The organism is Agromyces bracchium (genome assembly GCF_009709675.1).
GTDB lineage: Bacteria > Actinomycetota > Actinomycetes > Actinomycetales > Microbacteriaceae > Agromyces > Agromyces bracchium.
Genome location: NZ_WMLB01000003.1, coordinates 56,907 through 114,011, shown reverse-complemented (window position 1 = coordinate 114,011; position 57,105 = coordinate 56,907). Strand labels below are relative to the sequence as shown.

The window sequence follows — 57,105 nt, the reverse complement described above, 5'->3', positions numbered from 1 at the left end:
CGCGGCCACGACGCGCACGATCGCGTCGCCACCCGTCGAGAGTTCGGGGTCGGGCACCTCTTCGACGCGGATGTCACGGGCGGCGTGGATCACGGTGGCGAGCATGCACGCGAGCCTACGCCTGGCTCCTCATGTAGACGCGCGCTCACACGTGCGGCACGAACTCCTGCCACGCGCGGCGCTTCTTCCGCCGCGGGTCGTCGACGACGCGGTCGACCGCGTCGAACACGAGCGTGCGACGGTGGAGCTCGTCGTAGCGCGGCCAGTCGGGGCCGGGTTCGCCGGATGCCGCGAGGCCGGCCCAGTGCGCCTGCATCCGCCGCCCGACCGCGCGGAACATGCGCCGCCCGCCGAGCAGCGTCAGCCCGGCGCCGACCGGGGTGTCGAACTTCTCGAACAGGGCGAAGAGCTCGAGTCCGTGGGTGGCATCGAGGCCGAGCCACCGCGCCGCGCGCGGCGCCGCGTCGAACCGGTAGCACCACGTCGGCGCGTACCGGGAGTGCCGCTCGGCGACCTTCAGGCTCGGGAACCAGAAGGTGAAGTCGCCCGCGAAGTCGGCGGCCGCGCGGCGCTCGGGCAGCCCCGGGTAGCGGGCCTTGATCGCCTTGCGCGACCGCTTCGCGGTGTTGGCGAAGATTGCCCGGATCCGCGGTTTCGTGGTCGGCAGGATGTCGATCCGCCCCTCGAACAGCGAGCCCTCGCGGTCGTTCGTGCCGATGATCAGCGGCACGCGGTGCGCGAGCCCGTCGCGGAACGCGTCGAGCGGGCGACGCGGAAGGAACTCGCCGTCGATGACGGGCGCGAGCGCGATCGTGCCCGGGTTCTCGTCCGGCGTGCGGACGGTGAGCTCGGTCGTCGCGTCGGCCAGCCGCATGGCGTCGGCGGCGCGGAGCATGGCCGCGGCATCCTCTGGCGCCTCGCTGTCGAGGTCGTCGTCGTCGACGAGCCGCGCGAGGATCCGCACGTACTCGGCCGCCCATCGTTGCGCGACCGAGGGCGGGTAGACGGCGTTCGCCGGCGAGCTCTGCGCGATCGCACGCGAAAACAGCCCCTCGGCCGTGGGCACCGTGAGCAGCGTCGTCACCGAGTTGCCGCCCGACGACTCGCCGAAGAGGGTGACGCGGTCGGGATCGCCGCCGAACACGCGGATGTTGCGACGGACCCACTCGAGCGCGGCGACCTGATCGCGGAGGCCGAGGTTCACCTCGAACGGATGCCCCGGCCGTGAGTAGGCGCGCAGGTCGAGCCATCCGAGCGCACCGAGCCGGTAGTCGATGCCGACGTAGACGACGCCGTGCTCGCGCGCCATCCGCTCGCCCTGCCTCGGGTACTCGGCGGCCGAGCCGACGCTGTAGGCGCCGCCGTGCACGAACACCATGACCGGGCGGAGCCCGTCGTCGCCGTCGTCGTCCGGCGCGGTGACGTTGAGGCGCAGGCAGTCCTCGCTGCGGGCGAGGTGCTCGGCGGCCCCGAGGAACTGGCCGCGCCGGTGCTGCGGCGCGACGGGCCCGAACGCCGCGGCGTCGCGCACGCCGTCCCAGGGCGCGACCGGCACGGGCGCGCGGAACCGCAGGTCGCCGGCCGGCGCGGCGGCGTACGGGATGCCTCGCCACTGCCGTGTGCCGCGCCGCCGCCGCCCGCGGACGGCTCCCGAGTCGAGCTCGACGATCAGCGGTCCGTCCGTCCGCACCCCCAGCGACATGCCGACGACCGTAGGCCGCCCGGGTGAACGGCCGGTGGCGGATGCCGCGGCCGCGACATCCGGGCAGGGACGTGCCGTGTCGGCGGGCTGCGGCAGACTGCACTGGTGACCGGAATGACGGGCTTCTGGAACGCGCTCCCCACCGAGGGCCGGTGGCTGCTGTCGACGGTCGCCATCCAGACGCTCGGGCGCGGGCTCACGCTGCCGTTCACGATCATCTACCTGCACGAGGTGCGCGGGTTCGACCTCGCCCTGTCGGGTGCGCTCATGAGCGTGATCGCGATCACCGCGCTCGCCGTCACGGGCCCGGGCGGCACGCTCATCGACCGCTACGGCGCGCGCTCGGTGCTGCTCGTCGGGCTCACGGCGATGATCGCGGGGTGCGCCCTGCTCGCCTTCGCCACGCACCCCGCCGTCGCGGCCGTCGCGCTCGTGCTCATGGGCGTGAACTTCGGCGTCTCCTGGCCCGGGTTCAACGCGCTCATCGCCTCGGTCGTCGACGGCGAGATCCGACAGCAGTACTTCGGCGTCAACTTCGCGCTCGTCAACCTGGGCATCGGCGTGGGCGGCATCATCGGCGGCTTCTACGTCGACGTCGACGACCCGGCGACGTTCACGACGATCTTCCTGGCCGACGCGGCGAGCCAGCTCATCCCGATGGCGCTGCTGCTCGGTCCGCTGCGACGCGTCCGCACGCAGGGCGCCGGCGACGAGCAGGCCGACGACGCCGGCGCGATGAGCTACCGCGCGATCCTCCGTCGCCCGGCGATCCTCTGGCTCACCCTGCTCACGTTCATCGCGATGTTCATCGGCTACGGCCAGATGGAGGCCGGCTTCCCCGCCTTCGCCCGTCAGGTCTCCGGGGTCTCCACGCAGGTCGTCGGCTTCTCGTTCGCGGTCAACACGGCGGTGATCGTCCTGCTTCAGTTCGCCGTGCTCAGGTTCATCTCGGGGCACCGCCGAACCCGCGTGATGCAGGTCATGGCGCTCGTCTGGGCCGCCTCGTGGCTGATCCTCGGCGCGACCGGGCTGCTGCCGGGCTCGCTCGCCGCGGCGATCGGCGTGCTCGCGTTCATGGGCGTCTTCGCCTTCGGCGAGACCATGCTGCAGCCGACGGTGCCCGCGATGTACAACGACCTCGCGACCGACCGCAACCGCGGCCGCGTGAACGCGGTGAACGCCGCGGCCTTCCAGGGCGGCGCCATCACGGGCCCGATCGCCGCCGGGCTGCTCCTCGACCAGGGCTGGGATGCGGGGTACATCGCGACGATGGTCGCCGGCTGCGTCGCGATCATCGTGCTCGCGATCGCGCTCGAGCGCCACGTCTCGGCCACGGCGAACGGCGTGACGGAGCCGTCGCCGAGCGCGGCGCCGGCCCCGGCGCCCGCGACGGGCACCGAGGCCGCGACCGGCCTCACGGACCCGCCTACTCCTCGATGATCTCCGCGTCGATCACGTCGTGGTCGCCGCCCTCCGGCACGTCGCCCGGCTCGGGCGCACGCGTCACCGACAGGTGCTCACCGTCGTCGGCGAGGCCGACGACGACCGTGTCGCCGTCGCGGATCTCACCCGCGAGCAGCGCACGCGCGAGACGATCGGCGACCTCGGTCTGGATCAGGCGGCGCAGCGGGCGCGCCCCGAACAACGGGTCGTACCCGCGCTCGGAGAGCCACGTGCGCGCGTCGGGCGTGACGCCGAGCTCGAGCCGACGCTCGTGCAGGCGCGCCGTGAGCCGGTCGATGGACAGGTTCACGATCTCGCCGAGCTCCTCGTGCGTGAGCGCCGAGAAGACGACGAGGTCGTCGAGGCGGTTCACGAACTCGGGCTTGAACGCCTGCCGCACCGCGGCCATCACCGCCTGCTCCTTCTCACTCCACGAGAGCGTCGGGTCGATGAGGAACTGCGAGCCGAGGTTGGAGGTGAGCACGAGGATCACGTTCCGGAAGTCGACCGTACGGCCCTGGCCATCCGTCAGCCGCCCGTCGTCGAGCACTTGAAGGAGCACGTCGAAGACCTCGGGGTGCGCCTTCTCGACCTCGTCGAACAGGATCACCGAGTAGGGGCGGCGGCGCACGGCCTCGGTGAGCTGGCCGCCCTGCTCGTAGCCGATGTACCCGGGAGGGGCGCCGACGAGGCGCGCGACGGAGTGCTTCTCGCCGTACTCCGACATGTCGATGCGCACCATGGCGTGCTCGTCGTCGAACAGCACCGACGCGAGCGCTTTGGCGAGCTCGGTCTTGCCGACGCCCGTCGGGCCGAGGAACAGGAACGACCCCGTCGGCCGGTCGGGGTCTGAGACGCCCGCCCGTGCGCGACGCACGGCGTCGGCGACGGCCTCGACCGCACGGCGCTGGCCGATCACGCGGCGGCCGAGCTCCTGCTCGAGGTGCAGCAGCTTCTCGGTCTCGCCCTGCATCAGCCGGCCGACGGGGATGCCGGTCCACTGCGCGATGACCGCGGCGATGTCCTCTTCCGTGACCTGCTCGTTGACCATGCGCGGCTCGTCGGGCGCCTCCTCGGCCTGCTCGGCCGCCTCGAGGTCGCGCTGGAGCTGCGCGATGGTCTCGTACTCGAGCTTCGACGCGCGGGCGTAGTCGGCCTCGCGCATGGCGCGGTCGCGCTCGGTGATGGCCTCGTCGAGGCGCTTCTTCAGCTCGCCGACGCGGTTCAGCGACATCCGCTCGCGCGACCAGCGCTCCTCGAGCGCCGCGAGGTCGCGCTCCTTCTCGAGCAGGGTCTCGTGCAGGCGCTCGAGCCGCTCCTTCGAGGCCTCGTCCTTCTCCTTCTTCAGGGCGAGCTCCTCGAGCCGCATCCGGTCGACCTGGCGCTTCAGCTGGTCGATCTCGACCGGGCTCGAGTCGATCTCCATCTTGAGGCGGCTCATGGCCTCGTCGATGAGGTCGATCGCCTTGTCGGGCAGCTGCCGCGCGGTGATGTACCGGTTCGACAGCGCAGCCGCGGCCACGAGCGCGGCGTCGGTGATCGTCACGCCGTGGTGCGCCTCGTAGCGGCCCTTGAGCCCGCGGAGGATCGCGATCGTGTCCTCGACGCTGGGCTCGCCGACGAACACCTGCTGGAAGCGACGCTCGAGCGCGGCGTCCTTCTCGACGTACTCGCGGTACTCGTCGAGCGTGGTCGCGCCGATCAGGCGCAGCTCGCCGCGCGCGAGCATGGGCTTCAGCATGTTCGAGGCCGCGACCGACCCCTCGCCGCCGCCCGCGCCCATGAGCAGGTGCAGCTCGTCGACGAACGTGATGATGCGACCCTCGGCGTCGTTGATCTCCTTGAGCACGGCCTTCAGCCGCTCCTCGAACTGGCCGCGGTACATCGCCCCCGCGACGAGCGCGGAGATGTCGAGCGCGACGAGCTGCTTGTCCTTCAGCGAGTCGGCGACGTCGCCGGCCACGATGCGCTGCGCGAGCCCCTCGACGACGGCCGTCTTGCCGACGCCGGGCTCGCCGATGAGTACGGGGTTGTTCTTCGTACGGCGCGTCAGCACCTGGCTGACGCGGCGGATCTCGGCATCGCGCCCGATGACCGGATCGAGCTTGCCCTGCCGGGCGATCTCGGTGAGGTTGACGCCGTACTGTTCGAGCGCCGACTTCTGCTCCTCCTGCGAGCTCGGCGCGCCCTGCATGTTGGCCACGGGGCTCCTTTCGACAAAGTTGAGTCTACTACGCTCAACTTGCGAACCGTGAGCCCTATTCCGGATGCCACGGGAATCGAGGGCGCGCCGCGCGCGTTACCGTGGAGCACGGACCCGAACGAGGAGGAACGGATGCCGCTGCAGGGCGACTACGCGCCGAGCACATCGAAGTGGGCGCGCGACCAGGCCGAGACCTACGAGGCGACGGAGGGGCGCGAGGCGAACTCGCTGCGCGGCCGCCCCGTCATCGTGCTGACCACGGTCGGCGCGAAGAGCGGGAAGCTGCGCAAGACCGCGCTCATGCGCGTCGAGCACGAGGGCGAGTACGCGGTGGTCGCGTCGCAGGGCGGCGACCCCGAGCACCCGTCGTGGTACTTCAACATGAAGCAGCAGCCCCACGTCGAGCTCCAGGACCGCGCGGACAAGCGCGACTACCTGGCCCGCGAGGTCACGGGCGCCGAGAAGGACGCCTGGTGGGCCCGCGCCACCGAGGTGTGGCCCGACTACGACGGCTACCAGGCGAAGACCGACCGCGAGATCCCGATCTTCGTGCTGAGCCCGTTCGAGCCCGAGGTCGCCGAGGACGCGGTCGCCGAGGACGAGGACGACGGCGCCGCCGCCTGACGCGGCGTCACAGCCACTGCATCGTGAACGCGCGGCCGAGCACGCCGCGGAGCCCCGGCAGCCCGAGCACGCGCACGGCCGCGTTGCGGGTGCGCAGTCGCAGGCCGGTCGCTGGCGCGCCCATGCGCATGTTGAACGCGGCCTGCCGCGTGGCGCGCAGCGCGGCCGCCCGGCGCGACCGGTCGTAGGCCGCGAACACGTCGATCGGCGCGGCCGCGGCGAGCGCCGCGGCGAGCTCCCGGTCGAGGTGCACGGCGTCGCTCCATCCGAGGTTCATGCCCTGCCCGCCGATCGGGCTGATCTCATGCGCGGCATCGCCGACGAGCGCGACGCGGCCCGTCGCCATGGGGTGGGCGACGTGCTGCGCGGCCTCGAACGCGGTCGGCGCGGTCGCGGCATCCGTGTCGAAGGTCGAACCGGTGCGCGCCTCGACCATCGTCGCGACCGCGGCGGCGTCGAGGACGGCGGGCTCGCGACGGACGCGCGCCACCCACCGACGCCGTCCGCCGGGCATCGGGAACGACTCGACGACCCCGGCCGACTCGAAGTGCAGCAGCGCGGTCTCGGGCGCGCCGGTGTCGTCGCGCGTGTCGCACATGACGTACGAGGCGCGCCCGCGGCGCGGCGTCCAGTCCGCGCCGATGAGCGAGCGGATGCCGCTGCGGATGCCGTCGGCGCCGACCGCGTACCGCGCGGCGAGGTGTAGCGGCGAACCGTCATCCATGGCATGCACGACGAGGTGCGTCCCGCGGTCGGTGACGCCGGTCACCTCGACTCCGCGGTGCAGCGACACCGTCCGGGCCTCGTCGAGGCGCTCCTCGAGCAGCGCCTCGACCTCGCGCTGGGGAAGGGAGTGCACCTGCCCGGAGCGCGGGAACTTCAGCCGGCCGAGGGTGCGACCGTCGCACGTGACGCGGCCGTCGCGGATGACGACGGCCCGGCGGCGCACCTCGTCGCCGACGCCCGCGGCGGCGAGCGCGCGGAGCCCCGGCGGGTGGATGCCGATCGCGCGGGAGGGCGTGGCCGCCGGGTCTGGTGCGTGCCGGCGCTCGAGCACCACGGCCCGGAGCCCGCGGCGGGCGAGCAGGCACGCGAGCAGCAGCCCCACGGCGCCCGCGCCGACCACGACGACGTCGTGCATCGGCTGGTCGCCGGCCGCCGACCCGGGTGTCGCCTGCGCCGCCGCCTCGGATGCCTCAGTCATCGCGGATCTCGCTGCCCCAGACCAGTTCGAGTCGCGACGGGAACCCGCGCTTGACCCGCCAGCCGCGCGGGATGGCCCGCGCGAGCTCGGGCGCGGTGTGGCTGCGGCGGATCGAGGTGAGCCCGTCGGGCCGGATGTACGAGCCCGCGAACACGTTCCACGCGAACGGCAGCGTGGCCGCCCAGAACCCGAGGTAGGCACCGCGGCTGCGCTCGATGTCGCCGTGCACCCCGATGCCGCCCGGCGCGACGAGCCGCTCGGTGTCGGCGAGCAGGGCGCCGAGCTCGGCGGCGCCGAGGTGGTGCAGCACGTGGTTCGACCACACGATGTCGAACGTCTCCCCCTCGGCGACGAGGTCGGCGGTCGTGGCGACCTGCGCCCGGAACCCGGGCGCCTCGAACCGCGACGCCGCGGCGACCGCGCGTTCGTCGGGGTCGATGCCGACGATCTCGAGACGCAATCCGTCGCGCCGCGCGAGCTGCAGGATGCGGAACGGCAGGTCGCCGCCGCCGACGCCGATGTCGAGCAGGCGCGCCCGATGGGTGGTCGCCAGTCGCGGCCGCACCCACTCCTCGTACACGGCCGCGGGTCGCGACACGATGCGGTTCACGATCCCGAACCGGTGGAAGGTGCGTTCCAGCGTGTCGGGGTCCGCCGCCGCGTCGTCCATCAGCTCTCGCGCGTCCACGTCCCTGTGGTCGAGCGTGGCGAGCGCGTGCAGCAGCCCGGGCTCGCCGGCGTCAGGTCGCGGCATCCGTCACCCCTTCACGGTCATCAGCGCGGACTCGACGGTGAGTCCCGGCCCGAAGGCCATCGCCGCGACCCGGTCGCCGTCGGCCGACGACGCCCGGTCGAGGATGTTGCGGAGCACGAAGAGCACGGTCGCGCTCGACATGTTGCCGTAGTCGCGCAGCGTCTCGCGGGCGGGCTCGAGCTGCGGCTCGGTGAGCTTCAGGCGGGACTCGACCTTGTCGAGGATGCTGCGCCCCCCGGGATGGATGGCCCAGTGCGCGACGTGGTCGGATGCGGCATCCGTCGCCAGCGCCTCGGCGAGGTCGTCATCGGGCGCGAACAGCGGTTCGAGCGCGCCCGTGATGTGGTCGTCGATGATCGCCGGGATCGCGTTGGAGAGCACCATCTCGAAGCCGTGGTCGCCGATCTTCCACGCCATGTCGCCCTCGCCCACCGGCGTGATGCGCGTCTCGAAGCGATCCAGGGCGAACGCGCGCTCGCCCTCCTCGAGCGGCCGCGCCGTCACGATCCCCGCACCCGCGCCGTCGGCGAACAGCGACGACGCGACGATGGTGTCGGGGTCGTTCGACGAGCGCAGGTGCAGCGTGCAGAGCTCGACGCTCACGACGAGCACGACCGCGTCGGGGTCGGCCTCGCAGAACTGCGCGGCGTTGCGCAGCGCGGGCAACGAGGCGTAGCAGCCCATGAAGCCGAGGTGGTAGCGCTGCACCGCGGGGCCGAGCCCGAGGTCGCGCACGAGCATGTAGTCGGGTCCGGGGGCGTAGAACCCGGTGCACGACACGGTCACGACGTGCGTGATGTCGGATGCCTCGATGCCGGGCGTCGCGGCGATGGCGCGCCGCCCCGCCTCGAGGTACATCTTCGTCGCCTCGGTCGCATAGATCTCGTTGCGCGCCTTCGTTCCCGGCAGCAGGAGGTCGCCCGACGCGCGATCGAAGAAGACCGGCTCGTCGTCGCGTTCGTCGAACGTGAGCTCCTCGAGCACGCTGTACCGGCGCTCGATCCCCGAGACGTCGAACGAGGTCGTGATGATGCGCTGCGCGAGCCGGTTGAGGCCGGTCTGCGCCGCGAACACGTCGCGGACGGCGGGTTGCGGGAGGACGGTGGGCGGGACGGCGGTCGAAAGACCCCTGAGGTGCACCCCCGCGCTCATGCCGTCGGCCTCGGATCGGTTCGTCGCTGCGGCATGGGTGCCCCCTCTCCCCGCTTGCAGACTAACCGGCGGGGCTGTCCTGATCCAGAGGTTCGGGAGGCGAGACCGGAGGCGAGCTGATCGCGGCGTTCCCCGACAGCCAGCGGAGCCACCCGTCGCGGTCGGCGAGCAGCGCCTCGCGCGCGGCGAGCGTGAGCGGGATCGAGAGGATCGCGCCGAGCGGGCCGATCACGAACGTCCAGAACACGACCGAGAAGAAGCTCAGCGTGAGCGAGAGGTCGACGGCGTCGCTCACGAACTTCGGCTGCACGAGCACCTGCAGCACGACGTTCACGACCGAGTAGACGGCGATCACGACGAGCAGCAGCGGCACGCCGCCCACCACGAACGCGAGCACCGCCGGCGGGATGAGGCCGAGTACGAACCCGATGTTGGGGATGAAGTTCGTGACGAACGCGAGGATCGCCCACACCGCCGGGATCGGGATGCCGAGCGCCCACAGCGCGAGGCCGTCGATCACCGCGACGATCGCGCCGAACGACGCGTTGACCACGTAGTAGCGCCGGACCGAGGAGTTCAGCGCGCGGATGCGATCGAGCCGGGGGCGGATGCCGGCGCCGAAGGCGCGCTCGGCCCGTCGGTAGCGTGCGGCGTCGGCCGCCATGAAGATCACGTACGCGAGCACGAAGAACGCGGCGGTGAGGAACCCGAGCAGCCACCCGCCGAGGCCCTGCGCGAGGTCGAGCAGCGCCGACGGGTCGAGCGCCGACGCCGTGGCATCCGCCAGCTGCTCGCCGAGCCCGACCGATGCGAGCCAGGCGGCGACGGATGCCACGGCCGCCTGCAGCTCGTCGACGACGTCGACCACGAGGTCGGCGAACTCGACCCCCGCGAACACGAGCAGCGCCGCGAGCACCGCGAGGATCAGGTACGCGACCGCGATCACGACGGTCGTGGCCGCCCAGCGCGGCCAGCCGCGCCGCTCGAGCGGATGCCGGATCGGGTGCACGATCACGACGAGCACCACGGCGAGCGCGAGGGGCGCGACGAGCTCGCGCGCGAACCAGAGGGCGGCGAGCACGAGCAGCACGGCGATCACGGTCACGCCGGCGCGGAGGCTCGCGCCGCCGTCTCGCGCGCTCGAGCCGTCGTCGGGGGCGGAGGCTGGGACGGGAGGCGCCTGGTCGGTCACGGACCCACCCTAGGCGGCGCCTCCCCTCCCGCCGTCACGGGAGCACGATGTCGAACGACGGATCGCCCGGCTGGAGCACCGACATGAGCCGATCGAGCACGCCGGTGTCGCCCCGGCGGTCGATGCCCGGGTTCTCGCGGTCGCCGGCGACGAGCGCGAGCATGCGCGGCTTCGCGAGCGCGACGGTGGCCTGCGCGCTCGCCTCGTCGGCCGCCTTCTCGACGTACACGAGCACCCCGTTGCGCAGCGTGACGCGGAAGTTCCGGCCGACGTCGGTGAACGTCAGGTCGAGCGCGAGGTCGAGGTCCCAGGCGCGCGGCCCGTCCACGCTGATCGCGATCGCGTCGAGCAGCTGCTCGGGCGAGAGCTGGGCGAGGATCTCGGGCGCCGCCGTCGCGGTCGGCGTGCCGAAGTTCTCGCCGCGCAGTTCGGTCGCGCCCGACAGGAAGAAGTTGCGCCAGGTGCCGTTCTCGGCGCCGTAGGCGAGCTGCTCGAGCGTGTCGGCGTACAGCGTGCGAGCCGCTTCGTGGCCGGGGTCGGCGAACACGGCGTGGTCGAGCAGGGTCGCCGCCCACCGGAAGTCGCCCTCGTCGAAGGCCTGCTGCGCGACCTCGACCACGCGGTCCGGGCCGCCGATCGCGGCGACGTACCGCTCGGCGAGCGGCTTCGGCGGGTGCGGCCAGAGCCGCGCCGGGTTGCCGTCGAACCAGCCCATGTAGCGCTGGTAGATCGCCTTCACGTTGTGGCTGACCGAGCCGTAGTACCCGCGCGCATGCCACGCGTTCTCCAGCGCGGGCGGGAGCTGGATCTCCTCGGCGATCTCGGCGCCGGTCATGCCCCGGTTCAGCATGCGCAGGGTCTGGTCGTGGAGGTACGCGTACAGGTCGCGCTGCAGCCCGAGGAACTCGCGGATCTCGTCGGCACCCCAGGTGGGCCAGTGGTGCGAGGCGAAGACCACGTCGATGCGGTCGCCGAAGCGCTCGATCGCCTCGGTGAGGTACTTCGACCACACGTGCGGGTCGCGCACGAGCGCGCCGCGCAGCGTCAGCAGGTTGTGCAGGGTGTGCGTGGCGTTCTCGGCCATGCACAGTGCCCGCTTGCCCGGGAAGAGGAAGTGCATCTCGGCGGGCGCCTCGGTGCCGGGCGCCATCTGGAACTCGATCTCGATGCCGTCGACGACGTGCGTCTCGCCCGTCGTGCGGATCTCGAGCGTCGGCACGACGATGGCCGGGTGCCCCTTCGAGGTCGACTGGCCGAGGCCGGCGCCCACCGCCCCCCTCGGGCCGCGCTCGAGCGCGGCGCCGTACATGTAGCCCGCGCGCCGGCTCATCGCGGTGCCCGCGTACACGTTCTCGGCGACCGCCTCGCCGACGATGCCGATCGGGGCGATGACCTGTACGCCGCCCGGCCGCACGTCCTGCGGATCGACGATGCCGAGCACGCCGCCGAAGTGGTCGATGTGACTGTGCGTGAAGATGACCGCCGTGACCGGCCGGTCGCCGCGGTGCGCACGGTACAGCGCGAGCGCCGCGGCCGCGGTCTCCTTCGAGATGAGCGGGTCGATGACGATGACGCCGGCGTCGCCCTCGACGAAGCTCACGTTCGAGAGGTCGAGCCCGCGCACCTGGTAGATGCCGTCGGCGACCGCGTAGAGCCCCTGCTTCGAGGCGAGCGTCGACTGGCGCCAGAGGCTGGGGTTCACCGTGTCGGGCGCGTCCCCGGTGACGAAGGCGAACTCGTTCGCGTCCCACACCACCGCGCCGTCCGCATCGCGGACCTCGCCGGGCTCGTAGGCCGCGACGAATCCGCGGTCGGCGGCGTCGAAGTCGCGCCGGTCGTCGAACGGCAGTGATGACGCGAGCCCGCGCTGCTGGGCGCGGATGGCCTCGGTCGCGTCGTTCTGTTGCATGGTTCCTGTCTCCGTTTCCCGTGGACGGTGCGGCGCCGCGGCGCCGGGGTCAGAAGTTGCCGATGCCCTTGCCGATCAGCACGGCGCCGATCACGACGAGGAGCACGGCCATGACGGTCGCGTTGTTGTGCACGAGCCAGCCGCGCAGGCGCTCGAGCGGCGCGGCCATGCGGTCGGATGCCGCGAGGTAGGCGATCACCGGCAGGGCGACGGATGCCGCGGCGACGACGGTGAACACGAGCAGCACCACCGCGGAGGGCCCGACCCCGAGTGCGGCCGAGCCGATCGCGAGGCCCGCGCCGGCACCGAGCAGGAGGTTCTTCGGGTTCACCGCCGCGAGCAGGAACCCGAGCCCGAACGCCCGGCCGGCGGTCATGGCGTCGATGCCCGCCATCCACTTCGGCAACGGCGGCTCCTCGCCGGGTGCGGGCCGGCTCCGCCACTGTCGGAGGGCCAGGAACAGCAGGCCGACCCCGAGCACGAGCTGCATCACCGCGGTGATCGGCTTCGGGTCATCCGCATCGCCCTGCGGCAGCACCGCCGAGAGCAGGGTGAACACCGTCGCCGCGGTCGCGATCCCGAGGACCCAGCCGACGAGGAAGCCGATGCTCGTGGACCTCGCCTTCGGCGAGAGCAGCATCAGGATCGCCGCGATGATCGGGATCGGGCTGATCGCGATCCCCACGGCGAGCGGCAGGATGTCGCCGATCGTTCCGCCCATCTCCCCTCCTCCTCGTCTCCTTGTCCGGTCAGATCCGGATCGGGAAGGTCGAGAGGATGACGACGCCGACGATCGCGGCGATCACCGCGAGTCCGAGGAGCGTGCGCGCCATCCAGGTGACGATCTCGCGCTGCGACATGGCGGTGAGGAACAGCACGAGCGCGAACAGCACCGTGAGCAGCGAGTAGTTGTCGCCTCGTTGGTTGTTCTCGAGCGCCTCCGCGAACTTCGCGTCGGCGCGTGCATTCAGATCCTCGGCTTCGCGCGTGCCCTCCGGCACGTACTCGTCGCGGGCGAAGGGCGACCGTTCCACCTGGCCGTCCGCGACCCATTCCACGTAGGCGACCTCGAACTCCGGCGTGAACCGCGCGCGGATGTACTCCGCCAGTTCCTCCTCGCCGTTGCCGTTCGCCTCGACGTACGCGGCGTAGATGGTCAGGTCGAACGACTGCGCCGACCGCGCCTCACCCTCGGCCGACGCCGCCTGGATCCTCGCGCTGGACGCCTGGCTGAACGCGATCGACATCTCGCCGCCCCACTTGGAGGACTCGAAGCCGCACCACGCCGTGAGCACGGCCATGACCGAGAGCAGGAAGACGCTCACGATCTCCGTGGCGCGCGTCCAGCCGTCGCGCGTCTCGTGCTCCGTCACCGCGCGCCGTCAGCCCAGCAGCTTCGCCTTCGCCGCGGCGAACTCCGCGTCGCTCAGGATGCCCTGCTCCTTCAGCGTGGCGAGCTTCTGGAGCTCGGCGACGACGTCGACCCCACCGGCCGCAGGCGCGGCGGGCGGGGGCGGGGGCGGCGCCTGCATGGCCGCCTGCTGCGCTGCCGCCTGCTGCGCCTGGTACTGCTCGGCCTCCCACTGCTGCTGCGCGGCGGCCTGTTCCTCGGCCTGCTGGTCGGCGTACCTCCCCTGCTGGCGGTGCGCGACGCGACCGCTCACCGCGGTCGCGGTTCCCGCGACCACCGCGGTGCGCGCGGCCATCCCGACCAGGCCCGGACGTCCCATCCTGCGGATCGGCATGATCTCCCCCTATTCCTCGTAGCTCGCCTCGGCGAGCACCTCGTTCACGACCGTGGCCGGGATGCGCTCGACCTGCAGCACCTCGCCGCCGGACGCGGCGAACGCCGACGCGATCTTCTTCGCCCACAGCAGCTCGATCGCCATGATCGCGCCCGACGTGCCGGGCGGGATCGAGTCGGCCAGGTCGTCGATGTCCTCGTCGCCGACGATGCCGGATGCCTCGAGCTCGACGACCGTGAAGCCGGCCTCGTCGCGGAACTCCTCGTACTCGCGCACCGTGACCTCGCCGTCGTCGCCACGAGAGACGATCAGCAGGTCGAGCAGCCGGATCTCGTCGCCGACCATCAGTTCACCCAGCGCGGTCGCCGTCGCCTCGTCGAGTCGATCGCCCTCGAAGCTCACGACGTAGACGTCGACCGGACCGTATTCGAATGCAGTCATCGCAACCCCCCGATCAGCACCTTAGGGCTGCGACGCGTGCGGCACCAGACCCGAAGGGCCCGTGCGGAGAGAGTTCACCTCTTCTGCGTGAATTCGTCCCGTCCAGAGCCGCCGCACCGCTAGTGTGACGCTCGGGGGCGGCATCCGGCGTCCCCGTCAACGACGTGAAAGGCGCAACCCCCGTGGACTTCTGGGACAACTTCTGGAGCTTCGTGTGGATCTTCTTCTGGAGCTTCGCATTCATCGCCTACCTCTTCGCCCTGTTCGCGATCATCGGCGACCTCTTCCGCGACCACCAGCTGAACGGCTGGTGGAAGGCGGTCTGGATCATCTTCCTGGTCTTCCTGCCCTTCCTCACGGCGCTGATCTACCTCATCGCGCGCGGTGACGGCATGGCCAAGCGCTCGGCGAAGCAGGCATCCGAGGCGCAGGCCGCGACCGAGGCGTACATCCGCCAGACCGCGGGCGGCGCGAGCCCGTCCGACGAGATCGCGAAGGCGAAGGCGCTGCTCGACGCCGGCACGATCAACGCGCAGGAGTACGAGGCCATCAAGGCCAAGGCGCTCGGCGCCTGACGCACGACCACGGACGGCCGGGCACCCGGAGGTGCCCGGCCGTTCGGCGTCTCAGGCGGTGACGGCGACGACCCGCCTCGCCCCGACCGAGCCGGTGTTCCGCAGGAACAGGATGATCCAACTGAAGATGAGCAGCCCAGCCACGAGCTCGACCGCGGTGAGGTTGTAGTACCCCACGGCGAAGAAGACGCCCAGCACCACGATGACGCCGACGTAGACCCAGCCGAGCATCACGAACACGCGCGGCATCGACGGCAGGAAGCGCGGCAGCCCGATGACGATCACCGCGTACACGACGGCCATCCCGGTCGCCACGGAGTTGTGGACCCAGAAGAACTCGTCGACCGGGAAGACGCCGACGCAGGCGAGCAGGATGCCGATCAGGACGAGGCCGTAGCGCACGAAGTCGCGACCGCTCCGATCGCGATCGGACGTCGTCGGCAGGCCCGCGGTGGCGTACCGGGCGACGATCGTGACGATCGCACCCGCGATGATGAGCGTGAGGTTGAACGCGAGCGCCGACACGTCGTCGGTCATTCCGAGCGCGCTGAGGTTCTTCTCCCACCACAGCGGGTCGCTCGAGCTCAGCATCGCGGTGATGACGCCGACCACGAGGAACGCCGCGAGGACGATCGAGAGCAGCATCGGCGTCATCCGCACCGACGACAGGAAGCAGACGTAGGCGGTCAGCGCGAGCGAGACGCCGAACAGGAGCGCGCCGGGGATCGGGAAGACCTCCGCGCCGAGGAAGCTCTGCTCGAGCACGTCGGCGAGTCCGGTCCAGCCGAGCAGCGCGATGACGCCGTGGGCGAGCGAGAGCGCGGCGACGTCGAACCAGTGCAGCGGGGGCGCCTCGGCGCCGCGCGGCCCCGTCGCGGTCCGCGTCGCGGCGGCGTCCTCCACGGCCGGGTCGTCGGGTTCCGGACCGAACCGGCGGCGAAGCACCATCCGCCCGGCGACGAAGGCGAGGATGCCCGCGATCGCCGACCCGATCGCAACGCTCGTGCCGAGCGAGCCCGCCCCGGCGATCGGCAGGTTCCGACCCCAGAACATGATGAGGCCGATCGGCGCGGCGACGACGAAGACGATCGCCCCGACGATGAGGGCGCTCGACTCGATCGACTCGGTCGTGCGCGTGGGCTCCCGCAGGATCCCCGCGATCGACGACGGCTGGGACATCGCTCCTCCGCTCGTGCGTGCCCGTCGCGCCGTCCGCCGGCGCAGGCGCCGGACCCGCGGCACCAGACTGCCAGCCGGAGGCGCGCGCGGGCCATCGCCGCTCCGGCGGATCCCGGCCGGTGCGATGCCGCCCACGAGCGTCGTCCCGGGGCGGCGCGGTTCGACGAGGCGTCAGCGCCTCGCGGCGAGCTCCTTGCCGTGCACCGTCAGCGCGTAGATCACGAAGACGTCGACCGCGATGACGATCGCCGACCACCAGGGCTGCAGCGGCAGCACCATGAGGTTCGCCAGCACGCTGAACGCCGCGAGGATGATCGCGACCACCCGCGCCCACGACGCTCCGGCGAGCAGCGCGATGCCGACGAGCACGAGGAACAGCCCGAGGAACAGGTGCAGCCACCCCCACCCGGTGGCGTTCAGGATCAGCAACTCCCCGTCGGAGGGCTTCAGGAAGTACGTGTTGTTCGGCAGCAGGATCGCGATGAGTCCGTAGATGGCGCCGATCGCACCGGAGATGATGATCATCACCCCGGCGAACCAGCCCCAGCCGACCCAGCCGGTGACGTTCGTGTCGGACATGGCGCGCCCCCTTCCGGCACGCCCGTCCATGGGCGCGCTCACGCGCATCGTCCTACGGTCTGCGGCCGCGGCCACGGGACTTTCGGCCCGTCAGCGCCCGAGCGGGTCGAGGACCTCGAGCATCGAGCCCTGCACGATGCCCGCCCATTCGTACGCGGCGCGCAGGTAGTCGTCGCGCTCGTCGTCGGCCGGTTCGGCCTCGTCGGGGTCGGTCACGCCGACGCGCTCGGCGAGGATCAGCCGCAGGTCGGTGAGGAAGGTCAGCCATCCCCACGCCTGCGCCTGGTCGAGCTCGATCTCGACGAGACCCGCGTCGCGCTCGGTCGCGGTGGCATCGCGGACGGACTGCGCCGCCTGCCGCTTGCCGTCGACGAGGCTGTCGCGCGTGTAGCGCGTGTAGTCGCTCGCGGCCTCGCGGTCGTCGGGGTAGGCGGACGGGAAGAGCCGACCGAGCGCCGGATCGTCGTCACCCCCGAGCAGCAGCACCGAGTCGACCTGGTCGGCGAGCTCGGAGAGCAGCATGGCCTCCTCGGTCTCCAGCACGATCCGGACGCCGTCGGCGCCGCCCTCGCGCCCGGCGACGATCACGGCTCCACCTTCGAGACGGTGGCCTGGAGCCCATAGCCGTGCATGGCGTGCACGTGACGCTCCATGGCCTCGCGATTGCCGGATGCCACGACCGCGCGCCCCTCGTGATGCACCTGCAGCATGAGCCGCTCGGCCTCCTCCCGCGGGTAGCCGAAGTAGCTGCGGAACACGTAGGTCACGTAGGTCATGAGGTTGACGGGATCGTCCCACACGATCGTCTGCCACGGCAGGTCGGGGCGCACGGCCTCGTCGGTGACGAGGTCGGCGTCGAGCTGCTCGATGGTGGACGTCACGAACCCAGACTGACACGCTCCCGGCCCGCTCGCACGTCCCTGTTCGCCCGATGCGGCCCGTCCGCTCGTCACTCGCCGTCGTCGTGCCCGTCGGTCGGCACGGAGCGGCCGAGGGCGAAGGCGACCGCCTGCGACAGGTCCATCGCCATGCCCGCCCGATAGATCGGCTCGAGGTCGTCGCGCGACGGGTCCAGCTGCTCCAGCGCGAGGCCCCGGATCCGCGTGATCTCGTGGTCGACGATCTTCGCGCCCGACGAGTTCCGGAGGCCGTGCACGGCTCCGGCGAGGCGTGCGGCGCGCTCCTCATCGTCCGCGGCCTGGGCGAGCGCGGCGGCCAGGGAGAGGAAGAGCACGACGGCCGAGACGTCGCGGTGCGGCGCGAAGAGCTCCAGCCCCTCCTCGAGGTAGTCCCATGCCGTCTCGAGGTCGCCGAGCCTCGCCGAGAAGATCGCGACCTCGAACATCCCCCAGCCCATGCCGAACTCGTTGCCGGCGCTTCGGTAGTGGTCGATGCTCCGGTGGAAGAGCTCGAGGGCCTGCGTCAGGTCGTCGTCCAGGTCGGAGACGGCCAGGCCCCGGCCCCACGTGATGTTGCCGAGTCCGTTCTCGTCGCCGAGTTCGCGGTAGATCGCCTCGCCCTCGTCGTAGAGCCCGTACACCTCGGCGCGCACCTCGTCGGTGACGCCCGTCGTCACCGCGGCGACGGACTGCCCGATCGCGGAGTTGTAGATCGCGTTCGCGATCGCAGCCGGATCGCCGGATTCGCGCTGGATCGCGAGCGCCTCCCGGTAGGGCGGGACGCACTTCTCGATGTCGCCCTGCCACCAGTACACCCCGCCGAGCGCCTCGAGGGCGCGCGCACGATTGAGCGGTTCGCCGCCCTCCAGCGAGATCACGGTCTCCAGGCGGCTGCGGCCCTCGTAGAGGTGGCCGCGGGACTGCCAGAAGCGCCACGACGCGGCGGCGAGCCGCAGCGCGAGGTCCGTCTCGCCGTGCACGGCAGCCCAGTCGAGCGCCGTGCGGACGTTGTCGTGGTCGGCGTCGAACCGGTCCAGCCACGCCGAGCGGTCCTCGCCGAGGACGTGCGCGGCCACCTCCTCGGCCCAATCGACGTAGGCCTCCAGGTGGCGCCGGTGCACGGCGTCGGCCGTTCCGCCCGCCTCGAGCTTCAGCAGCGCGACCTCGCGGATCACGTGCAGCGTGCGGAACCTGGCCCGGCCGCCGGACGCCGCCTCCTGTCGGAGGAGGCCCTGGTCGACGAGTTCTGCGAGACCGCCGAGGAGGTCGACGTCGACGTCGTCGCACACCCGCTCGATCTGCTCGAGGTCGGCGCCGCCCGCGAACACGCCGAGCCGGGCGAAGAGCACCTGCACCGGCGGTTCGAGGAGGTCGTGGCTCCACGCGATCGCGCCCTCGATCGTCCGCTGACGCGCGGGCAGGTCGATCGTCCCGGTTCCGGGACGCGCCGGGTCGAGCCGCGCGAGGATCTCGGGCACGGGCAGCAGCCGCACGCGCGAGGCCACCAGTTCGATGGCGAGCGGGAGCCCGTCGAGACCGCGCACGAGCTCCGAGACCGCGTCGGCGTTCTCGGGCGTGACCGCGAAGTCGGGTCGCACGGCGAGCGCCCGGTCGACGAACAGGGCGACCGCGTCGGCCTGGGTCGCGAGTTCCCGGTCGTGCCGATCGGGCAGGTCCATGGGCTCGAGCGGCATCTCCTGCTCGGCGGCGATCCGGAGCGGGCCGCGCGAGGTGACGAGGAATCGGGAGCGCGGCGCGGCCGACACGAGGGCGGCGACGAGCGGCGCGGCGGCGATGACCTGCTCGAAGTTGTCGAGGATGAGCAGGACCTCGAGGTCGGACACGCGATCCAGCAGTGCGTCGCGCGGTGGACGGTTGCCGGGCAGGGCCTCCTCGCCGAGCGCCCGGAGGACCTGGGACGGGACGACGTCGGGATCGTCGACGGGGGCGAGGTCGACGAAGAAGACCCCGTCGCGGAACCGCCCGCCGACCTCGGCGCCGACCTGGAGGGCGAGTCGGGTCTTGCCCGTGCCCCCCGTGCCCGTGACGGTCACGACGTGCGACGACTCCAGGAGTTCGCGGACCCGAGCCCGTTCGCGCCGCCGCCCCACGAAGTGCGTGACCGGCTCGGGCAGGTTGCTCGGCGGGGCCTCGACCGATCGCAGCGCGGGGAAACGGGTCGAGGCGCCGGCGATGTCGAGCTGGAAGATCCCCTCGGCCTGCGAGAGGTCGCGGAGATGGTGCCGACCGAGGTCGCGGAGGGTGATGCCGTCGGGCAGCTCGTGCTCGACCAGGGCGGCGGTCGATGCGGAGAGCACGACCTGCCCGCCGTGCGCTGCGCCCATGATGCGCGCTGCACGGTGGACGTCGAGGCCGATGTAGTCGTCGCCGCCGAGCAGTCCGAGACCGGTGTGCAGGCCCATCCGGACCTTCGGCGCGAGTCCCTCCGGCCAGTCGTGGTCGCCGATCGCCCGCTGCGCCGTCACGACGGCCGCCACGGCGTCGATCGCCGAGGCGAACGCGGCGAAGAAGCCGTCCCCCTCGGTCTTGACCACGGTGCCGCCGCTGCCCGTGATGGCCTCGCGGAGCAGGCGGTCGTGCTCCGCGAGCAGCGCCGGCCACTGCTCACCGGCAGCCTCCACCAGGCGGGTCGATCCCTCGACGTCGGTGAACAGGAACGTGACCGTCCCCGTCGGGAGACGACGACGGCTCGTCGCGGCCGTGCTGGTCACCCTTCGAGAGTGTCACGTCCGGCCGATTCGCGCATGCCCCACTTCACGGCATGTCGGGCGCGGAAGGCTCAGGAGAGCGGCGACGCCGCCCGGCGCGCCGACGCCGTGACCGTGAACTTCGGGTTGCGCGCGACCTGCCTGGTCGGCCCGACGATCCGCTCGAGCAGCGGCCGATAGCGCAGGTGCGAGTTCCACACGCACCAGAGCTCCCCGCCGGGTGCGAGCACGCGCGCGGCCTCCGCGAACAGGTGCGTCGCGATCCCCGTGTGCACCGCGGCGTCCGAGTGGAAGGGCGGGTTCAGCACGACGAGCCGCTCGCTCGCATCGGGCAGGTGCTCGAGGCCGTCGGCGCGCGTCACCTCGACGCGTTCGCCGACGCCGTTCGCGACGGCGGTGAGGGGGGCGGATGCCGCGGCCGCGGCGCTGCGATCCGAGGCGCGCACCACGAGCCGCGGGCGCTCGCGCGCGAGCCACGCCGCCACGACGCCCGAGCCGCACGCGAGGTCCACGGCGGTCGCGGCATCCGGCACCGCGTCGCCCAGCACGCCGAGCAGGAACCGGGTCCCGATGTCGACGCCGGTCCCGGCGAAGACGCCGCCGTGCGCCACGACCTCGATCCCGAGCTCGTCGTCGCGCGCGCTGCGCGGCCAGTCCGACGCGGGGCCCTGCCGCGGCCCCGAGGCGACGAGCACGCGCGACTTCTGCCGGGCGTGCGTCACGTCGACGCGCTCGAACCACCGGCCGAGCACGTCGTTCATGGCGAGCGACATGTGCTTGAGGCGGCCGCCGGCGAACACGCGCACGTCGGTCGACGCGTGGGTCGCGATCAGCCCGGCCACCTCGTCGAGCCGGTCGAGCGAACGGGGCAGGCGCATCAGGACGACGCGGGCGCCCGCGAGCAGCCCCGCCCCGAGCGGCAGGGCGGCGGGCCGTTCGTCGACCGCGAGGCCGAGCCGCTCGGCGTTCTCGGCCAGTGCGCGCTCGCCCGTGACCGGGTCCTGGTGCACGCGGACGCCGCGCGCACCGGCGTCCATCGCGCCGAGCGCGAGCGCCCCGTACGCGTCGTCGATCACGACGACCGAGCCGGGCGGGCCGGCGACCTCGGCGAGCGCGGACGCCGACTCGTCGAGGATCAGCCGGTCCGCGGCATCCGCTGCGGCCAGCCCGGGCGCCTCGAGGTCGGGGTGACGGCGCAGTGCATCGAAGTCCACGTCGGCACCCTACCCGCGCGGTGCCGCGGGAATCTCCCCCGAACGGGGCGCACCGCGGCATCCGTCGCAGGACTATCGTCACGGCTAGCCGGGAGGGGGAACCATGGCCGTCGATGTCGCGCCAGCACCGACGGACACGGCCGACGACCTCTCCCAGTGGGTGACCGAGCATCGGGCCCGGGCCTCGCACGTGCTCACCGCCGTGGTGGTCGTCCTCGGCGCACTCATCGCCCTCTCGGAGATCGACCGTCTCATCGCGGGCGTCCTGACGCTCGACGGCCGCAGCTCGCCCCTCGGGAGCGTCATCGGCCCGTCGGCCCTCGCCGGCCGCGACGCGTGGCCGGACTGGGCGTCGACGACGATCCCGGCCTCGGTCGGCGGGTGGATCGCGGCATCCGTGTTCATCGACGCGATCTTCGTCGGCGCGTACGCCTGGTTCGTCGCGCACGTCCTCCGTCGGATGGGGATGGCGCGGCCGCAGCGGCTCGCAGGGCGGACCCTCCTCGTGCTCCTGGCCGTCGAGGGCGTGGAGGGCACGGCGCTCCTCGTCGGCGCGGCGGCGCTGACCGGCTGGCCGTTCGGTCCCGACGGCTCTGCGATGCTGCTGGCCGGCGGCGGCCTGTTCGGATGGGCCGTCGCCCTGGCGGCGACGGCGAAGTGGGTCACCGTGGTCCTGCTCGCCGTGTTCGTCCTCCGAGACGCCGCCGCGCGTCGCGCGATCGGCGTCTGGATCCGGCGGCTCGCCCAGGCGATGTGGCTGCACCGGCTCTCCACGGTGCTCGTCGTCGCGCTGTTCGTGCTCACGTGCATCCCGACGGACGGCGTGCTGGACCAGCTGCCCGACCTGCAACGGCAGTGGGTGCCGCTCGACGCCGGCACCACCCGGCACCTCGTCGTCGCGCTCGTGTCGGTCGCGATCGCGGTCGCCTGCGCGTACGTCCTCGGTCGCGCCCGGACGCGTGCCCTGGCGTCCGCCGTCATGGGCTTCGACGTCCGCACGGTCCCCTCGAAGCGTTCGCACGCACTGTGGTGGTGCGCCCCGATCGCCGTCTGGCTGGTGCTGTGGCTGGCCACGGGCGCCGCGACGGGCAGGTGGCTCCCCGGATGGTCGGCGGTGGCTTTCCTCGTCGTGCCCGCGATCGTCGTGGCCGGCTACCTGATCCGACCGGATGCCGCGTGGCCGGTGCGGCGTCGCCCCGACCTCCTCGACCGCGCGAGGTGGGCGTGGCTGACCGGCGATGCGGTCGCCGTCTCGATCGCGTCGATCGCCGGACTGGGGCTCCTCCGCTCGTTCACGGCACCGGTGTTCGCCGGATGGGACCTCCCTCGGCTGGACCCGTGGGCGTATCCCCTCTCGGTCGTGCTCCTCGTGTCCGGAGCGGTCATGGCGGTGCTCGCGCCCCTGCTGCTGCGCGGGGACCCGACCGTGAACCGCCTGCTCGATCCGCGGGTCCGGGTGGACGTCGGCGCGCCCGACCAGGCGCTCCGGCTCCGGCACCGCCGGCTCGTGCTCGGCTTCTTCCTGGCCGGGCTCCTCGTGCTCGCCCTCACCGGGGTCTGGCCCGTGCAGTCCGCGGCGTTCGCCGGAGCCCCTGCGCTCGCCGTGCTCCTGCTCACGACCTGGGGCGCGGTGCTCGGTTCGTTCACCGTCGCCCTGCAGGAGCATCCGCCGGCCCCGATCTCGCGGTTCCTCAGGCTCCGCGCCGATCCGGTCCTCACCCTCGCCATCGTCGTCCCCCTGGTGTGGGCGATCGTCGCGGCCGCGATCAACGCGGACGACCCCGCGCTGCACGCCACCCGGACCGGATCGCCGGCCGCGGCGGCGGAGGCGGACGGCGACACGTTCGAGGCGCAGGTCGATGCACGCATCGCGGCGCTGGCCACCGGAGGGTGCACCGCCACGGTCGGCGACGAGACCTTCACGCCCGCGCTGCTCGTCGTCGCCGAGGGCGGCGGGATCAGGGCCGCGTACTGGACCGCACGAGCGCTCGAGGAGCTCGGCGCCGAAGGCGAGTGCCTCGGACGGTCGGTCCTCGTCTCGAGCGGCGTGAGCGGCGGATCGGTCGGGCTCGCCGTCACCGCGATCGACCGGGAGGGCAGCGACGAGCTCGTCCACCTCGCCGGTCCCGACGCCGTCTCGACCGGGACCGCGGCCCTCGTCGTGGGCGACCTCGTCGCCTCGACCACCGGGCTCCGGTTCCCGTCGGTGCTCGACGGACGAGCCGAATGGCGGGATCGCGCATCGCTCATCGAGGACGTCTGGGTCGAGGACGTCCCGGGGCTGCAGCGACAGGTCGTGCTCGGCGCGTCCCCGCGGATCGGCATCCCGGTGCTGAACTCGACGGACGTGCGCTCGAAGTGCAAGGTCCTCGTCTCGAACGGCGTGGCGACGGATCCGGCCGTCTCCGCCGGCGCCACCGTCGCCGGTTGCGACACCGCGGCCACGGCCCCGGCCGCGAGCCTTCCCGTGCCGGCCGCCTGCTTCGCCGGGATGGAGTGGGCGACGGCGGCGATGCTCTCCGCGCGCTTCCCGGTGATCACGCCGGCGGCGCGGATCGAGGCGGGCGGCGGTTGCGGCACCGACGGCATGCAGCTCGTCGACGGAGGGTACGCGGAGGGCTCCGGTCTCGGCACCGCGGCCGACCTCGCACCCGTCCTCGCCGACCGGATCTCGGTGTGGAACGCGGGCGACGGGGCGGACGGTCCGCCCGTGGTGCCGATCCTCGTCTACCTCAAGAACTCCGGCGGCTACGACCTGCGCCAGGACCTGGAGGGGGTCGCCGCGGAGCCGCTGGTGCCACTGGTCGGTGCCGCGGCGCTCTCGAAGAGCGGCACCGAGCAGGTGCTCCGCCAGCGCATCTCCGCGGCGTTCCGCACCATCGGCGAGCCGGACGAACCGGCGGGCGACGCGATCGCCGCACTCCGCGGGGTGATCCCGGGGCTCGCACTGACGGTGGCCCCGTCGACCGAGCCGGCCGTCGTGCCGCCGCTCGGGTGGGCGCTCAGCGGGTTCAGCATCGGGAGCCTCGAACGCGGCATCGACCGTCAACTCCGTGAGCCGGACCCGGATGCCGACGACACCGCCCCGCCGACGCTTCGCACCCTGCTCGACCTCACCGGATGAGCGCGGCGTGCCGAAGGCACGCACCGCGACGCGACGTCAAGCCGATGGCGGCGGTCAGGCAGGTTTGCTAGCCTCGCCCCCCGATGCGAGACATGGCGCAGCCACCGGGGGAGCGCCGCGCGGCGAGGGGATCGTCCACGCGGCGTCCGTCGTCTGCGCCGCCGGGACGCCGGCGCGCCGAGCCGGCCGACCGCCCCGCGGCATCCGCTCGCCCGGACGCCCGCGCGCCGCGGTCGGCGCCTGGTTCGGTGCGACCGCGGCACCGGCGGGTCGCGACCGCGCTCGCGGCGACCGTCGCGGTGGCCGGGCTGCTCGCCACGCTCGCGCTCGCCCCGCTGCCGCGCGTCGGCGTGCCCGTCGCGGAGGCGTCCGTGACGACGGTCTCGCCGTTCACGGGAGCGGTGCAGGAGGTCGAGGTCGACGGCGACGTCGCTCCGGCCAGCGTGTCGCGCGAGGGCTACTCGACGACGACCGGCCCCGAGACGCTCGTCGACTCGGGCACCAACTACGACTGGGCGAAGCTCGTGCTCGTGTTCGGCGACTGGCCGCTCACCGACGAGAACGTGCGACTCATGGTCGAGTGGATGCGCGAGGAGAACGGCCCCGACAACTGGTGGAACCGCAACAACCCGCTGAACAACGGGTACGGCTCGGGCGGCGGCAGCGGCCTCGGCAGCTACGACACGCTCGTGACGGCCGCGGAGTACGCGGCCTCCAACCTGAAGAAGCGCTCGTTCTACGCCGACATCGTCGCCGGGCTCGAGGCCGGTACGTCGGCGGATGCCACGGCCCGCGCGATCTGGGCCTCGCCCTGGGCGTCGAGCCACTACGGCAACGGCGCGTGGTGGTCGAGCTCGCCCGTGCCGGTGGTCGCGGCGCCCGCGTCGGCCTGGGGTCGCTGAGCGCGCCTCAGGCGTCGGCGAGGAGCTGCGACATCCGGTCGAGCGCGCCGGGCACGAGCTTGTAGTACGCCCAGGTGCCGCGCTTGCTGCGCTCGAGGAACCCGGCGGTCGTGAGGATCTTCAGGTGGTGCGAGACGGTCGGCTGGCTGAGGCCGACGGGTTCGATGAGGTCGCAGACGCACGCCTCCTCACCCTCGGACTTCGCGACGATCGACAGCAGGCGCAGGCGGGTCGGGTCGGCGAGCGCCTTGAACGACGCCGCGAGCTGCTCGGCGCGAGCGCCATCCATCGGCTCGGTCACGAGCGGGCTGCAGCACGCGCCGCCGCTCGCGGCCGGCCGGACCTCGACACCGAGGTCGACGCGCACGCCGGCGCCCACGGGTGCGAGTTCGAAGGTCGTCATGCCTCGATCCTAGCCTGAATATTGACAAACTTCGATGGATGGGTCGACACTAGGCATCGACGAACTTCGATATGCCGGAAAGGCCCGCCATGACCCTGCTCGATCTCACCCGCCCGACGACGCGCTCGGGGCGCCTCGACACCCTGCCCGTCGCGATCATCGGCGCCGGCCCGATCGGCCTCGCCGCCGCGGCCAACCTGCTCGAGCGCGGCATCGACGTCGTGGTCTACGAGGCGGGCGACCGCGTCGGCGCGAGCATCCGCGAGTGGGGCCACATCCGGCTCTTCTCGCCGTGGCGCATGCTCGTCGACCCCGCCTCGCGGCGCCTGCTCGAGGCATCCGGCTGGGAGCACCCCGACGAGGACCGCCTGCCGACGGGCGCCGAGCTCGTCGAGCAGTACCTCGAGCCGCTCGCCGCGCTCGAGCCGATCGCCTCGCGCATCCGCTTCGGCGTCGACGTGACCGCCGTCGCCCGCGAGGGCATGGACCGGACCCGCACAGCGGGGCGTGCGGCCACGCCGTTCGTGCTGCGCGTGCGCGAGGCATCCGGTGCGGTGCAGGATGTCGCGGCGCGCGCCGTCATCGACGCATCGGGCACCTGGCGCACGCCGAACCGGCTCGGCTCGAGCGGCCTCGACCCGCTCGGGCTCGACGAGGTGGCCGACTCGGTGACGCACGCCCTTCCCGACGTGCTCGGCGCCGACCGCGCCCGCTTCGCGGGCCGCCGCGTGACCGTCGTGGGCGCCGGGCACTCCGCCGCGAACACGCTGCTCGCCCTCGCCGCGCTCGCGCGCGAGGTGCCCGAGACCCGCATCACCTGGGCGATCCGCAACGCCTCGGCGGTGCGCGTCACGACTTCGGAGGACGACGGGCTCGCCGCGCGCGCCTCGATCGGGAAGCGCGTCGACGACCTCGTCGCGGCCGGCCGCATCGAGGTGCTCGACCGGTTCGAGATCGTCCGGCTCGGCCGCGCCGCCGACGGCGGCGTGCGCGTCGTGGGCTCGCGCGGCGGCGAGCTCGTCGAGCACGAGGCCGACGTGATCGTGAACGCGACGGGCTTCAAGCCCGACCTCGACATGCTCCGCGAGATCCGCCTCGAGCTCGACGACATCGTCGAGGCGCCGAAGCGCCTGGCGCCCCTCATCGACCCGAACGTGCACACGTGCGGCACGGTCGAGCCGCACGGCTTCGCCGAGCTCCGCCAGCCCGAGGACGGCTTCTTCCTCGCCGGCATGAAGAGCTACGGCCGGGCGCCGACGTTCCTGCTCGCGACCGGGTACGAGCAGGTGCGCTCGATCGCGGCATGGCTCGCGGGCGACGCCGCGAGCGCCGCGAACGTGCAGCTCGAACTTCCCGCGACGGGCGTGTGCTCGACGAGCCTCGACGGCTCGTCCGGCTGCTGCTGAGCGCGGCCCCCACCCGAAGATCCTGCCGCACGAGAATCCGGCGCACGCGGCCCGGACGGCGCGTGTGATGCGGATTCTCAGGCGGCCCGTGCGGGTCGTGGGCCGGCCATCCGCCCGCTGTAGGCGCGGCGCATGAGAATGTGCAGATCGGCCCTGCCCACGCCCGCATCGCAGGGATCTTCATGCACCGGGGGGAACGGCAGGGGGTTTGCATAGACTGTCGTCTATGCACACGGGTGGGGCGGATGCCGCGGCCGGCGGTCTCGCGCTGATCGCCGATCCCACGCGGGCGCGCATGCTCTCGCTGATCCTCGCGAGTCCCGACGGGCGATCGACTGTCACGGCGATGGCCGATGAGCTCGGGCTCCGGCAGCCGACCGTGTCGCACCACGCGAAGGCGCTGCTCGACGACGGCGTGCTCGTGCGCGAGCCCGAGGGGCGTCGCGCCTGGTACTCGATCGCGCCCGACCAGCTCGACCGCGTGGTCGAACTGCTCGACGTGCCGGCAGCGAGCCCCTCGCCCGACGACGAGGCGGCGATCGCCCGTGTGGTCGACGACCTCGCGACGCGGTTCGCGGGCACGTTCGGCCGCGAGACCGTCGAACGCTACGTACGCGAGAGCCGCGACCTCCTCGCCGAGCGGAGCGGGGCCTCGAAGCGCTTCACGTCACGCGCAGCGGGGTTCGCGGCCGAGCGCCTCGCCGCGCTCGCGGCGCAGGGGCGCGAGGCGGGCGCCGCCACCCCAGAGGTGCTCTTCGTGTGCGTGCAGAACGCGGGCCGCTCGCAGATGGCCGCGGCGATCCTCCGGCACCTCGCGGGCGACCGCGTGCACGTCCGCACGGCGGGCTCCGAGCCGGCCGACGCGGTGTCGCCGGCGGTCGTGGGCGTGCTCGACGAGATCGGCGTGCCGGTCGGCGGCGCCTTCCCGAAGCCGCTCACCGACGAGGTCGTCCGGGCCGCCGACGTCGTCATCACCATGGGCTGCGGCGACGCGTGCCCCGTCTACCCCGGCAAGCGCTACGAGGACTGGGAGCTCGACGACCCCGTCGGCCGGCCGCTCGGCGAGGTCCGCGGCATCCGCGACGACATCGACCGGCGGGTGCGCGAGCTCATCGCGAGCCTGACCTGACGACGGATGCCGCGGCCGCGCAGCGATCGAAGCGTCACGGCTTCGCGCCCGGCGATGAGGGCTCGCGGCATCCGCTCGACAATGCATAGATCACAATCTATGCTTTAAGCGATTCGAGCGAAACGAGGTCCCGATGTCCGACAAGCCCACCGTCCTGTTCGTCTGCGTCCACAACGCCGGCCGCTCGCAGATGGCCGCCGGCTACCTGCGCGAGCTCGGCGGCGACCGCGTCGAGGTGCTCTCGGCCGGCTCCGCGCCGAAGGACGAGATCAACCCGGTCGCCGTGCAGGCCATGGCCGAGGAGGGGATCGACATCGCGGGCAACACGCCGAAGGTGCTCACCACCGAGGCCGTGAAGGACTCCGACGTCGTGATCACCATGGGCTGCGGCGACGCCTGCCCGATCTTCCCCGGCAAGCGCTACGAGGACTGGGAGCTCGACGACCCGGCCGGCCAGGGCATCGAGGCCGTGCGCCCGATCCGCGACGAGATCCGCCGCCGCATCGAGGAACTGCTCGGCGAGCTCCTCCCCGAGACGGCACGCGCATGAGCACGCGCGAGGGCCAGCTCGCCCTCGACGACCCGTACGCGGTCCTGCATCGCAGCGCCGAGCGGCTCGCCTCGCACTACGACGGCATCGTCAACGCCGAGACCGTCGAGCGCATGGTGTTCGAGTCGTACACCGCGCTCGCGCGCACCGCGAAGATCTCGGTGCACCTGCCGAGCCTCGCCTACCGGTTCGCGAACGAGCGGCTCACCGCACTCGCGCAGGCGAAGGGCGCGATCCCCAAGTCCGTGCCCGAAGTGCTCTTCGTCTGCGTGCAGAATTCCGGCCGCTCGCAGATGGCTGCCGCGCTCACGCGCGAGCTCGCCGCGGGCCGGGTGCACGTGCGCTCCGCCGGATCCGAGCCGGGCAGCGGCATCCTGCCGTCGGTCGTCGAGGTCATGGCCGAGCAGGGCATCGACCTCGGCGAGGAGTTCCCGAAGCCGCTCACCGACGACGTCGTCCGTGCCGCCGACGCCGTGATCACGATGGGATGCGGCGACGCCTGCCCGGTCTACCCCGGCAAGCGCTACCTCGACTGGCGCCTCGACGACCCCGCCGAGCTCGACCTCGACGGCGTTCGGCGCGTGCGCGACGACATCCGCGCGCACGTCGAGAAGCTGCTCGGCGAGATCGCGCCGGCGACCACGTCGGCCGCCCGGTCCGCGCCCGCGGCGCGCGGCTGAGCGTCACGCCGTCGGCGGTCGCTCGGCACCCGACTCTCCGGCCGGCGCGGCACCGGCACCCGACTCTCCGGCCTGCGACGCACCGGCACCGGCCCCGGCCCCGTCCCCGGCCCCGGCCGTCGACGGTCGCTCGACACGCGGCTCGGCCGCAGCGCCAGCGGACCCGTCGGTCGCCACCGCCGCCGGCTTCGGCACGATCCGGAACTCCGGCGCCCTGGAGACCAGCAGCCACGCCGGGAGGATGATCACGCAGAGCCACGGCAGGAGCGCGATGTCGCCCGCGACCGCCGCCGCGACGAACAGCGCCAGCCATCCGTCCTTCGCCATCACGAGCAGGATCCCGATGAGCGCGCTCGCGACGCACAGCGCGATCGGGAGCGCCGGGATGAGCGTGTGCGCGAGGATGCCGAGCGCGGCCCCGATGAAGGCGGCGGGGAAGATCCGACCGCCGCGGAAGGCGGCACTCGCCGCCACGAGCAGCGCGACGAGCTTGACCAGCACGATCACGACGAGCTGACCGGCGTCGTAGGCGTCGGGATCCTCGAACAGCTCCCCCATCTGGTCGAGACCCTTGAACAGCGTGATCGGGCCGCCGATGAGCCCGAGCAGCCCGAGCACCAGGCCGCCCGCGGTGGCGATGAGGAGCGGCTGCCGCAGCGAGTGGAACGCCCGGTGGACGAACGGGAACGCGAACGCCCCGACGAGGCCGATCGCGACGCCCGCGATGGCGATGACGATGCCGGCGAGGAGCAGCATCGGCGTCGTGGGCGCCGTCGGCAGTGTGAACTGCAGCGGCGGCGCACCCAGCACGTGCATGGTGCCTGCCGCGGCGGCCGCCGAGGCCAGCGGCAGGAACAGCTTGTCCCAGAGCGCGCCGCCGCCGCGCACCGCGGCGAGCGTGCCCGTGAAGAGCAGCGCGGCCGCGACCGGCGATCCGAACAGCGCGCCGATCGTGCCCGAGGCGGCCATGAGCATGCCGAGCTTCGCGCCGACGCGCGGCATCATGCGGCCGAGCAGTGCGACCGTGAGTGCGACGTTGATGGCGATGATCGGGTTCTCGGGGCCGAGGCTCACGCCGCCGGCGAGCGCGAGCCCGGTGACGATGACGAGACCCGGCAGGGTGCGGAGCTTCAGCGGTTCCGAGACGAGCTCGGTCGTCGCGGAGTCCTGCCCGCCGTGGCCCGGCAGGAACTGGAGGCCGAGGCCGACCGCGAATCCGGTCGCCGTGAGCACCACGACGATCCACCACCCGTCGGGGTCGACCCCGAGCGCGTCCGGCAGCGCGGTCCAGAGCACCTGCTGGAGGCCCCCGGCCGCGAGGTCGAGCGCACGCAGGACCAGCGCGCAGAGGGCGCCGATGACGATCGCGGGCACGAGGAGCACGAGGAGCTGGGCCGGGGTGGGTGCCGGCATCTGCACGTCGTCCGTGTCATCCGTCATCGTCGCCCCCCGGTCGCGCCGGCGCGCCCGCCCCGGCACGCTAGGCACAGCCTCGCACACCCCCGGGCGCGGCGGCGAGGGCGAGGCGACGGATGCCGCGGCTCAGCCGCGCTCGAGCGGGCGCCAGACGACGACCGCGTTCTCGCGCCGGACCCGGGTGCCCGTGCGGAGCGTGACGACCTCGCCCTCGGCTCCCGCCGCGAACACGCGGCGGCCGGGGCGGTTCAGCATCTCGTCGGCGAGCGCGCGCTCCAGTTCGCGCACCCGCGCTCTGAGCTCGTTGACCTCGTTCTCGAGGCCGAGCACGCGGCGGATGCCCTCGAGGCTCACGCCCTCGCTCGAGAGCTGCTGGATCTCGCGGAGCTGTGCGACGTCGCGCATCGAGTAGCGGCGCGACTTGCCGGCGGTCCGCTTCGGGGAGACGAGACCCATGCGGTCGTACTGGCGGAGCGTCTGCGGGTGCATGCCCGCCAGTTCGGCCGCGACCGAGATGACGAACAGCGGGCTCTCGCCGTCGACCTGCATCAGGCGCTCCGGGCCTTGGCGAGGAGGTCCTCGCGGGGGTCATCGTCGGGCAGCTGCGACGCGAACTCGCGCAGCTTCTCCTCGGCGTCCTTCGACAGGTGCGCCGGCACCGCGACCTGGACGATCGCGAGCAGGTCGCCCGTGCCCTTCTTCGTCTCAACGCCGCGGCCCTTCACGCGCAGCACGCGGCCGCTCGGCGTGCCGGGCGCGACGCGGAGCTTGACCGGGTCGCCGCCGAGCGTCGGGACCTGGATGGTCGCGCCGAGCGCGGCCTCGGCGAAGGTCACGGGCACGGTGACGCGGAGGTTCAGCCCGTCACGCTCGAACACCGGGTGCTTGCGCACCTTCACGGTGAGCACGATGTCGCCGGCCTCGCCGCCGTCGGGCGACGGATGACCCTTGCCGCGCAGCCGGATCTTCTGGCCGTCGGCGACGCCCGCGGGCACGTTGACGCTGATCTCGCGGCCCTCGGCGGTCTGCAGGGTGATGCGGTCGCCCTTGGTCGCGGTGATGAAGTCGAGCGTGGTCGACGCGGTCACGTCGCGGCCCTTCGTCGGGCCGCCGTAGCCGCGGTAGCCGCCGGTCGGCTGGCCGAACCGGCCGCCGCCGAAGAGCCCGCCGAGCAGGTCGTCGTAGTCGCCGCCTCCGCCGCCCTGGCGGAACGTGTAGCGCTGGCCGCCGCCCTGCTGGCCGAACATGCCGCCGAAGACGTCCTCGAAGCCGCCCGCGCCGGCGCCGCCGGGGGCGGTGAAGCGCGCGCCGCCGCCCATGGCGCGGACCGCGTCGTACTCCTTGCGCTCCTCGGGATCGGAGAGCACCGAGTTCGCCTCGCTGATCTCCTTGAACTTCGCCTCGGCCGCGGCATCCCCCGGGTTCTGGTCGGGGTGGTACTTGCGCGCGAGCTTGCGGTACGCCTTCTTGATGTCGGCGTCGCTCGCGTCCTTCGAGACGCCGAGCGTGGCGTAGAAGTCCTTGTCGAACCAATCCTGGCTGGCCATCGGCGCCTCCTTCCTGCTGAATCTACTGCCGTGTCACCAGTGGTCGAGTAGGACCGGGTCTCGATACGGGCCTTCGGTCCTACTCGACCACCGACTGGTTGAACGGTCTCGATACGGCCCTGCGGGCCTACTCGACCACCGGCGGTGACGGATGCCGCTTACGCGGGCGTCTGGACGACGACCTTCGCTGCACGCAGCAGCGTGCCGCCGAGCAGGTACCCGGTCTCGACGACGTCGGCGACCGTGTCGACCTCGACCTCGTCGGAGTGCTGCTGGAAGATCGCCTCGTGCCGCTGCGGGTCGAACGGCTCGCCGACCTCGCCGAACTTCGCGAGGCCCAGCTTCTCGACCGACGCGCGCAGCTTCGCCGCGATCGTCGAGAACGGGGTGTCGCCCTCGAGGTCGCCGTGCTTCTCGGCCCGGTCGAGGTCGTCGAGAACGGGCAGCAGCACCGCGACCGTGGCGCCGATCGCACGCTCGCGCTCGACCTCGCGGTTCGCCTCGGTGCGCTTGCGGTAGTTGGCGTACTCCGCGGTGACCCGCTTGAGGTCGGCGAGGTGCTCCGCCGTCGGGTCCTCGACCTCGGCCTGGGCCGCGTTGAGGATGTCGTCGACGGTCAGGGTCTCCTCGTCCTCGTCGGCGACGGTGTCGGCGGCCGCGTCGGCGTCGACGGCCTCCGGCGAGGCGGATGCCGCGGCATCCGCCCCCGCCTCGGGCGCCTTGCGAACCTCACCCGTCTCGGGGTCGATCCGCCGCTTGTCGCGAATGATCGGCTCGTCCTGGTTCTGGTTCTCGTCCGTCATGGTTACTTCTTCTCGTCCTCGTCGTCGATGACCTCGGCGTCGACGACGTCCTCATCGGAGGACTCGGCGCCCTCGGCGCCCGATGCGGTCGCGTCCTCGCCGGGGTTGGCGCCGGCGGCGGAGGCATCCGCCTGCTGGCCCTGCGCGTAGATCGCCTCGCCGAGCTTGCCCTGCGACTGCGAGAGCTTCTCGAACGCCGACTTCACCGCGTCGTCGTCGTCGCCCGCGAGGGCCGACTTCAGCGCGTCGACGTCGCCCTGGACCTCCGACTTGACGTCGGCGGGGAGCTTGTCGTCGTTCTCCCTGATGAGCTTCTCGACCGAGTAGGCGAGCTGCTCGGCCTGGTTGCGGGTCTCGGCGGACTCGCGGCGCTTCTTGTCCTCGGCCGCGTGCTCCTCGGCGTCGCGCACCATGCGCTCGACGTCCTCCTTGGGCAGGGCCGAGCCGCCCGAGATCGTCATCGACTGCTCCTTGCCCGTGCCCTTGTCCTTCGCGGACACGTGCACGATGCCGTTGGCGTCGATGTCGAAGGTGACCTCGATCTGCGGGATGCCGCGGGGGGCCGGGGCGATGCCGGTCAGCTCGAACGTGCCGAGCGGCTTGTTGTCGCGCGTGAACTCGCGCTCGCCCTGGAAGACCTGGATCGCGACCGACGGCTGGTTGTCGTCGGCGGTCGTGAAGGTCTCGCTGCGCTTGGTCGGGATGGCGGTGTTGCGCTCGATGAGCTTGGTCATGATGCCGCCCTTGGTCTCGATGCCGAGGCTCAGGGGGGTGACGTCGATGAGCAGCACGTCCTTGCGCTCGCCCTTGAGGACGCCCGCCTGCAGGGCGGCGCCGACGGCGACGACCTCGTCGGGGTTCACGCCCTTGTTGGGCTCCTTGCCGGTCTCCTTCTTCACGAGGTCGGAGACGGCCGGCATGCGGGTCGAACCGCCGACGAGCACGACGTGGGCGATGTCGGAGAGCTTGATGCCCGCCTCGCGGATGACGTCCTCGAAGGGCTTCTTGGTGCGGTCGAGCAGGTCGCTCGTCATGTTCTCGAACTGGGCGCGCGTGAGCGTCTCGTCGAGGTTCGCCGGGCCGGACTCGGTGAGCGAGAGGTAGGGGAGCTGGATGCTCGTCGACATGCCCGACGACAGCTCCTTCTTGGCCTGCTCCGCGGCCTCCTTCAGGCGCTGGAGGGCGATCTTGTCCTTCGAGACGTCGACGCCGGTGGTGTCCTTGAAGCGCTTGATGAGGTGGTCGACGACGCGCTGGTCCCAGTCGTCGCCGCCGAGGCGGTTGTCGCCCGCGGTCGCGCGGACCTGGATGGTCGAGAAGTCGTCGTCCTTGCCCACCTCGAGGAGGGAGACGTCGAACGTGCCGCCACCGAGGTCGAAGACGAGGATGAGCTCGTCCTCCTTGCCCTTGTCGAGGCCGTAGGCGAGGGCCGCCGCGGTGGGCTCGTTGATGATGCGGAGGACGTTGAGGCCCGCGATCTCGCCGGCCTCCTTGGTGGCCTGGCGCTCGGCGTCGTTGAAGTAGGCCGGCACGGTGATGACCGCGTCGGTGACGGTGTCGCCGAGGTACTGCTCGGCGTCGCGCTTGAGCTTCTGCAGGATGCGCGCCGAGATCTCCTGCGGCGTGTACTCCTTGCCGTCGATCGAGGCCGACTTCCAGTCGGTGCCCATGTGGCGCTTCACCGACGAGATGGTGCGGTCGACGTTGGTCACGGCCTGGCGCTTGGCGGTCTCGCCGACGAGCACCTCGCCGTCCTTCGTGAACGCGACCACCGACGGGGTGGTGCGGAAGCCCTCGGCGTTCGCGATGACGACGGGCTCGCCGCCCTCGAGGACGCTGACGACCGAGTTCGTGGTGCCCAGGTCGATTCCGACTGCACGTGACATGTGTATCTCCTTCTGCCGGGGCTCTCGCGGTTGGCGCCTCGGCGATCGGCCCGGCGGTGCCCGCCTGTGGCCGAAGTCAGTGTTCGCGAGACTTGAGCCTCGCCGACTCAAGTGTCTGACCCGCCCGAATCGATGTCAAGTCGAGATCGTTGAACTTGAGCGCACTTGACTCAACTCTCGGCGAGATCACAGTATTCCGGTGGCGCTCGGGCTCCGGACGGGGGCTACCGGAGACCTGTCTCCACCCATAGAGTGCGGTCACACACGAGCGGACCGGAGCGCAGGGATGAGATCGAGGACGAGACTGGTCGGCGGCATCGCCGTCGCAACGCTGGCACTGGGTGCGATCGGTGCCGCGGGCGCGGCGGCCGCGCCGGGCAAGCCCAGCGGCCCACGGTACACCGCCGGTGCGGCGGGCGTCGGCGACGCGTACTTCCCGTACGCGGGCAACGGCGGCTACGACGTGCAGCATTACGACCTCGACCTCCGCTACACGCCGCCGGCGGCGGCGCCCGCACCGCTCGAGGGCGAGTTCGAGGGCGTCGCCACGATCGACCTCGTCGCCACACAGGACCTCGACCGGTTCAACCTCGACCTGCGCGGGATGGAGGTGCACGCGCTGAGCGTGGACGGAAAGCCCGCGGCATCCGTCGCCCCGCCTCTCGCCGGGGCCGAGGTCGACGGCGCGGCGTACTGGCACGTGCAGGACGACGACGCGCGGATCTGGGAGCTCACCGTGCAGCCGCGCCCGAAGATCAAGGCCGGCCAGGCCGTGCAGGTCGTCGTCGAGTACGGCGGCACGACGACGCGCCCGGAGGACATCGAGGGTGCGCTCTACGGTTGGGTGACCACGCGCGACGGGGCGATGGTCGTGAGCGAGCCCGAGGGGTCGATGACCTGGTACCCGGTGAGCGACCACCAGACCGACAAGGCGACCTACTCGTTCGAGATCACGGTGCCGGAGGGCAAGGTCGCGGTCGCGAACGGCATCCAGCCGAAGCCCGAGGACACCGCCGACGGCTGGACCACGTGGTACTGGGACGCCCCCGACCAGCAGGCGAGCTACCTGACCACCGCCTCGGTCGGCGACTTCGCCCTGCGCGAGACGTACTCCTCAGGCAGCGGCGTGCCGATCATCGACGCGGTCGACACCAAGCTCAACGCCGCGCGGCTCGCGACCACGAATGCCAGCCTCGGCTGGCAGGACGAGATGATCGACTTCTTCGAGTCGAGGTTCGGCCCCTACCCGTTCGTCGCCTACGGCTCGATCGTCGACAACGACAGCGTCGGCTATGCGCTCGAGACGCAGACCCGCCCGGTGTACTCCTCGCAGGCGAGCGAGGGCACCGTCTCGCACGAGCTCGCGCACCAGTGGTTCGGCAACGCGGTCAGCCCCGAGCGGTGGCAGGACATCTGGCTCAACGAGGGCTGGGCGACGTACGCGAACTGGATGTGGAACGAGGAGCGCGGCATGCGGACCGCGCAGACCGCATACGACAACTGGTACAACACAGCGCGGCCGGCCGGCTACTGGGAGCTGCAGATCGGCGACCCCGGCGAGCTCGGGCTCTTCCTGACGCAGGTGTACAACCGCGGCGCCGCGACACTCCACGCCCTGCGGCTCGAGGTCGGCGACGACGCGTTCTTCGAGGCCGCCCAGCTCTGGGTCGAGCGCTACGACGACTCGGCGGGCACCTCGGAGGACTTCCAGGCGGTCTACGAGGAGGTCTCGGGCGCGGACCTCGACGACTTCTTCCAGATCTGGCTCTACGACCAGCAGAAGCCGCCGACCACCTGGACCACGCCGTAGCGACGGTTCCCGGGCTGGTCGCTGACGTACGTGAGCACGCCGGCCGACGCGGAGTTCCTGCTCCCGGCGAGCTGACGCGCCGATCGGCCACGACGCCCGTGCATCCAGCCGATGCTCGGGCGTCGGCGCGTACCCTTGGACCATGCCGACCGACGCCCCAGAGACCCCCGCCGGCTCCGCGGGCATCCGCCAGGTCCGCCCCAAGACCGAGGGCTGGAAGCAGGCGAAGGGCGCCGACGGCCGGCCCCTGCTCCAGTTCGCCTCGCCCAAGCGCGGCAAGCCGCCGGCCCACCTCGCCGACCTCGCGCCGGAGGAGTGGAAGGCGAAGGCCGAGGAACTCGGCATCCCGGCGTTCCGGCTGAAGCAGGTCGCGCGCCACTACTTCACGCGCTGGACGAGCGACCCGGCCGAGATGACCGACCTCCCGGCCGACGGCCGCGAGGAACTCGTCGCCGGCCTCCTCCCGCCGCTGCTCACCGAGGTGCGCCGCCTCGAGACCGACCGCGGCGACACCATCAAGTTCCTGTGGAAGCTGCACGACGGCGCCCTCGTCGAGTCGGTGCTCATGCGCTACCCCGGCCGCATCACGCTGTGCGTGTCGAGCCAGGCGGGTTGCGGCATGAACTGCCCGTTCTGCGCGACCGGCCAGGCGGGCCTCACCCGCAACATGTCGGCCGCCGAGATCCTCGCGCAGGTCGTCGAGGCGAACCGGGTGATCGCGTCGGGCGCCCTGCACGGCAAGCGCGCCGACGACGGCACGCCCGAGCGCGTCTCGAACATCGTCTTCATGGGCATGGGCGAACCGCTCGCGAACTACGCCCGCCTCATGCGCGCGGTCCGCACGATGGCCGCGCCCGCGCCGAACGGCATCGGCATGTCGGCGCGCAACATCACCGTCTCGACGGTCGGCCTCGTCCCCGCCATCCGCAAGCTCGCCGACGAGCACGTGCCCGTGACCTTCGCGCTCAGCCTGCACGCGCCCGACGACGGCCTGCGCGACGAGCTCATCCCGGTGAACTCGCGCTGGAAGGTCGACGAGGCGCTCGACGCCGCACGCGAGTACTTCGAGAAGACCGGTCGCCGCGTCTCGATCGAGTACGCGCTCATCAAGGACATGAACGACCACGGATGGCGCGCCGACCTGCTCGCCGAGAAGCTCAACGCGCGCGGCCGAGGGTGGGTGCACGTCAACCCGATCCCGCTGAACCCGACCCCGGGCTCGATCTGGACGGCCTCCGAGGTCGAGGTGCAGCGCGAGTTCGTGCGCCGCCTCTCCGACGCCGGCATTCCGACGACCATCCGCGACACCCGCGGCAAGGAGATCGACGGCGCCTGCGGGCAGCTCGTCGCGACCGAAGAGGACGAGGCCGCCGCAGCACGCGCCTGAGCGAGCCGAGCGCCGACCTCCCCCGCCCCAGGCCCGTGCAGGAACGATGACCCCTCCGACGACGACCACGCGCCGCCGCGCCCGGATGACGGCCCAGTCGCCCCGGCGGCCGCTCGGAACGATCGGGCTCGCGATCGGCCTCGCAGTCGTCGCACTGTTCGCCGCGATCCGCATCCTGACGCCGGAGGACCCCGGCACCGCGCTCGCCGACGCCGTCCAGGACTTCGTCACGCTCTCGGCGAGCGTCGTCATCGAGAGCCTGCCGTTCGTCTTCCTCGGCATCGTGCTCTCCATCGCCGTGCAGCTCTGGCTGCCGCCCGACTTCCTCACGCGACGGCTGCCGGCGAACGGATTCCTGCGGCGCGCGTTCATCTCGCTCCTCGGCATCCTGCTGCCCGTCTGCGAGTGCGGGAACGTGCCGCTCGCGCGCGGACTGCTCCAGCGCGGGCTGACGGTCGGCGAGTCGATGACCTTCCTGCTGGCGGCACCGATCCTGAATCCCGTCACGATCATCACGACCTACCAGGCGTTCGGGTGGCAGGACGGCATCCTCGTCTGGCGCATCGTCGGCGGGTTCGTCATCGCCAACCTCGTCGGCTGGGTGTTCAGCCGGCACCCCGACCCGATGTCGCTGCTCACGCCGGCCTTCCAGGCCGCCTGCGCCCGTGAACATGCGGATGCCGCAACCACGCCGCGGCGCGGCGCGCGCATGTTCGTCGAGGAGACCTCGGCGATGCTCCCCGCGCTGTTCGTCGGGTCGGCGATCGCCGGGTTCATCCAGGTCGCGGTCTCCCGCGACATCCTGATCACCCTCGGCCAGAACCCCGTGCTGAGCGTCTTCGCGCTCATGCTCCTCGCCTTCGTCGTCGCGCTGTGCTCGAACGTCGACGTCTTCTTTGTCCTGGCGTTCGGGTCGACCTTCATGCCCGGCGCGATCGTCGCGTTCCTCGTCTTCGGGCCGATGATCGACGTGAAGATGCTGGCGCTCATGCGCACGACCTTCACGACGCGCACGCTCGTCCAGTTGACCGCGATCGTCGCCCTCGCGAGCGCCGCGCTCGGACTGGCGGTGAACCTTGCTGCATAGCCTCGTCTCCCGCTGGAAGGGCGTCGCGCTCACGCTGGTCTCCGTCGTCGCCGTCCTGTGGCTCGCGGCGACCGAGCAGCTCGGGCTGTACATCAACCCCGACTACGCCGCCTTCACGGTGGTCATGACGATCATCGGCGGCACCCTCGCGCTCGCTGCGCTCGCCCTCGCACCGGTGCAGGACGACCACGAACACCACGCGGTCGGCGCCGACGACGAGCACGAACACGAACACAGCCACCACGTGCCCGCGGCGCGGGCACGCCGCGTCGGGCCGGCGCGGCGGCGGATCCGAACCGCGTCGGCGATCGTGATCGTGGCCGGAGCCGCCGTCGCACTGCTCGTGCTCCCGCCCGCCACACTGACCGCGCGGACCGCCATCGACCGCGACGTCGAGGTCACCGCCGCCGAACTCGCGGCCGACGCGCCGAGCCTGGCCGGCGCGGATCCGTCGACGTTCGACATCTCCGACTGGGCGCTGATCGCGAACCAGTTCGACGACCCGGCCGAGTTCGGCGGGATCAAGATCGAGCTCGCGGGCTTCGTCTCGCCCGTGCCCGGCGACCCCGACGACAGCTTCTACATCACGCGGTTCAAGATCACGCACTGCGCGATCGACGCCCGGCCGGTCGGCGTTCCGGTCCACCTGCCGGGTTGGAGGGAGCAATTCTCGGTCGACGACTGGGTCGTCGGCACGGGCGAGCTCGCCGCCGATCCGACCGACCAGGACGGCCTGGCGCTCCTCCCCGGCACGGTCGGAGCGACGGATGAGCCGGGGCAGCCGTATGTCTACTGATCACCGGAACCCGCGCGAGGGCGACCGGGCCCGGCAGGCCGAAGGTCGCCGGTTCCGACGCGGACTCACCGCGACGATCGGCGTGCTCGCGGGGGCATCCGTCCTCCTCGGCGCCGCCTCGCTCACCCAGGGCCCGAAGCTCGCGGACGCCGCCATCGACGTCGAGCGCGCCACGACCCTCGCCGGCTCGCGACTCGTGCTCGAGCTCAACCAGCCCGTCGACCGGGTCGACGGCGACGTCGTGGTGACGCCGGACGAATCCTTCGAGCTCGAGATCGACGGTGACCGGCTGGTCGTGTCGTTCGACGAGCCGCTGCCGTACGACGAGGCGGTCACCGTGACGATCGACGGCGTGGTCGGCACGGCGCAGCCGGCGGCGGCGACGATCGAGTACCGGTTCACCACTGCGGACGAACCCGTGCACACCCTCGTCCGGCGCAGTCCCGAGGGGGAACCCGACGTCGTCCGGCGGTCCTCGGTCGGCGACCCGACCCCGGAGGACGTGCTGGAGGCGCCTCGCCTCCGCTCGTTCGCCCACGCGGGCGACGTCGTCGTGGGCGTCGCGATCGAGGACGACGGCTCGAACTCGCTGCGTGTCGCCGGGATCGGCGACACGACGCAGACGATCGCGTTCCCGGAGCCGGGAACGGTGAACTCGATCGGCGGTTCGACCACCCAGCCCCTCGTCGCGTACACGTTCAACCCGGCCGCCGGGGATGCGGAGCCGGCCCCGCAGAGCGTGCTCTACACCCTCGACGTCTCCGGTGCGGCGGCGGAACCCGTGCCGGTGCTCGGTCCCGACGGCACGCCGGTGACGGTCAACGACTGGGTGTTCGTCCCCGGGACGACGTCGGTCGTCGTGCAGGACGTCGACGGCGCGGTCTTCCTCGCCGACGCGCTCGGCCTCTCGCCCGCCCAGCCCCTGGGGACCCACGCCGAACTCCGCGGCATGCTGCCCGGAACGACCGACCTGATCCTGGCGGATCCGGATCGCGGAACCATCCTCGACCTCGAGACCGGCGAGGCGCGCGAGAACGTCCTCCCGTCCGCCGAGCTGCCCGACGAGGCCTACCCGGGACACGTCATGCAGCTCGACGACACGGGGACCCACCTGCTCGAGGTCCTCATCGTCTCCGGTGACGGCGTAGGCTCGGTCGCGACCGAGGCGCTCCTCGCCCGGGTCGGCGAGGCCGAGACGGTCGTGCTCCACGCGACCGGCGCCGACAGCCGACGACTCGCGACCTGCGTCTCGCCGAACGGGCGCCTGGTCGCCGTCGAGACGGCGCCCATCGGGGCCGATTCGGACGGCTATCCCAACGCCCCCTCGCTCGTCGGACGGCTCACCACCATCGTCGACATCGAGACCGGCGAGGTCGTGCTGACCCAGAACGGCGGCTCGTCGGACTGGTGCCACTGAGACGCGATCGCCCCCACCGGGCGACTCGGGGGCATCCCTGAGGCGCCGAGGCCGCCCCGCGCCTATGATCCGGCCATGAACCGACACGCCGTCCCCATCGCGGCCGCGAGCCTCGCCCTCGCCGCGGTGCTCGCCGGATGCACCACGACGCCACGGACGGACCCCTCGCCGTCACCCGCGACCTCGCCCGCGACCCTCAGCCCCGAGCCGACGACCGCTCCGGAGGCGGAACCCACCTGCGAGGACGTGCTCGTCCAGGCGGAGTACGACCGGCTCGCCTCCAGTGGGCTGACCGCCCGGCAGGACGCGTTCCCGCTCGGCCAAGCGATGATCGACCTCGTCGACGACGGCGCCCTGCACTGCATCTGGGCGGCCGACCAGAGCGATGTGGCCCTGTGGGTCGCACGGCTCCCCGAATCGGACGAGGCGTGGGCCGCGCGACAGTCCGAACTGCTCGCGGCCGGATGGACGGAGGCCGACGAACCGTTCACCGGCACTCTGACCGCCCCGCCCGACTACGACGCGAACTACCAGCCGGCGATGGTGCATGTCGACGGCGTCACCTACTTCGTGAGCACCGACGACGTCCTGACCTCCGTGGCCGACCTGGCCTGACTGATCAGGTCGGGCGCACGAAGTCGGTGGGTGCGCGACCCTTTACGGATGCCGCGGCGCGGCGTATGCTCATGCGGGCCGCGCCACGCGGCATCCGTCGCCCGATCGGGGCGACCACCCCGCCCGAAGCGGGCCGAGACCGGAAGGAGTGAAGCGATGAACACCGTCCTTGTCGCGCGTATCGCAGACACCCTTCCCTGCGAGGCCGCCCGCTAGCATCCGCGAACGGTGGCCTCCACGATCTCGGAGACACCACCGTGAACATGCTGTCGTCACTGGACGATTCCGCCGCGCGATCGCGCGCGGCCACCGCTGCGCCGTTCGGCGCGGCATCCGCCTCACTCGCCTTCTCGGACGTCGAGCCCGGCGAGGACCAACGCTGGTCGACCTGGCCGGCGACCCAGCCCAGCGAGCGCGGGCCGCAGCCGCGGCCCGAGTGGCTCGTCACGTCCGCCGCGGCGATCGACACCGAACTCGGCATCGTGAAGACCGGCAAGGAGGCCGACCTCTGGCTGATCGAGCGCGCCGTTCCCGGCGCACCCGCCGAGGTGCCGGGGAACGCGACGCTGCTCGCCGCGAAGCGCTACCGCGGCGCCGAGAACCGGCTGTTCCACCGGTCGGCGATCTACACCGAGGGGCGCGGCACGCGGCGCTCGCGCGACGTGCGCGCCGTGCAGCGCTCGTCGTCGTACGGCCGCGAGGTCGCCCGCGTCGAATGGGCGTACGCCGAGTTCGCGGCGCTCTCGAGACTCACCGAGCTCGGCGCGGCCGTGCCGTACCCCGTCCAGGTGAGCGAGACCGAGGTGCTCATGGAGTTCATCGGCGACGGGCGCGTCGCGGCGCCCCGGCTCGCCCAAGTGCGGGCGACGCCCGACGGGCTCCGCGACCTGTTCCACCAGATCGCCGGGTTCATGCGGACGCTCGCGCACGCGGGCCTCGCGCACGGCGACCTCTCGCCGTACAACCTGCTCGTCGACCGCGGCCGCGTGGTCGCGATCGACCTGCCGCAGGTGGTCGACGTGGTCGCGAACCCGAACGGGTTCGACCTGCTGCACCGCGACTGCGTGAACGTGTGCGAGTGGTTCACCCGGCAGCGCCTCGAGTGCGACGCCGAGGAGCTCTTCGCCGAGCTCGTCGGCGACGTGACGCGGTGACGCCGCCGGGTCCGACGACCCGCCGATCGGGCGCCTCGAACGCGCCCGATCGGCGCGGCAGACCCGCTCGTGGCATCCGATCAGGCTCGGGATGAGAGACTGTGGGAGTTTTGGTGAACGACCCTGGGGAGATCATGACCGACACGCGACCCGACCTGAGCGGCGACTGGGACCTCGACCCCGGCCACACGCGCATCGGCTTCTCGGCCAAGCACGCGATGGTGGCGACCGTCCGCGGCGCCTTCAACGAGCTGACCGGAACCCTGCACGTCGACTTCGACGACCCTGACGCGTCGACGGCCGAGATCGTGCTCAAGGTCGCGAGCGTCGACACGCGCAACGCGCAGCGCGACGAGCACCTGCGCAGCGCCGACTTCTTCGACGCGGAGACGTACCCCGACATCACCTTCCGCAGCACGCGGATCGAGGAGGTCGGCGACAACGCGCTCGTGGTGTCCGGCGACCTGACGATCCGCGACGTCACGAAGCCGATCACCATCCCGATCGAGTTCACCGGCGTCGAGACCGACGCGTTCGGCGCGCTCCGCGCCGGCTTCGAGGGCACCCGCCGCATCGACCGGCGCGAGTTCGGCCTCGAGTGGAACATGGCGCTCGACTCGGGCGGATGGCTCGTCTCCGAGAAGATCACGCTCGAGTTCGAGCTGTCGGCGATCAAGCGCGAGGCCGCGGCCGAGTCGGCCGCCTGACGCGAGGGGCCGGGGAGCCGGCCGGGGAGTCCGACGCGGAGCCGGGTGAGCCCGGCGCCGCGGATCGGGCACGCGGATGAAGCGACCGCGTGCGGCTATCGCGCACGGAGTCGGAGGCGCTAGCCTGCACGGGATCGACGCGGATCGGCTGGTCCGGGCGCGCCGTCACCGCCCGTTCACCCCACGTCGGAAGACTCCCCACATGACCGACCAGCCCCAGTCGCCCGAACCTCCGCACCCGACGCGTCCCGGCGTCGTCACTCCGCCCCTGTCGACCGCCGAACTGCGCGCGGTCACCGGCCTCGAGCTGCAGGGCGAGCGCATCGTCCCGAGACGGCAGGTGTGGTCGTGGGCGCTCTGGGACTGGGCGACCCAGCCGTTCAACTCGGTCATCCTCACGTTCGTCTTCACGGCGCTCTACCTCACGAGCGACTGGTTCCTCGACCCGGCCGTCGCGGCACTCGGCGAGGGAGACCCCGCGTACGAGCGCGGGCTGGCGGAGCTCGCGAGCGGCCTCGGCTGGGCGATCACGATCGCGGGCATCCTCATCGCCCTCCTGGCCCCCGTGCTCGGCCAGCGAGCGGATGTCGCGGGCCGTCGCAAGCTCTGGCTGGGCGGCGCGACGGCGGCGCTCGTCGCGTGCATGCTCGGCCTCTTCTTCGTGCAGGGCACGCCGTCGTTCTTCGTGCTCGGGGTCTCGCTCATCGCGGCCGGCACGGTGTTCAGCGAGATCGCGGGCGTGAACTACAACGCGATGCTCGTGCAGGTCTCCACGCCGAAGACGGTCGGCAAAGTCTCCGGACTCGGCTGGGGCCTCGGCTACCTCGGCGGCATCGTCGCGCTCGTGCTCGTCGTCGTCGCGACGGCGTTCGACTGGTGGGGCATGCCGACCGACGACGGTCTCGTCTACCGGGTGATCGCCGTCGGCTGCGCGGTGTGGACGCTCGTCTTCGCCTGGCCGGTCCTCGTCTACGTGCCCGAGGCGCCGCCGGCGCCCGGCCGGGAGCGGGTCGGCTTCTTCCGCAGCTACGCGGTGCTCGTGCAGGACATCGTGCGCCTCTGGCGCGAGTCGCGGCCCACGTTCTGGTTCCTGCTCGCGAGCGCCGTGTTCCGCGACGGGCTGGCGGGCGTCTTCGCCTTCGGTGCCGTCATCGCCGCGGTCGCGTTCCACTTCACCTCGAACGAGGTCATGATCTTCGGCATCGCCGCGAACCTGCTGGCGGGCGTCTCGACGATCGTCGCCGGGCGCTTCGACGACCGGTTCGGCCCACGGGCGGTCATCCTCACGGCGCTCGGCGGGCTCGTCGGCGCGGGGCTCATCGTGTTCTTCCTGCACGACGCCGGCAAGCTGCCGTTCTGGATCTTCGGCCTCGTGCTCACGCTCTTCGTCGGCCCGGCGCAGGCGGCGTCGCGTTCGTTCCTGGCGCGCGTCACGCCGGCCGGTCGCGAGAGCGAGATCTTCGGCCTCTACGCCACCACGGGGCGGGCCGCGAGCTTCCTGTCGCCGCTGCTCTGGTCGATGTTCATCGCGATCTTCGGCGCGACGTACTGGGGCGTCCTCGGCATCGTGCTCGTGCTGGCCGCCGGGCTCGTGCTCATGCTGTTCGTCCGCGTGCCGCAGCGGGCGACGGATGCCGCGGCCGCTCCGGGTACGCGATAGCGACGCACGCACGACGACGGCGCGCCGCCCCGGGGAGGGGAGCGACGCGCCGTCGGGCTGGGGGCCGGACTACGGTCCGACCGTGACGGTCACCTCCTGGGTGGTGGTGTTGCCGCTCGGGTCGGTCGCCTCGAAGACGAACGTGTACACGGCGCCCTGGCGAGCGAGCACGCGCGCCTCGGTGTCGGAGATCACCTCGACCTGGGCCTTGTGGCCCTCGGCCGTCGCCTCGACGAGCTCGACCTCGACCTCGCCCGAGTCATCAGTCGCCTCGATGTCGAACGTGACGGTCCGCCACTTGGCGTTCGGCGGGAAGACCACCTCAGGGTCGACCGTCACCGAGAGCTCGGGCGCGATGAAGTCGAAGCCGACGATCACCGGGTCGTGGTCGCTCGAGCGGTACGCGTCGGGAGCGAAGATCGCGTCCTGGGCGTCCTGCTTGAACCCCATGAGGTAGTCGAGCAGGTCGGGCTCGTCGGCGTTGACGGACCACGTCGACGCGCCGGTCACCTCACCGGCGAGTCCGCTGCCGACGAGACCGTAGTCGAGGTAGCCGAGCTGGCCGTCGAACACGTACGAGTACGCGTTCTCGCCCTGCTCCTGGAGCAGCAGGTCGGTGTAGCCGTCGTTGACCAGGGCCTGGATCGGGTCCTCCTTGTCGTACGAGTTGAGGTCGCCGATGATGAGCTCGCGGCCGGCCTCCGCACCCGTCGGTCCGGTGGCGAGCCAGTCGGCGAGCGCCTCGGCCGCAGCCGTGCGGGTGAGGTTGCAGTTGCCCTGCCCGTCGCCCGTGTCGGGGTCGCCGACGTCGTTGCAGTCGCTGCCCTTCGACTTGAAGTGGTTCACCACGACGGTGACCTCCTCGCCCGTCTCGACGTCGGCGAACGTCTGCGCGAGTGCCGGTCGGTTGAGGTCGGTGTTGAAGCGTGCGTCGACGCTCTCATCGAGGATCTTGAAGACACCTGCGAGCTCGACTTCGGACGGCTTGTAGATGAACGCCGTCGTGATCTCGTCGGTGCCGATCACCCCGGTGTCGACGGCGGCGTACACCTCTGCGCCGAGCTTCTCGTTGAGTGCGGCGACGAGCGTGTCGAGCGCGCTGACCTCGTCATCGCCGTTGTTCTCGATCTCGATGAGGCCGAACACGTCGGCGTCGATCGCCGAGATCGCGCTGACGATCTTCGACTCCTGCCGCTCGAACTCCTCGGGCGTGGCCGCACCCCTCGAACCGAGCGTGGTGAAGTAATTCAGCACGTTGAAGCTCGCGACGGTGAAGTTACCGCCGACGTCCGGCACGTCGGTGCGGGGATTGACCGCGGTGTAGTCCGCGCCCAGCGTGGGCTGGACCCGCCACAGGCCGAACCGGTAGTCGAGCACGCCCGTCACGTCCGTCACGTGGTCGCCGCCACGGAAGCGGTTCTCGAGGGTGAACTCGGCGCCGTTCGGGTGGATGGCCGGGTCGGGGTTCTGCACGCTGCGAGCGTCATCGAGCGTGATGCGGTTGACCAGGTTGTCCGCAGCCAGCTGCGTGGCTTCGGGCGAGCCCGGCTCGTACACGGCGGTCGGCTGCATCTGGCGCTCGGTGCCGAGCACGATCTCGCCGAAGCGGTCGAAGTTGAAGTACTCGATGATGCTGAGCTCCTGCGGGAGGGTCACGCGCATGCCCTCGAGCGCCTCGTAGGTGGCGTCGTCCCAGGGGAGGGTCACCTCGGCCGCCGGCGGCAGTGCGAGGCCGGTGTCGCACGTCGAGACGACCGTCGCGGTGATCTCGGTCAGCCCGTTGAACTCGCTGACGGTGCCGACGACGTGCACGAGGTCGCCCTCGTCGACCGCGGCGCCGCCCGGTGCGTAGACGAAGACGCCGTCTGAGGTCGCGGGGTCGCCGTCACCCCCGTCCTGCACGTAGTACCCGTTGAATCCGCCGACCTGGAAGTCGCCGATGACCACGCCTTCGATTTCGACGCTCGAGCCGATCAGCGGCGATGCGCTGCCGGAGCCCTGCACCGCTCCGATCGCGACGATCTCGGCGTCGCAGTCGGCGACCGGCGGAGGCGGAGGTGTGCCGTCGCAGTCGACGGTGTGGGAGCCGAGGCCGTCGAAGGTGTTCGTCGCGTATCCGGTCCATTCGGCGGACGGATCGAAGACGTCGTTCACGATCGTGTCGCCGACGCAGACGTTCGCGTTCCGGCGGATGGTGTTGTCCAAGGTCGACGTGAGGCCGGTGCCCCATTCGCTGCCGGGATCGAATCCGACCTGACCGAGCGAGTCGACGACGGCGCCGTCGTGCTTCAGGACGATCGCGTCGTCGCCGTTCCAGAGGTTGTTCGCCGTGATCTGGTCGGCGAACGCGACGAGGTCCTCGTCGGCGAACACGAACGCGTCGCCGGCGGCGACGGTGCCGGTCAGGGCGAACGTGCCTGCGGTCGTCGCCGTGGCGCTGCCGTTGAAGTACACCTCGAGCGAGTAGCCCGTCAGCGGGATGTCGGCCTCGGTGGGGTTGTAGAGCTCGACGGCCTTGTTGAAGGACGTGCCCTCGACGTACTCGCTGATGATGAGGTCGGTTGGCTCCTCCGCAGCCACGGCGGCGGTCGCGGGTACCGCGATTCCCACCGCCATCAGGGCTGCCGCGGTCAGCCCCACGGTCAGGCGTTGGACGGGTCGTTGCATCTCGGCACCTCCGGCACGCGACAGGGGGCCACCCTGACCCCCGGACGGCGTCAGCCTATGGAGGTCCCGGGCGATCGGGAAGGCCTGTCACGTACCGTTCATGCGACGACTGCGAATGTGCAGGTTCGCTCCACCGACCTGCTCACATGAGCACGCGTACCGCGGGGGCGGATCACGCGGCGGACCCGATCACCGGTGCGGCGGATGCGCCCGGCGGAGGCCGTCGGCGAATCGGCCGAGGAGTTCGGCGAAGCGCTCGCGATCCTCGTCGCTGAATCCGTCGAGCGCGGCTTCGATCGCGCGCCGACGACTCGATGTCGCGGCGTGCACCGCCGCGCGGCCATCGTCGGTGATCCGGATGCGCGTGCGTCTGGCGTCGTCGGGATCGGCCTCGCGCACGGCGAGTCCCTCCTCGACGACCGCCTGGACGAGTCGACTCGCACGGGGTTGATCGACGCCCACGGCGCCGGCGAGTTCGGTCACCGACATCGGTCGGTCCGCGGCGTCGAGCATCGCGAGCAGGCGGGCACGAGCGACCGGGCCCACGCGGAACTCCCACGGACCGCGCCCGCCGCCGGGACCGCCTCGGCCGAACGGCCCTCCGAAGGGGCCGCCGTGCGGCCCGCCGAACGGCCCGTGGCGATGGTGCTCTCCGGCCTCGCCGTGCGGCGCCCCCCACTGCGGCCGACCGCCGCGCCGGAGCGAGGCGAGCGCCGCCTCGATGCGCTCGACGGGGTCACCGCCCTGCCCCGCCGGATGCTGCTCGTCCACCCCCCAAGAATACATGTCACTTGACATGCGATGACATTGCATGTCATAGTGCATATACATGTCATGCGACATGGACCGACGCCATTCCCGGCCGACGGTCTCACGTCCGGGGCGCTCGCCCCGACGCCGCAGTCGCGGCACCCCCGAGCACGCCCGCGGACCGACGCGGGCGACGCACATGCACCCGGCGCCGACGCGCGCCACGAGAGGATTCCCATGAACACGAACGATCGATTCGAAGAGCACGACCACGACCACGACCACGACCGACCCGACGAGGCCGACGGCGCGGCCGACGCGCCCGAGACGCCGCCCCGCGGCATCCGGCCACTGGGCTTCTGGCTGAAGGCCGTCGAGCGGCGCATCGCCGCCGAGGTCGACGCCGCACTCGCCGAGGAGGGCGTCGGCCTGCGCGACTGGCGCCTCCTCAACCTCGTCGCCGGAGAGGTCCGCGACGAACGGCTCGAGGCGCGACTGGCCGCCCGCCCGCACAAGCTCGACGACCTCGTCGAGCGCGGCTGGGTCACCGGCGGGCCCGGCGCCTGGTCGCTGACCGACGCCGGGCGCGAGTCGCTCGACCGGCTTACCGAGCGCGTGCAGGCCGTGCGCGACCGCGTGCGCTCGGCCGTCTCCGACGAGGAGTACGCCACCACCATCGCCTCGCTCGAGGCGATGGCCCGCGAACTCGGCTGGGACGAGTCCACGCCCGAGCCCCGTCGCGGACGCGGGCGGCGTCGTCCGGGCTTCGGCCCCGGGTTCGGCCCCGGCTTCGGGCCCGCACCGTGGATGCGGCGCGGCGGCGGCGCCCGATGGGGCACGCCGCCGTGGGCGGTCGGCGGGCCGCACGGCGGGCCGATGCGGCATCCGTCGGCGTTCGACGACTACCACGGTCACGACGTCGACGCGTGCGAGCACCCGCACGACGGGCGCGGTCGCGGTCACGGCCGCCGACACGACGACGTCCACGTGCACGTCCACCTGCACGAGGCGCACGGCGGCCGAGGCGGGCGGCGCGGCGGACACCCCGAGCGCTGACGCTGGTCCGGCCGGTCCGGACGAGGTCCGGGCCGGTCGCCGGCGTCATCCGCTCCGGACCGCGTACCCCAGGTACGACACCCGGACGTCCTCGACCTCGCCGAAGTCGAGCCGCCGACTCAGTTCGCCGTAGCTCATCCGGCCCCGTCGGGTGCGCAGCAGGTCGCGCACGATCGCCGGCAGGCCGGCCCTGGGCGCGAGGCCGACCGTCTCGGCGGCGGCCAGGCCGTGCCGGTCGAGCGCCGCCGAGAGCTCGGCCGGGGTGATGAACATCGCCCAGTCGTGGATCTCGGCGTCCGTGATCCGCGTCCAGCGCCATTCCTGCATCGCGCGGATGACGAGCAGCCGGCTGCGCCGGGTCCGATTGATCGTGTCGTACAGGAACACGCCGCCGGGCCGGAGCACCCGAGCCACCTCGGCGACCACCCGCTCGACGTCGGCCACGTGCTCGAGGACGTCGCAGCAGGTGACCACGTCGACGCTCGCATCGGCGAGCGGCACCTCCTCGCCCCTGCCGAGGCGGTACGCGATGGCGAGCCCACCGGCCTCGGCGTGGGCGCGCGCGGCGGCGATCGCGACCGGCGACGGATCGATCCCCGTGACCGAGAACCCCGACCGCGCGAACTCCTCGGAGAGGAACCCCGCGCCGCAGCCGACGTCGAGCATCCGGCCGCCGGACACGGCCAGCCCTTCGAGGACCCTCCGGAAGTACCGCATCCGCGCGGGGGTGAAGCTGCCGTGCAGCACGTTCAGGGGATTCTCCTCATCCCACCACGTCGCGCCGAGCCGGTCGTAGACGTCGTTGTCGATCCCCATCGCGGCGCTCCCCGGCTGCGCCCGGGCCTACCGCTCGGTCGCGCCGCGCGCGTTGTAGACGACCGCGTCCGACGCGCCGAAGGCACGGAACACCTCGATCGCCTCGTCGCGTCGCACGCCCGAGTGCACGTGGATGCCGCGGCGCTCGAACTCGCCCATCCAGTCGGCCGGCATCGGGCCCTCGTCGAAGCCGGTGAGCCGCTCGCACTCCTCGCCGTCGCCCGCGAGGACGAGTCGCCGCACCCCCGACCACATCGTCGCGCCGTAGCACATGACGCACGTCGCCCAGTTGACGACGAGCTCGAGCTCGGCGCCGCCCGCACCCAGGTCCCACCGGCCGAGCCGGCGCTGCGCGAGCGAGATCGCGGTGACCTCGGCATGCAGCGAGCTCAGCCCGCTCGAGAGCACGAGGTTCACGCCTGCGGAGACCAGTTCGCCGGATGCCGCGTCGACGACGAGCGCCCCGAACGGGCCGCCGCTGCCCTCCCGCCAGTTCCGGTCCGCGAGCTCGATCGCGAGCGCCATCCGCGCGTCGTCGTCGGGGAGCGGTTCGGCCGCGATCCGCGGGAGTTCGGCGACCAGCCAGTCGGGCAGCGCGGCGGAGAAGGACGACGTCGGCGTGGCATCCATGCGCCCATTCTCCACCCGGGCGCCGCCGATCGAGGTGCCGACGGCGAAGCGGGACGGCGCGAGGCGGGGGCGGAGCGTGCGGGTCGCGCCCCGCCCTCGCGGTCACCGCCGCTGCTGCTCGTCTCCGGAGAGCCGCTGCGCGAGCCAGATCGGGATGATCGAGACGAGCACCAGCACGACCGCGATGACCGACACGATCGGCGCCTGGTTCGGCCGGAACATGTTGTTCAGGATGAAGATCGGCAGGGTCGTGACCCCCGACCCGGCGGTGAACGTCGTCACGATGATCTCGTCGAACGACAGCGCGAAGGCGAGCAGGCCGCCCGCGAGCAGTGCCGAGCGCAGCTGCGGGAAGGTCACGAGCCGGAACGTCGTCCAGACGCCGGCGCCGAGGTCGGCCGACGCCTCCTCGAGCTTCGTACCGGTGCGGCGCAGGCGCGCGATCACGTTGTTGAACACGGTCACGATGCAGAACGTGGCGTGCGCGATGACCACGGTCCAGATCGACAGCGGCACGCCCATGATCGTGCGGAAGAAGTTGTTCAGCGCGATACCGGTGATGATGCCGGGCAGCGCGATCGGCAGGATCACGAGCAGGTTCACCGTGTGGCGCCCGAAGAAGTCGAAGCGCTGCAGCGCGAACGAGATGAGCGTGCCGAGCACGAGCGCGATCGCCGTCGCGATGATCGCGACGAACACGCTCGTGCCGACGGCCTCCATCGCGCCGGCCGACTGGAAGGCGCGCTGCCACCACTCGAGCGTGAAGCCGGGCGGCGGCCAGCTGAGCGACGTCGACGTCGAGAACGAGTTGACGAGCACGACGCCGAGCGGCACGTACACGATCACGAGGATGGCGCCGGCCACGATGGCGAGCGTCGTGCGCGAGAGTCGGGAGAGTCGCATCCGTCGCCCCTTAGAGGTTGTCCAGGGCGCCCGTGCGACGCACGAGCGCGAGGTAGCCGAAGATGATCGCGATCGGGATGAGCGCGATCGCCGCCGCGAGCGGCAGGTTGTTGGCCGCGCCCACGTTCGTGTAGACGAGGTTTCCGAGCATCTGGCTCGCGCCGCCGACGATGTTCACCGTGATGTAGTCGCCGAGCGAGAGCGAGAAGCTGAAGATCGTGCCGGCGATGATCGCGGGCAGCGCCATCGGGAGGACGACGTGGCGGATGGTCGGCCAGGTCTTGCCACCGAGGTCGGCGGATGCCTCGAGCAGCGAGTCGGGCACGCGCTCGAGCCCCGCGAAGATCGGCAGGATCACGTACGGAAGCCACAGGTACGACAGCGTGATGACCGTGGCGGGCAGGCCGTAGCCGGGCGTGTGCAGGCCGAACGGCGCGAGCACCCACTCGAGGATGCCGTCCTGCGAGAGCACCGAGCGCCAGGCGTAGGCCTTGACGAGGTAGCTCGCCCAGAGGGGCATCAGCACGGCGATGACGAGGATGCGGCGGGCGCGCGGCGAGGCGACCTTCGCCATGTAGAACGCGATCGGCAGCGCGAGCGCGACGTCGATGATCGTGACGAGGAGCGCCACGCCGATCGTGCGGAACGTCACGGTCTGGTACAGCGACCCGGTGAGCACCGTGATGATGTTGTCGAGCGTCCACTCGGTCGTGATCTCGCCCGTGAAGCTGTCCACCGTCCAGAACGCCGTGACGAGCAGCGCGGCGAGCGCGACGACGTAGACGAGACCCAGCCAGAACAGCGGGGCAGCGAGGAGGAACCCGAGCCGCACGCGCGGGTGCGAGCTGAGGAAGACCGACGCACGGCGCGCCGGCGTCGCCTTCGGCCTCGGGATGCCGCGCCGGGGCGCTCCACCGGGTGCCGTGTCGGCGCGGTCGGGCTCGGGCGGGTCGGATGCCGCGCCGCGAGCGGATGCCGGTGCCGTCGCGTTCATCGTCATGCTGCTTCCTGTCGGGTGGTGCTCGGGGGAAACGGGGGTGTGCGGGCCGGGGAGCGTGCTCCCCGGCCCGCGCGGGCCTTCAGGTCAGCCCTTGATCTCCTGCCACGCAGCGGTCCACTGCGCGTAGTCGACGCACTCGACGTCGGTGCGGCCGTCGACGCACTCGGCGATCGGGGTCGTCCAGTACCAGATCTGCGAGGCGTACTCCTCGTCACCGGCGTGGTAGGCCTCGCAGTCCTCGCGGTACTCGCAGGCCTCCTGGCTCGACGGAGCCTCGCCGAAGTAGGCGGTCGCGGTGGCGTTGGCCTCGGGGCTCGCGATGTAGTCGAGCCACATGTAGGCGCAGTTTACGTTCGCCGCGTCGGAGGCGACCATCCAGGTGTCCGACCAGCCGGTCGCGCCCTCTTCGGGCAGGACGACCTCGGTCGACGCACCCGAGCCGGCGAGCACGTTCTGGATGACCTGCCAGGTCGTGCCGACGACCGAGTCGCCGGTCTCGAAGGCCTGGATCTCCTTGAGGTAGTCCGACCAGTACTCGCCGATCGACTCGCGCTGGACCTTCAGCAGGTCGACCGCGGCCTGGAACTGCTCCTCGTCGAGGGCGTAGGGGTTCTCGATGCCGAGCTCGGGCTGGTGGTGCATGAGGTAGACGGCCGCGTCGGCGATGTAGATCGGCGAGTCGTAGGCGGTCACCTTGCCGGCGTTCTCGCCGGCCTTGTCGAACACGACGTCCCACGAGGTGGGCGCCTCGGCGAAGGTCTCCGTGTTGTACATGAGCAGGTTGGCGCCGTAGCCGTGCGGGACGCCGTAGCTCTGCCCGTCGACCGAGTTCCACTCCTTCTCCTTGAGGAAGTCGAAGATGCCCTCGTAGTTCGGGATGAGGTCGGTGTTGACGGGAGCCACGTCACCGCCCGCGATGAGGCGGAGCGTCGCGTCGCCCGAGGCGGCGACCACGTCGTACTCGCCGGTCTTCATGAGGTTCACGGCCTCGTCGGAGGTGCCGTAGGTCTTCGAGGTGACCTCGCAGCCCGTCTCCTCCTCGAAGGGCGTGACCCAGTCGACGTCCGGGCTGTTCGAGCCGTCCTCGACGTAGCCGGGCCACGCGAGGATCGAGACCTGGCCCTCGGCCTCGCCGAGCTCGGTGAGGGTCTCGTCGGTCGACGCGGAGTCGCCCGACGTGGTGCCGCAGGCGGTCAGGGTGAGCAGGGCGATCGAGCCGATCGCCAGGCCGACGGTCGCGCCGCGGCGCGCCGTGCGCGGGGTGCGCATCATGGTTCTCTCCTGGTTTCTCTTGGTGGGTGGAGGTGGTGCGTTCGGTGGTCGAGTAGGCCCGCAGGGCCGTATCGAGACCTAGGCGGCCGGCGCGGATGCGACATCCGCCCCGCCCAGCGCGACGACGTCGTCGTCGTGCCAGCTGACGACGACGCGGTCGCCGCGTTCGTCGTCGTGGACCCGGTTGCGGTCGTTCTGCTCGAGCACGCTGACGCGCACCCCGGCGTCGAGGTCGACGACGAGGCGGATGCCGCTGCCGAGGTAGATCGTCTCGACGACGGTGCCCGGGGCGTTGCGCACGTCGGCGCCGGTCTCGCCCGAGCCGACCGACATCTTCTCGGGGCGCACGGAGTGCACGCCCCCGCGGCCGAGCAGCTCGCGCGAGACCGCGTCGTCGAAGAGGTTCGACGTGCCGACGAAGTCGGCGACGAAACGCGACGAGGGCCGCTCGTAGAGCTCGGCGGGCGTGCCGAGCTGCTCGATGCGCCCGTTGTTGAAGACCGCGACGCGGTCGGAGAGCGTGAGCGCCTCCTCCTGGTCGTGCGTGACGAAGATGAAGGTGATGCCGAGCTCGCGCTGGATCTCCTTCAGCTCGACCTGCATCTGCTCGCGGAGCTTCAGGTCGAGCGCGCCCAGGGGCTCGTCGAGGAGCAGCACCTTGGGCTGGACGACCGTGGCGCGGGCGAGCGCGACGCGCTGGCGCTGGCCGCCGGAGAGCTGCGAGGGCTTCCGGTCGCCCATCTGCTCGAGCCGGACCGACGCGAGGGCCCGGCGCGCCCGCTCGATGCGCTCCTTCCGGCCGATGCCGCGAACGCGGAGGCCGTAGGCGACGTTCTCGAGCACGCTCATGTGCGGGAACAGCGCGTAGTCCTGGAAGACCGTGTTGACGTCGCGGTCGAACGGCGCGCGCTTGGTGACGTCGTCGCCGAAGAGCTCGATCGTGCCGCCCGTGGGCTGCTCGAAGCCCGCGATGAGCCGGAGCACGGTGGTCTTGCCCGACCCCGAGGGGCCCAGCATGGAGAAGAACTCGCCCGCGGCGATCTCGAGATCGACGTGGTCGACGGCGGTGACGGCTCCGAACTCCTTGGTGAGTCCGGTGAGCCGGATGGCCGGCTGCGGGTCGGTCATGGGCCTCTCCTTCGATGGCGTGGTTCCTAATCCTATGAATCCATATGTCATAGTCCAGAGGTTCGTGTTACGGTCGCATCACGGATTCGCCGGGACCGCCCCCAGTCCGGGGGGTGGGCGGGTCCCCGGGTGCTCGATCGAGGAGGACGGATGCCGCACGCCACCGCGCGCGCCGACGCCGCCCGCGCCGTCGTCTTCTCGCCGCTCGAAGGTGCAGGCCGCGCCGAGCTCGTCGAGCAGCGCCTCACCGATGCCATCGCCTCCGGCGTGCTCCGCGACGGCGAGCGCCTCCCCAGCGAGGCCGACCTGGCGAAGTTCCTCGGGGTCGCACCCGTCACCGCGCGCGAGGCGCTCGTCGCGCTCCGCCACAAGGGACTCGTGCGCACCCGCCGCGGTCGCGACGGCGGCAGCTTCGTCACCTACGACGACGACGTCTCGCTGCGCCTCACCGAGGAACGCGTGCGCGCGATGAGCCGCATCGAGCTCCGCGACCTCTCGCTCCACTACGCCGCGATCGCCGGCATGGCCGCCGAGGTCGCCGCCGACCGCGCGAGCGACGACGACCTCCAGAGCCTCGTCGAGATCGACGCGCGGGCCGACCTGGCCTCACCCGGCGGCGCGCGCCGCGCCGTCGGGCGGTTCCAACTCGAGGTGGCCGCGATCAGCCAGTCCCCCCGCCTCGTGCACGAGGAGCTGCGCCTCCAGGCCGAGACGGGCGTCCTGCTCTGGATGTGCCTGCGCGAACAGGAGTACCGTGACCGCACGAGGGAACACCGCCTCGAGGTGATCGCCGCGATCCGGGCAGCGGATGCCGCGTCCGCCCGCCACGCGACCACGACGCACATCGGCTCCGCGGTGGA

The 57,105-nt window shown here is 71.9% G+C and carries 52 protein-coding genes (2 of these 52 running past the window's edge); 20 read left to right on the top strand and 32 right to left on the bottom strand.

The window, feature by feature from the left end; translation table 11 throughout:
• Positions 1-105, bottom strand: the 5' end (the start) of a protein-coding gene (locus GJ743_RS01210; RefSeq protein ID WP_155050110.1) for a zinc-dependent alcohol dehydrogenase family protein. It extends 945 nt beyond the left edge of the window; 105 of the gene's 1,050 nt are visible here — the first part of the coding sequence; it begins with the start codon at positions 103-105; its stop codon lies off the left edge, out of view.
• 40 nt (positions 106-145) lie between these two features.
• Positions 146-1,702 carry a carboxylesterase/lipase family protein gene (locus tag GJ743_RS01205; RefSeq protein ID WP_155050109.1) on the bottom strand — a complete coding sequence of 519 codons (1,557 nt, stop codon included), beginning with the start codon at positions 1,700-1,702 and terminating at the stop codon, positions 146-148.
• Between the two features lie 114 nt (positions 1,703-1,816).
• Between GJ743_RS01205 and GJ743_RS01200 the strand changes: the two genes are divergently transcribed.
• Positions 1,817-3,142, top strand: coding sequence for an MFS transporter (locus GJ743_RS01200; RefSeq protein ID WP_155050124.1), 1,326 nt, complete (start codon positions 1,817-1,819; stop codon positions 3,140-3,142).
• Here the strand turns inward: GJ743_RS01200 and GJ743_RS01195 are convergent.
• Positions 3,129-5,348, bottom strand: coding sequence for an ATP-dependent Clp protease ATP-binding subunit (locus tag GJ743_RS01195; RefSeq protein ID WP_376862077.1), 2,220 nt, complete (start codon positions 5,346-5,348; stop codon positions 3,129-3,131). The two genes, GJ743_RS01200 and GJ743_RS01195, sit on opposite strands and share 14 nt — an antisense overlap.
• Positions 5,349-5,480: 132 nt before the next feature.
• On the opposite strand from GJ743_RS01195, the gene GJ743_RS01190 reads away from it, so the two are divergent.
• Positions 5,481-5,972, top strand: a complete 492-nt coding sequence (locus GJ743_RS01190; RefSeq protein ID WP_155050108.1) for a nitroreductase family deazaflavin-dependent oxidoreductase — start codon at positions 5,481-5,483, stop codon at positions 5,970-5,972.
• Positions 5,973-5,979: 7 nt separating this feature from the next.
• On the opposite strand, the gene GJ743_RS01185 is transcribed toward GJ743_RS01190, so the two are convergent.
• From GJ743_RS01185 to GJ743_RS01145, 9 genes are all read right to left on the bottom strand, one after another.
• Positions 5,980-7,176 (bottom strand): FAD-dependent oxidoreductase, encoded by a 1,197-nt coding sequence (locus tag GJ743_RS01185; RefSeq protein ID WP_155050107.1) that lies wholly within the window; start codon positions 7,174-7,176, stop codon positions 5,980-5,982.
• Complete coding sequence (locus GJ743_RS01180; RefSeq protein ID WP_155050106.1) at positions 7,169-7,930, bottom strand: methyltransferase; 762 nt, start codon at positions 7,928-7,930, stop codon at positions 7,169-7,171. The genes GJ743_RS01185 and GJ743_RS01180 overlap by 8 nt, the downstream gene beginning before the upstream one ends.
• A gap of 3 nt (positions 7,931-7,933) precedes the next feature.
• Positions 7,934-9,082 carry a type III polyketide synthase gene (locus GJ743_RS01175; RefSeq protein ID WP_155050105.1) on the bottom strand — a complete coding sequence of 383 codons (1,149 nt, stop codon included), beginning with the start codon at positions 9,080-9,082 and terminating at the stop codon, positions 7,934-7,936.
• 61 nt (positions 9,083-9,143) lie between these two features.
• Positions 9,144-10,274, bottom strand: coding sequence for an AI-2E family transporter (locus GJ743_RS01170; RefSeq protein WP_328288672.1), 1,131 nt, complete (start codon positions 10,272-10,274; stop codon positions 9,144-9,146).
• Between the two features lie 34 nt (positions 10,275-10,308).
• The gene (locus GJ743_RS01165) at positions 10,309-12,183 is read right to left on the bottom strand and encodes an alkyl/aryl-sulfatase (RefSeq protein WP_155050104.1); all 1,875 of its coding nucleotides are present in this window, start codon (positions 12,181-12,183) and stop codon (positions 10,309-10,311) included.
• 49 nt (positions 12,184-12,232) lie between these two features.
• On the bottom strand, positions 12,233-12,904 hold the full coding sequence (locus tag GJ743_RS01160) for a GAP family protein (protein ID WP_155050103.1): 672 nt from the start codon (positions 12,902-12,904) through the stop codon (positions 12,233-12,235).
• 28 nt (positions 12,905-12,932) lie between these two features.
• Entirely contained in the window at positions 12,933-13,556 is a 624-nt protein-coding gene (locus tag GJ743_RS01155; RefSeq protein WP_328288671.1) for a hypothetical protein, read from the bottom strand.
• A gap of 9 nt (positions 13,557-13,565) precedes the next feature.
• The gene (locus GJ743_RS01150; RefSeq protein ID WP_230386253.1) at positions 13,566-13,928 is read right to left on the bottom strand and encodes an SHOCT domain-containing protein; all 363 of its coding nucleotides are present in this window, start codon (positions 13,926-13,928) and stop codon (positions 13,566-13,568) included.
• A gap of 9 nt (positions 13,929-13,937) precedes the next feature.
• Positions 13,938-14,369 (bottom strand): DUF6325 family protein, encoded by a 432-nt coding sequence (locus tag GJ743_RS01145; RefSeq protein WP_155050102.1) that lies wholly within the window; start codon positions 14,367-14,369, stop codon positions 13,938-13,940.
• Positions 14,370-14,551: 182 nt separating this feature from the next.
• Here GJ743_RS01145 and GJ743_RS01140 point away from each other — a divergent pair, with 182 nt between their 5' ends.
• Complete coding sequence (locus GJ743_RS01140; protein ID WP_328288670.1) at positions 14,552-14,944, top strand: SHOCT domain-containing protein; 393 nt, start codon at positions 14,552-14,554, stop codon at positions 14,942-14,944.
• Positions 14,945-14,995: 51 nt separating this feature from the next.
• Here GJ743_RS01140 and GJ743_RS01135 read toward each other — a convergent pair whose 3' ends face one another.
• The 6 genes from GJ743_RS01135 to GJ743_RS01110 form a co-directional block, all read right to left on the bottom strand.
• The gene (locus tag GJ743_RS01135) at positions 14,996-16,123 is read right to left on the bottom strand and encodes a hypothetical protein (RefSeq protein WP_155050101.1); all 1,128 of its coding nucleotides are present in this window, start codon (positions 16,121-16,123) and stop codon (positions 14,996-14,998) included.
• A 171-nt stretch (positions 16,124-16,294) separates the two neighbouring features.
• Positions 16,295-16,702, bottom strand: coding sequence for a DUF7144 family membrane protein (locus GJ743_RS01130; RefSeq protein ID WP_155050100.1), 408 nt, complete (start codon positions 16,700-16,702; stop codon positions 16,295-16,297).
• A gap of 90 nt (positions 16,703-16,792) precedes the next feature.
• Complete coding sequence (locus GJ743_RS01125; RefSeq protein WP_155050099.1) at positions 16,793-17,290, bottom strand: DUF2017 family protein; 498 nt, start codon at positions 17,288-17,290, stop codon at positions 16,793-16,795.
• Positions 17,287-17,583 (bottom strand): ATP-dependent Clp protease adapter ClpS, encoded by a 297-nt coding sequence (clpS, locus tag GJ743_RS01120; RefSeq protein WP_328288669.1) that lies wholly within the window; start codon positions 17,581-17,583, stop codon positions 17,287-17,289. The genes GJ743_RS01125 and clpS overlap by 4 nt, the downstream gene beginning before the upstream one ends.
• A 68-nt stretch (positions 17,584-17,651) precedes the next feature.
• Positions 17,652-20,333: an adenylate/guanylate cyclase domain-containing protein gene (locus GJ743_RS01115; RefSeq protein ID WP_155050098.1), complete on the bottom strand. Its 2,682-nt coding sequence runs from the start codon at positions 20,331-20,333 to the stop codon at positions 17,652-17,654.
• 68 nt (positions 20,334-20,401) lie between these two features.
• Entirely contained in the window at positions 20,402-21,544 is a 1,143-nt protein-coding gene (locus GJ743_RS01110) for a class I SAM-dependent methyltransferase (protein ID WP_328288668.1), read from the bottom strand.
• 103 nt (positions 21,545-21,647) lie between these two features.
• On the opposite strand from GJ743_RS01110, the gene GJ743_RS01105 reads away from it, so the two are divergent.
• Complete coding sequence (locus GJ743_RS01105) at positions 21,648-24,668, top strand: patatin-like phospholipase family protein (protein ID WP_155050097.1); 3,021 nt, start codon at positions 21,648-21,650, stop codon at positions 24,666-24,668.
• A gap of 248 nt (positions 24,669-24,916) precedes the next feature.
• Complete coding sequence (locus tag GJ743_RS01100) at positions 24,917-25,570, top strand: hypothetical protein (protein ID WP_155050096.1); 654 nt, start codon at positions 24,917-24,919, stop codon at positions 25,568-25,570.
• 7 nt (positions 25,571-25,577) lie between these two features.
• Here GJ743_RS01100 and GJ743_RS01095 read toward each other — a convergent pair whose 3' ends face one another.
• A complete protein-coding gene (locus GJ743_RS01095) occupies positions 25,578-25,973 on the bottom strand; it encodes an ArsR/SmtB family transcription factor (protein ID WP_155050095.1) in 396 nt (131 codons plus the stop codon).
• Positions 25,974-26,062: 89 nt separating this feature from the next.
• Between GJ743_RS01095 and GJ743_RS01090 the strand changes: the two genes are divergently transcribed.
• From GJ743_RS01090 to GJ743_RS01075, 4 genes are all read left to right on the top strand, one after another.
• Positions 26,063-27,379: an FAD-dependent oxidoreductase gene (locus GJ743_RS01090; protein ID WP_155050094.1), complete on the top strand. Its 1,317-nt coding sequence runs from the start codon at positions 26,063-26,065 to the stop codon at positions 27,377-27,379.
• Positions 27,380-27,605: 226 nt separating this feature from the next.
• Positions 27,606-28,508, top strand: coding sequence for a metalloregulator ArsR/SmtB family transcription factor (locus GJ743_RS01085; RefSeq protein ID WP_155050093.1), 903 nt, complete (start codon positions 27,606-27,608; stop codon positions 28,506-28,508).
• Between the two features lie 133 nt (positions 28,509-28,641).
• Positions 28,642-29,058 carry an arsenate reductase ArsC gene (locus GJ743_RS01080; RefSeq protein WP_155050092.1) on the top strand — a complete coding sequence of 139 codons (417 nt, stop codon included), beginning with the start codon at positions 28,642-28,644 and terminating at the stop codon, positions 29,056-29,058.
• Positions 29,055-29,738, top strand: coding sequence for an arsenate reductase ArsC (locus GJ743_RS01075; RefSeq protein WP_155050091.1), 684 nt, complete (start codon positions 29,055-29,057; stop codon positions 29,736-29,738). Before GJ743_RS01080 ends, GJ743_RS01075 begins: the two co-directional genes overlap by 4 nt.
• A 3-nt stretch (positions 29,739-29,741) precedes the next feature.
• On the opposite strand, the gene GJ743_RS01070 is transcribed toward GJ743_RS01075, so the two are convergent.
• From GJ743_RS01070 to dnaK, 5 genes are all read right to left on the bottom strand, one after another.
• Positions 29,742-31,178, bottom strand: coding sequence for an ion channel protein (locus tag GJ743_RS01070; RefSeq protein WP_155050090.1), 1,437 nt, complete (start codon positions 31,176-31,178; stop codon positions 29,742-29,744).
• 102 nt (positions 31,179-31,280) lie between these two features.
• Positions 31,281-31,703 (bottom strand): heat shock protein transcriptional repressor HspR, encoded by a 423-nt coding sequence (locus GJ743_RS01065; RefSeq protein WP_155050089.1) that lies wholly within the window; start codon positions 31,701-31,703, stop codon positions 31,281-31,283.
• Positions 31,703-32,701: a DnaJ C-terminal domain-containing protein gene (locus GJ743_RS01060; RefSeq protein ID WP_155050088.1), complete on the bottom strand. Its 999-nt coding sequence runs from the start codon at positions 32,699-32,701 to the stop codon at positions 31,703-31,705. Before GJ743_RS01060 ends, GJ743_RS01065 begins: the two co-directional genes overlap by 1 nt.
• A 158-nt stretch (positions 32,702-32,859) precedes the next feature.
• On the bottom strand, positions 32,860-33,504 hold the full coding sequence (locus tag GJ743_RS01055; RefSeq protein WP_155050087.1) for a nucleotide exchange factor GrpE: 645 nt from the start codon (positions 33,502-33,504) through the stop codon (positions 32,860-32,862).
• A 2-nt stretch (positions 33,505-33,506) separates the two neighbouring features.
• Positions 33,507-35,390, bottom strand: coding sequence for a molecular chaperone DnaK (dnaK, locus tag GJ743_RS01050; RefSeq protein ID WP_155050086.1), 1,884 nt, complete (start codon positions 35,388-35,390; stop codon positions 33,507-33,509).
• 286 nt (positions 35,391-35,676) lie between these two features.
• Between dnaK and GJ743_RS01045 the strand changes: the two genes are divergently transcribed.
• The 9 genes from GJ743_RS01045 (at position 35,677) to GJ743_RS01005 (ending at position 46,023) form a co-directional block, all read left to right on the top strand.
• Positions 35,677-37,200, top strand: a complete 1,524-nt coding sequence (locus GJ743_RS01045; RefSeq protein ID WP_155050085.1) for a M1 family metallopeptidase — start codon at positions 35,677-35,679, stop codon at positions 37,198-37,200.
• Between the two features lie 142 nt (positions 37,201-37,342).
• Entirely contained in the window at positions 37,343-38,587 is a 1,245-nt protein-coding gene (gene rlmN / locus GJ743_RS01040) for a 23S rRNA (adenine(2503)-C(2))-methyltransferase RlmN (protein WP_155050084.1), read from the top strand.
• Between the two features lie 46 nt (positions 38,588-38,633).
• Complete coding sequence (locus GJ743_RS01035) at positions 38,634-39,674, top strand: permease (protein ID WP_230386252.1); 1,041 nt, start codon at positions 38,634-38,636, stop codon at positions 39,672-39,674.
• A complete protein-coding gene (locus tag GJ743_RS01030; protein WP_155050083.1) occupies positions 39,664-40,470 on the top strand; it encodes a TIGR03943 family putative permease subunit in 807 nt (268 codons plus the stop codon). Before GJ743_RS01035 ends, GJ743_RS01030 begins: the two co-directional genes overlap by 11 nt.
• Complete coding sequence (locus GJ743_RS01025) at positions 40,460-41,887, top strand: hypothetical protein (protein ID WP_155050082.1); 1,428 nt, start codon at positions 40,460-40,462, stop codon at positions 41,885-41,887. The genes GJ743_RS01030 and GJ743_RS01025 overlap by 11 nt, the downstream gene beginning before the upstream one ends.
• A 75-nt stretch (positions 41,888-41,962) precedes the next feature.
• Positions 41,963-42,502 carry a hypothetical protein gene (locus GJ743_RS20050; RefSeq protein ID WP_155050081.1) on the top strand — a complete coding sequence of 180 codons (540 nt, stop codon included), beginning with the start codon at positions 41,963-41,965 and terminating at the stop codon, positions 42,500-42,502.
• Between the two features lie 263 nt (positions 42,503-42,765).
• Entirely contained in the window at positions 42,766-43,656 is an 891-nt protein-coding gene (locus GJ743_RS01015) for a serine protein kinase RIO (protein ID WP_155050080.1), read from the top strand.
• 134 nt (positions 43,657-43,790) lie between these two features.
• A complete protein-coding gene (locus GJ743_RS01010) occupies positions 43,791-44,363 on the top strand; it encodes a YceI family protein (protein WP_155050079.1) in 573 nt (190 codons plus the stop codon).
• A gap of 202 nt (positions 44,364-44,565) precedes the next feature.
• Positions 44,566-46,023 (top strand): MFS transporter, encoded by a 1,458-nt coding sequence (locus GJ743_RS01005; protein WP_155050078.1) that lies wholly within the window; start codon positions 44,566-44,568, stop codon positions 46,021-46,023.
• A 69-nt stretch (positions 46,024-46,092) separates the two neighbouring features.
• On the opposite strand, the gene GJ743_RS01000 is transcribed toward GJ743_RS01005, so the two are convergent.
• Positions 46,093-48,690 (bottom strand): ExeM/NucH family extracellular endonuclease, encoded by a 2,598-nt coding sequence (locus GJ743_RS01000; RefSeq protein WP_155050077.1) that lies wholly within the window; start codon positions 48,688-48,690, stop codon positions 46,093-46,095.
• A gap of 189 nt (positions 48,691-48,879) precedes the next feature.
• Positions 48,880-49,461 carry a MarR family winged helix-turn-helix transcriptional regulator gene (locus GJ743_RS19880; RefSeq protein ID WP_328288667.1) on the bottom strand — a complete coding sequence of 194 codons (582 nt, stop codon included), beginning with the start codon at positions 49,459-49,461 and terminating at the stop codon, positions 48,880-48,882.
• Between the two features lie 216 nt (positions 49,462-49,677).
• Here GJ743_RS19880 and GJ743_RS00990 point away from each other — a divergent pair, with 216 nt between their 5' ends.
• Positions 49,678-50,496 (top strand): MarR family winged helix-turn-helix transcriptional regulator, encoded by an 819-nt coding sequence (locus GJ743_RS00990; RefSeq protein ID WP_155050075.1) that lies wholly within the window; start codon positions 49,678-49,680, stop codon positions 50,494-50,496.
• Between the two features lie 45 nt (positions 50,497-50,541).
• Here GJ743_RS00990 and ubiG read toward each other — a convergent pair whose 3' ends face one another.
• From ubiG to GJ743_RS00960, 6 genes are all read right to left on the bottom strand, one after another.
• On the bottom strand, positions 50,542-51,312 hold the full coding sequence (gene ubiG, locus GJ743_RS00985) for a bifunctional 2-polyprenyl-6-hydroxyphenol methylase/3-demethylubiquinol 3-O-methyltransferase UbiG (RefSeq protein ID WP_155050074.1): 771 nt from the start codon (positions 51,310-51,312) through the stop codon (positions 50,542-50,544).
• A gap of 27 nt (positions 51,313-51,339) precedes the next feature.
• Positions 51,340-51,942 carry a nucleoside deaminase gene (locus GJ743_RS00980; RefSeq protein ID WP_155050073.1) on the bottom strand — a complete coding sequence of 201 codons (603 nt, stop codon included), beginning with the start codon at positions 51,940-51,942 and terminating at the stop codon, positions 51,340-51,342.
• Positions 51,943-52,044: 102 nt separating this feature from the next.
• Complete coding sequence (locus GJ743_RS00975; RefSeq protein ID WP_155050072.1) at positions 52,045-52,845, bottom strand: ABC transporter permease; 801 nt, start codon at positions 52,843-52,845, stop codon at positions 52,045-52,047.
• Between the two features lie 10 nt (positions 52,846-52,855).
• The gene (locus GJ743_RS00970) at positions 52,856-53,845 is read right to left on the bottom strand and encodes an ABC transporter permease (protein ID WP_230386251.1); all 990 of its coding nucleotides are present in this window, start codon (positions 53,843-53,845) and stop codon (positions 52,856-52,858) included.
• Positions 53,846-53,929: 84 nt separating this feature from the next.
• Positions 53,930-55,117, bottom strand: coding sequence for an ABC transporter substrate-binding protein (locus GJ743_RS00965; protein WP_155050071.1), 1,188 nt, complete (start codon positions 55,115-55,117; stop codon positions 53,930-53,932).
• Positions 55,118-55,195: 78 nt separating this feature from the next.
• Complete coding sequence (locus GJ743_RS00960; RefSeq protein ID WP_155050070.1) at positions 55,196-56,245, bottom strand: ABC transporter ATP-binding protein; 1,050 nt, start codon at positions 56,243-56,245, stop codon at positions 55,196-55,198.
• Between the two features lie 150 nt (positions 56,246-56,395).
• Between GJ743_RS00960 and GJ743_RS00955 the strand changes: the two genes are divergently transcribed.
• Positions 56,396-57,105, top strand: partial view of a FadR/GntR family transcriptional regulator gene (locus tag GJ743_RS00955; protein ID WP_155050069.1) — the 5' portion only. It continues 79 nt past the right edge of the window; the window shows 710 of its 789 coding nt (coding positions 1-710); it begins with the start codon at positions 56,396-56,398; its stop codon lies beyond the right edge, outside the window.

Coding starts and splice junctions, on each gene's coding strand:
- GJ743_RS01205 (WP_155050109.1), bottom strand. CDS start 1,702: ATGTCGCTGGGGGTGCGGACGGACGGACCGCTGATCGTCGAGCTCGAC.
- GJ743_RS01200 (WP_155050124.1), top strand. CDS start 1,817: ATGACGGGCTTCTGGAACGCGCTCCCCACCGAGGGCCGGTGGCTGCTG.
- GJ743_RS01190 (WP_155050108.1), top strand. CDS start 5,481: ATGCCGCTGCAGGGCGACTACGCGCCGAGCACATCGAAGTGGGCGCGC.
- GJ743_RS01185 (WP_155050107.1), bottom strand. CDS start 7,176: ATGACTGAGGCATCCGAGGCGGCGGCGCAGGCGACACCCGGGTCGGCG.
- GJ743_RS01180 (WP_155050106.1), bottom strand. CDS start 7,930: ATGCCGCGACCTGACGCCGGCGAGCCCGGGCTGCTGCACGCGCTCGCC.
- GJ743_RS01175 (WP_155050105.1), bottom strand. CDS start 9,082: ATGAGCGCGGGGGTGCACCTCAGGGGTCTTTCGACCGCCGTCCCGCCC.
- GJ743_RS01165 (WP_155050104.1), bottom strand. CDS start 12,183: ATGCAACAGAACGACGCGACCGAGGCCATCCGCGCCCAGCAGCGCGGG.
- GJ743_RS01160 (WP_155050103.1), bottom strand. CDS start 12,904: ATGGGCGGAACGATCGGCGACATCCTGCCGCTCGCCGTGGGGATCGCG.
- GJ743_RS01150 (WP_230386253.1), bottom strand. CDS start 13,928: ATGCCGATCCGCAGGATGGGACGTCCGGGCCTGGTCGGGATGGCCGCG.
- GJ743_RS01145 (WP_155050102.1), bottom strand. CDS start 14,369: ATGACTGCATTCGAATACGGTCCGGTCGACGTCTACGTCGTGAGCTTC.
- GJ743_RS01135 (WP_155050101.1), bottom strand. CDS start 16,123: ATGTCCCAGCCGTCGTCGATCGCGGGGATCCTGCGGGAGCCCACGCGC.
- GJ743_RS01130 (WP_155050100.1), bottom strand. CDS start 16,702: ATGTCCGACACGAACGTCACCGGCTGGGTCGGCTGGGGCTGGTTCGCC.
- GJ743_RS01105 (WP_155050097.1), top strand. CDS start 21,648: ATGGCCGTCGATGTCGCGCCAGCACCGACGGACACGGCCGACGACCTC.
- GJ743_RS01095 (WP_155050095.1), bottom strand. CDS start 25,973: ATGACGACCTTCGAACTCGCACCCGTGGGCGCCGGCGTGCGCGTCGAC.
- GJ743_RS01090 (WP_155050094.1), top strand. CDS start 26,063: ATGACCCTGCTCGATCTCACCCGCCCGACGACGCGCTCGGGGCGCCTC.
- GJ743_RS01085 (WP_155050093.1), top strand. CDS start 27,606: ATGCACACGGGTGGGGCGGATGCCGCGGCCGGCGGTCTCGCGCTGATC.
- GJ743_RS01080 (WP_155050092.1), top strand. CDS start 28,642: ATGTCCGACAAGCCCACCGTCCTGTTCGTCTGCGTCCACAACGCCGGC.
- GJ743_RS01075 (WP_155050091.1), top strand. CDS start 29,055: ATGAGCACGCGCGAGGGCCAGCTCGCCCTCGACGACCCGTACGCGGTC.
- GJ743_RS01070 (WP_155050090.1), bottom strand. CDS start 31,178: ATGACGGATGACACGGACGACGTGCAGATGCCGGCACCCACCCCGGCC.
- GJ743_RS01065 (WP_155050089.1), bottom strand. CDS start 31,703: ATGCAGGTCGACGGCGAGAGCCCGCTGTTCGTCATCTCGGTCGCGGCC.
- GJ743_RS01060 (WP_155050088.1), bottom strand. CDS start 32,701: ATGGCCAGCCAGGATTGGTTCGACAAGGACTTCTACGCCACGCTCGGC.
- GJ743_RS01055 (WP_155050087.1), bottom strand. CDS start 33,504: ATGACGGACGAGAACCAGAACCAGGACGAGCCGATCATTCGCGACAAG.
- dnaK (WP_155050086.1), bottom strand. CDS start 35,390: ATGTCACGTGCAGTCGGAATCGACCTGGGCACCACGAACTCGGTCGTC.
- GJ743_RS01045 (WP_155050085.1), top strand. CDS start 35,677: ATGAGATCGAGGACGAGACTGGTCGGCGGCATCGCCGTCGCAACGCTG.
- rlmN (WP_155050084.1), top strand. CDS start 37,343: ATGCCGACCGACGCCCCAGAGACCCCCGCCGGCTCCGCGGGCATCCGC.
- GJ743_RS01035 (WP_230386252.1), top strand. CDS start 38,634: ATGACCCCTCCGACGACGACCACGCGCCGCCGCGCCCGGATGACGGCC.
- GJ743_RS01025 (WP_155050082.1), top strand. CDS start 40,460: ATGTCTACTGATCACCGGAACCCGCGCGAGGGCGACCGGGCCCGGCAG.
- GJ743_RS20050 (WP_155050081.1), top strand. CDS start 41,963: ATGAACCGACACGCCGTCCCCATCGCGGCCGCGAGCCTCGCCCTCGCC.
- GJ743_RS01015 (WP_155050080.1), top strand. CDS start 42,766: ATGCTGTCGTCACTGGACGATTCCGCCGCGCGATCGCGCGCGGCCACC.
- GJ743_RS01010 (WP_155050079.1), top strand. CDS start 43,791: ATGACCGACACGCGACCCGACCTGAGCGGCGACTGGGACCTCGACCCC.
- GJ743_RS01005 (WP_155050078.1), top strand. CDS start 44,566: ATGACCGACCAGCCCCAGTCGCCCGAACCTCCGCACCCGACGCGTCCC.
- GJ743_RS01000 (WP_155050077.1), bottom strand. CDS start 48,690: ATGCAACGACCCGTCCAACGCCTGACCGTGGGGCTGACCGCGGCAGCC.
- GJ743_RS00990 (WP_155050075.1), top strand. CDS start 49,678: ATGAACACGAACGATCGATTCGAAGAGCACGACCACGACCACGACCAC.
- ubiG (WP_155050074.1), bottom strand. CDS start 51,312: ATGGGGATCGACAACGACGTCTACGACCGGCTCGGCGCGACGTGGTGG.
- GJ743_RS00980 (WP_155050073.1), bottom strand. CDS start 51,942: ATGGATGCCACGCCGACGTCGTCCTTCTCCGCCGCGCTGCCCGACTGG.
- GJ743_RS00975 (WP_155050072.1), bottom strand. CDS start 52,845: ATGCGACTCTCCCGACTCTCGCGCACGACGCTCGCCATCGTGGCCGGC.
- GJ743_RS00970 (WP_230386251.1), bottom strand. CDS start 53,845: ATGACGATGAACGCGACGGCACCGGCATCCGCTCGCGGCGCGGCATCC.
- GJ743_RS00965 (WP_155050071.1), bottom strand. CDS start 55,117: ATGATGCGCACCCCGCGCACGGCGCGCCGCGGCGCGACCGTCGGCCTG.
- GJ743_RS00960 (WP_155050070.1), bottom strand. CDS start 56,245: ATGACCGACCCGCAGCCGGCCATCCGGCTCACCGGACTCACCAAGGAG.